This is a genomic window from Streptomyces flavovariabilis (assembly GCF_000725785.1).
GTDB classification, from domain to species: domain Bacteria; phylum Actinomycetota; class Actinomycetes; order Streptomycetales; family Streptomycetaceae; genus Streptomyces; species Streptomyces hawaiiensis.
Genome location: NZ_JNXD01000016.1, coordinates 55750 through 112187 on the forward strand (window position 1 = coordinate 55750; position 56438 = coordinate 112187).

The 56438-nt window shown below is 72.6% G+C and carries 52 protein-coding genes and 2 pseudogenes (2 of these 54 only partly in view); 28 read left to right on the plus strand and 26 right to left on the minus strand.

Annotated elements, in window-relative coordinates; genetic code table 11:
* Window positions 1-1341 carry the 3' portion of a D-glycero-beta-D-manno-heptose 1-phosphate adenylyltransferase gene (gene rfaE2, locus IO24_RS0126360; RefSeq protein WP_031139611.1) on the plus strand. Its footprint begins 57 nt before the window's first position, so 1341 of the gene's 1398 nt are visible here — the last part of the coding sequence; its start codon lies beyond the left edge, outside the window; it ends in the stop codon at window positions 1339-1341.
* A 65-nt stretch (window positions 1342-1406) separates the two neighbouring features.
* Here rfaE2 and IO24_RS0126365 read toward each other — a convergent pair whose 3' ends face one another.
* The 3 genes from IO24_RS0126365 to IO24_RS0126375 form a co-directional block, all read right to left on the minus strand.
* A complete protein-coding gene (locus tag IO24_RS0126365; protein WP_031139613.1) occupies window positions 1407-2651 on the minus strand; it encodes an MFS transporter in 1245 nt (414 codons plus the stop codon).
* A 380-nt stretch (window positions 2652-3031) separates the two neighbouring features.
* Window positions 3032-3595, minus strand: coding sequence for a hemerythrin domain-containing protein (locus tag IO24_RS0126370; RefSeq protein WP_031139615.1), 564 nt, complete (start codon window positions 3593-3595; stop codon window positions 3032-3034).
* A gap of 74 nt (window positions 3596-3669) precedes the next feature.
* Window positions 3670-4203, minus strand: a complete 534-nt coding sequence (locus IO24_RS0126375) for a DoxX family protein (protein ID WP_031139617.1) — start codon at window positions 4201-4203, stop codon at window positions 3670-3672.
* Window positions 4204-4277: 74 nt separating this feature from the next.
* Between IO24_RS0126375 and IO24_RS0126380 the strand changes: the two genes are divergently transcribed.
* The 4 genes and pseudogenes from IO24_RS0126380 to IO24_RS0126395 all read left to right on the plus strand — a co-directional run bounded on the left by IO24_RS0126380 (window position 4278) and on the right by IO24_RS0126395 (window position 7682).
* A complete protein-coding gene (locus IO24_RS0126380; protein ID WP_031139620.1) occupies window positions 4278-4463 on the plus strand; it encodes a hypothetical protein in 186 nt (61 codons plus the stop codon).
* 56 nt (window positions 4464-4519) lie between these two features.
* Window positions 4520-5500, plus strand: a pseudogene (locus IO24_RS41025) (DUF6895 family protein).
* Entirely contained in the window at window positions 5497-6414 is a 918-nt protein-coding gene (locus IO24_RS0126390; RefSeq protein ID WP_031139622.1) for a DUF6895 family protein, read from the plus strand. Before IO24_RS41025 ends, IO24_RS0126390 begins: the two are co-directional and overlap by 4 nt.
* A gap of 203 nt (window positions 6415-6617) precedes the next feature.
* Window positions 6618-7682: a serine hydrolase domain-containing protein gene (locus tag IO24_RS0126395; protein ID WP_031139624.1), complete on the plus strand. Its 1065-nt coding sequence runs from the start codon at window positions 6618-6620 to the stop codon at window positions 7680-7682.
* 61 nt (window positions 7683-7743) lie between these two features.
* Here the strand turns inward: IO24_RS0126395 and IO24_RS0126400 are convergent, their stop codons facing one another.
* From IO24_RS0126400 to IO24_RS0126420, 5 genes are all read right to left on the minus strand, one after another.
* Entirely contained in the window at window positions 7744-9111 is a 1368-nt protein-coding gene (locus IO24_RS0126400; protein WP_031139626.1) for an alpha-lytic protease prodomain-containing protein, read from the minus strand.
* A 146-nt stretch (window positions 9112-9257) separates the two neighbouring features.
* A complete protein-coding gene (locus IO24_RS0126405; RefSeq protein WP_031139628.1) occupies window positions 9258-10922 on the minus strand; it encodes an alkaline phosphatase D family protein in 1665 nt (554 codons plus the stop codon).
* A 224-nt stretch (window positions 10923-11146) separates the two neighbouring features.
* A complete protein-coding gene (locus tag IO24_RS0126410; protein WP_031139630.1) occupies window positions 11147-11911 on the minus strand; it encodes a metallophosphoesterase family protein in 765 nt (254 codons plus the stop codon).
* The gene (locus IO24_RS0126415; protein ID WP_031139633.1) at window positions 11908-12195 is read right to left on the minus strand and encodes a BON domain-containing protein; all 288 of its coding nucleotides are present in this window, start codon (window positions 12193-12195) and stop codon (window positions 11908-11910) included. Before IO24_RS0126415 ends, IO24_RS0126410 begins: the two co-directional genes overlap by 4 nt.
* Window positions 12196-12205: 10 nt before the next feature.
* Window positions 12206-12883 carry a nucleotidyltransferase family protein gene (locus IO24_RS0126420; protein WP_031139635.1) on the minus strand — a complete coding sequence of 226 codons (678 nt, stop codon included), beginning with the start codon at window positions 12881-12883 and terminating at the stop codon, window positions 12206-12208.
* 287 nt (window positions 12884-13170) lie between these two features.
* Here IO24_RS0126420 and IO24_RS45745 point away from each other — a divergent pair, with 287 nt between their 5' ends.
* The 3 genes from IO24_RS45745 (at window position 13171) to IO24_RS0126435 (ending at window position 18375) form a co-directional block, all read left to right on the plus strand.
* On the plus strand, window positions 13171-13329 hold the full coding sequence (locus tag IO24_RS45745) for a hypothetical protein (RefSeq protein WP_167551638.1): 159 nt from the start codon (window positions 13171-13173) through the stop codon (window positions 13327-13329).
* 113 nt (window positions 13330-13442) lie between these two features.
* Window positions 13443-14030, plus strand: a complete 588-nt coding sequence (locus IO24_RS45750; protein ID WP_031139637.1) for a hypothetical protein — start codon at window positions 13443-13445, stop codon at window positions 14028-14030.
* A 16-nt stretch (window positions 14031-14046) separates the two neighbouring features.
* Window positions 14047-18375 carry a cation-translocating P-type ATPase gene (locus IO24_RS0126435; protein WP_031139638.1) on the plus strand — a complete coding sequence of 1443 codons (4329 nt, stop codon included), beginning with the start codon at window positions 14047-14049 and terminating at the stop codon, window positions 18373-18375.
* 73 nt (window positions 18376-18448) lie between these two features.
* Here the strand turns inward: IO24_RS0126435 and IO24_RS0126440 are convergent, their stop codons facing one another.
* The gene (locus tag IO24_RS0126440; protein WP_031139640.1) at window positions 18449-18898 is read right to left on the minus strand and encodes an SRPBCC family protein; all 450 of its coding nucleotides are present in this window, start codon (window positions 18896-18898) and stop codon (window positions 18449-18451) included.
* A 148-nt stretch (window positions 18899-19046) separates the two neighbouring features.
* On the opposite strand from IO24_RS0126440, the gene IO24_RS0126445 reads away from it, so the two are divergent.
* From IO24_RS0126445 to IO24_RS0126455, 3 genes are all read left to right on the plus strand, one after another.
* The gene (locus IO24_RS0126445) at window positions 19047-19490 is read left to right on the plus strand and encodes a phage holin family protein (protein WP_199808862.1); all 444 of its coding nucleotides are present in this window, start codon (window positions 19047-19049) and stop codon (window positions 19488-19490) included.
* The gene (locus tag IO24_RS0126450) at window positions 19487-19918 is read left to right on the plus strand and encodes a DUF3618 domain-containing protein (protein WP_031139644.1); all 432 of its coding nucleotides are present in this window, start codon (window positions 19487-19489) and stop codon (window positions 19916-19918) included. The genes IO24_RS0126445 and IO24_RS0126450 overlap by 4 nt, the downstream gene beginning before the upstream one ends.
* A 67-nt stretch (window positions 19919-19985) precedes the next feature.
* Window positions 19986-20438: a flavodoxin family protein gene (locus IO24_RS0126455; protein WP_031139646.1), complete on the plus strand. Its 453-nt coding sequence runs from the start codon at window positions 19986-19988 to the stop codon at window positions 20436-20438.
* A gap of 16 nt (window positions 20439-20454) precedes the next feature.
* Here the strand turns inward: IO24_RS0126455 and IO24_RS0126460 are convergent, their stop codons facing one another.
* On the minus strand, window positions 20455-21624 hold the full coding sequence (locus IO24_RS0126460) for a YihY/virulence factor BrkB family protein (RefSeq protein WP_420823226.1): 1170 nt from the start codon (window positions 21622-21624) through the stop codon (window positions 20455-20457).
* A 102-nt stretch (window positions 21625-21726) separates the two neighbouring features.
* Between IO24_RS0126460 and IO24_RS0126465 the strand changes: the two genes are divergently transcribed.
* The 4 genes from IO24_RS0126465 to IO24_RS0126480 all read left to right on the plus strand — a co-directional run bounded on the left by IO24_RS0126465 (window position 21727) and on the right by IO24_RS0126480 (window position 26431).
* Window positions 21727-22359 (plus strand): GNAT family N-acetyltransferase, encoded by a 633-nt coding sequence (locus tag IO24_RS0126465; protein ID WP_031139650.1) that lies wholly within the window; start codon window positions 21727-21729, stop codon window positions 22357-22359.
* A 144-nt stretch (window positions 22360-22503) separates the two neighbouring features.
* On the plus strand, window positions 22504-23184 hold the full coding sequence (locus IO24_RS0126470) for a lytic polysaccharide monooxygenase auxiliary activity family 9 protein (RefSeq protein WP_031139652.1): 681 nt from the start codon (window positions 22504-22506) through the stop codon (window positions 23182-23184).
* A gap of 251 nt (window positions 23185-23435) precedes the next feature.
* Window positions 23436-25490, plus strand: coding sequence for a DUF1996 domain-containing protein (locus IO24_RS0126475; protein ID WP_031139654.1), 2055 nt, complete (start codon window positions 23436-23438; stop codon window positions 25488-25490).
* Between the two features lie 176 nt (window positions 25491-25666).
* The gene (locus IO24_RS0126480) at window positions 25667-26431 is read left to right on the plus strand and encodes a sulfite exporter TauE/SafE family protein (protein WP_031139656.1); all 765 of its coding nucleotides are present in this window, start codon (window positions 25667-25669) and stop codon (window positions 26429-26431) included.
* Window positions 26432-26513: 82 nt separating this feature from the next.
* Here the strand turns inward: IO24_RS0126480 and IO24_RS0126485 are convergent, their stop codons facing one another.
* The 8 genes and pseudogenes from IO24_RS0126485 to IO24_RS0126520 form a co-directional block, all read right to left on the minus strand.
* Complete coding sequence (locus tag IO24_RS0126485; RefSeq protein WP_031139658.1) at window positions 26514-27293, minus strand: DUF2382 domain-containing protein; 780 nt, start codon at window positions 27291-27293, stop codon at window positions 26514-26516.
* Between the two features lie 82 nt (window positions 27294-27375).
* Window positions 27376-27825: an SPW repeat protein gene (locus IO24_RS0126490; RefSeq protein ID WP_031139660.1), complete on the minus strand. Its 450-nt coding sequence runs from the start codon at window positions 27823-27825 to the stop codon at window positions 27376-27378.
* Between the two features lie 105 nt (window positions 27826-27930).
* Window positions 27931-28635, minus strand: a complete 705-nt coding sequence (locus IO24_RS0126495) for a DUF3618 domain-containing protein (RefSeq protein ID WP_037668474.1) — start codon at window positions 28633-28635, stop codon at window positions 27931-27933.
* Window positions 28611-28976: a phage holin family protein gene (locus tag IO24_RS0126500; protein ID WP_234335283.1), complete on the minus strand. Its 366-nt coding sequence runs from the start codon at window positions 28974-28976 to the stop codon at window positions 28611-28613. Before IO24_RS0126500 ends, IO24_RS0126495 begins: the two co-directional genes overlap by 25 nt.
* A gap of 70 nt (window positions 28977-29046) precedes the next feature.
* Window positions 29047-29643, minus strand: a complete 597-nt coding sequence (locus IO24_RS0126505) for a hypothetical protein (RefSeq protein ID WP_037668477.1) — start codon at window positions 29641-29643, stop codon at window positions 29047-29049.
* Window positions 29644-29928: 285 nt separating this feature from the next.
* Window positions 29929-32189 (minus strand): annotated as a pseudogene (locus tag IO24_RS41035) (MMPL family transporter).
* Between the two features lie 60 nt (window positions 32190-32249).
* Window positions 32250-33212 carry a DMT family transporter gene (locus IO24_RS0126515; RefSeq protein ID WP_031139669.1) on the minus strand — a complete coding sequence of 321 codons (963 nt, stop codon included), beginning with the start codon at window positions 33210-33212 and terminating at the stop codon, window positions 32250-32252.
* 89 nt (window positions 33213-33301) lie between these two features.
* Entirely contained in the window at window positions 33302-34123 is an 822-nt protein-coding gene (locus IO24_RS0126520) for a chitosanase (protein ID WP_031139671.1), read from the minus strand.
* A gap of 246 nt (window positions 34124-34369) precedes the next feature.
* On the opposite strand from IO24_RS0126520, the gene IO24_RS0126525 reads away from it, so the two are divergent.
* Together IO24_RS0126525 and IO24_RS0126530 are read left to right on the plus strand one after the other, a co-directional pair.
* Window positions 34370-34552 (plus strand): hypothetical protein, encoded by a 183-nt coding sequence (locus IO24_RS0126525; protein WP_031139673.1) that lies wholly within the window; start codon window positions 34370-34372, stop codon window positions 34550-34552.
* Between the two features lie 399 nt (window positions 34553-34951).
* Window positions 34952-37084, plus strand: coding sequence for a SpoIIE family protein phosphatase (locus IO24_RS0126530; RefSeq protein WP_031139675.1), 2133 nt, complete (start codon window positions 34952-34954; stop codon window positions 37082-37084).
* Between the two features lie 22 nt (window positions 37085-37106).
* On the opposite strand, the gene IO24_RS0126535 is transcribed toward IO24_RS0126530, so the two are convergent.
* Window positions 37107-37799 (minus strand): GAF and ANTAR domain-containing protein, encoded by a 693-nt coding sequence (locus IO24_RS0126535; protein WP_031139677.1) that lies wholly within the window; start codon window positions 37797-37799, stop codon window positions 37107-37109.
* A 113-nt stretch (window positions 37800-37912) separates the two neighbouring features.
* Window positions 37913-40444, minus strand: coding sequence for a SpoIIE family protein phosphatase (locus IO24_RS0126540; RefSeq protein ID WP_078899386.1), 2532 nt, complete (start codon window positions 40442-40444; stop codon window positions 37913-37915).
* Window positions 40445-40593: 149 nt separating this feature from the next.
* Here IO24_RS0126540 and IO24_RS0126545 point away from each other — a divergent pair, with 149 nt between their 5' ends.
* The gene (locus tag IO24_RS0126545) at window positions 40594-41184 is read left to right on the plus strand and encodes an AMIN-like domain-containing (lipo)protein (RefSeq protein ID WP_031139681.1); all 591 of its coding nucleotides are present in this window, start codon (window positions 40594-40596) and stop codon (window positions 41182-41184) included.
* A 45-nt stretch (window positions 41185-41229) separates the two neighbouring features.
* Here the strand turns inward: IO24_RS0126545 and IO24_RS0126550 are convergent, their stop codons facing one another.
* A complete protein-coding gene (locus IO24_RS0126550; protein WP_045296553.1) occupies window positions 41230-42339 on the minus strand; it encodes a GNAT family N-acetyltransferase in 1110 nt (369 codons plus the stop codon).
* Between the two features lie 683 nt (window positions 42340-43022).
* Entirely contained in the window at window positions 43023-43703 is a 681-nt protein-coding gene (locus tag IO24_RS0126555) for a hypothetical protein (protein ID WP_031139685.1), read from the minus strand.
* Between the two features lie 364 nt (window positions 43704-44067).
* Between IO24_RS0126555 and IO24_RS0126560 the strand changes: the two genes are divergently transcribed.
* On the plus strand, window positions 44068-45420 hold the full coding sequence (locus tag IO24_RS0126560) for a diacylglycerol/lipid kinase family protein (RefSeq protein ID WP_031139687.1): 1353 nt from the start codon (window positions 44068-44070) through the stop codon (window positions 45418-45420).
* A gap of 74 nt (window positions 45421-45494) precedes the next feature.
* Here IO24_RS0126560 and IO24_RS0126565 read toward each other — a convergent pair whose 3' ends face one another.
* Complete coding sequence (locus IO24_RS0126565) at window positions 45495-45821, minus strand: antibiotic biosynthesis monooxygenase family protein (protein ID WP_031113632.1); 327 nt, start codon at window positions 45819-45821, stop codon at window positions 45495-45497.
* Window positions 45822-45936: 115 nt separating this feature from the next.
* On the opposite strand from IO24_RS0126565, the gene IO24_RS0126570 reads away from it, so the two are divergent.
* Entirely contained in the window at window positions 45937-46887 is a 951-nt protein-coding gene (locus tag IO24_RS0126570) for a DUF1731 domain-containing protein (RefSeq protein ID WP_031139690.1), read from the plus strand.
* A gap of 7 nt (window positions 46888-46894) precedes the next feature.
* Here IO24_RS0126570 and IO24_RS0126575 read toward each other — a convergent pair whose 3' ends face one another.
* Both IO24_RS0126575 and IO24_RS45755 read right to left on the minus strand, forming a co-directional pair.
* Window positions 46895-47767: an SCO4651 family lipoprotein gene (locus tag IO24_RS0126575; protein WP_031139692.1), complete on the minus strand. Its 873-nt coding sequence runs from the start codon at window positions 47765-47767 to the stop codon at window positions 46895-46897.
* 112 nt (window positions 47768-47879) lie between these two features.
* The gene (locus IO24_RS45755) at window positions 47880-48026 is read right to left on the minus strand and encodes a hypothetical protein (protein ID WP_167551640.1); all 147 of its coding nucleotides are present in this window, start codon (window positions 48024-48026) and stop codon (window positions 47880-47882) included.
* Window positions 48027-48164: 138 nt separating this feature from the next.
* Here IO24_RS45755 and IO24_RS0126585 point away from each other — a divergent pair, with 138 nt between their 5' ends.
* The 8 genes from IO24_RS0126585 (at window position 48165) to IO24_RS0126620 (ending at window position 56068) form a co-directional block, all read left to right on the plus strand.
* Entirely contained in the window at window positions 48165-48593 is a 429-nt protein-coding gene (locus IO24_RS0126585) for a hypothetical protein (RefSeq protein WP_199808863.1), read from the plus strand.
* Between the two features lie 231 nt (window positions 48594-48824).
* Entirely contained in the window at window positions 48825-50465 is a 1641-nt protein-coding gene (pgm, locus tag IO24_RS0126590) for a phosphoglucomutase (alpha-D-glucose-1,6-bisphosphate-dependent) (RefSeq protein ID WP_031139696.1), read from the plus strand.
* A 384-nt stretch (window positions 50466-50849) separates the two neighbouring features.
* Window positions 50850-51137, plus strand: a complete 288-nt coding sequence (locus IO24_RS0126595; RefSeq protein WP_031139698.1) for a zinc-ribbon domain-containing protein — start codon at window positions 50850-50852, stop codon at window positions 51135-51137.
* A 156-nt stretch (window positions 51138-51293) separates the two neighbouring features.
* Window positions 51294-51923, plus strand: a complete 630-nt coding sequence (locus IO24_RS0126600; protein ID WP_031139700.1) for a flavin reductase family protein — start codon at window positions 51294-51296, stop codon at window positions 51921-51923.
* Window positions 51924-52057: 134 nt separating this feature from the next.
* Window positions 52058-52543, plus strand: a complete 486-nt coding sequence (locus IO24_RS0126605) for an SRPBCC family protein (RefSeq protein WP_031139703.1) — start codon at window positions 52058-52060, stop codon at window positions 52541-52543.
* Window positions 52544-52776: 233 nt separating this feature from the next.
* The gene (locus tag IO24_RS0126610) at window positions 52777-53784 is read left to right on the plus strand and encodes a trypsin-like serine peptidase (protein WP_031139704.1); all 1008 of its coding nucleotides are present in this window, start codon (window positions 52777-52779) and stop codon (window positions 53782-53784) included.
* A 534-nt stretch (window positions 53785-54318) separates the two neighbouring features.
* Window positions 54319-54675, plus strand: coding sequence for a hypothetical protein (locus IO24_RS46680; protein WP_031139706.1), 357 nt, complete (start codon window positions 54319-54321; stop codon window positions 54673-54675).
* A gap of 148 nt (window positions 54676-54823) precedes the next feature.
* On the plus strand, window positions 54824-56068 hold the full coding sequence (locus IO24_RS0126620) for a glycosyltransferase (RefSeq protein ID WP_031139708.1): 1245 nt from the start codon (window positions 54824-54826) through the stop codon (window positions 56066-56068).
* Here IO24_RS0126620 and secD read toward each other — a convergent pair.
* Window positions 56058-56438 carry the end of a protein translocase subunit SecD gene (gene secD / locus IO24_RS0126625; RefSeq protein ID WP_031139710.1) on the minus strand. Its footprint extends 1890 nt past the window's final position, so 381 of the gene's 2271 nt are visible here — the last part of the coding sequence; its start codon lies off the right edge, out of view; the stop codon is at window positions 56058-56060. The genes IO24_RS0126620 and secD overlap by 11 nt on opposite strands.

A 56438-nucleotide genomic window follows, 5' to 3' on the forward strand; every position in this document is an offset into this window, starting at 1 on the left:
GAAGGCGTGTCCACCCGGCTCTCCCCGGACGCCCCCGCCCCGGTCGTCGACGTCACCGGCGACCGCCGGCACCCCGGCGGAGCCGGTCTGGCCGCCGCCCTCGCCGCCCGCGGCGGCCGGGACGTGGTCCTGGTGACCGCGCTCGGCGACGACGACGCCAGCGAGGCGGTACGACGCGGCCTGCGCGGCCGGGTCCGGCTGCTGGAGATCCCGCTGGACGGCACCCTGCCGGTCAAGACCCGCGTCCTCGCGGGCGGCCGGCCGGTGGTCCGTATCGACCGGGGCGGCGGCACTCCCGGAGAACCCGGTGACGCGGTCCGTGACGCCCTGGCCGACGCACATGCCGTCCTGGTCGCCGACTACGGCCGGCACACCGCGGGAGCCGTGCGGCCGCTCCTGGAGGACGCCGCCCGCCGCACGCCCCTGGTGTGGGATCCGCACCCTCAGGGCGACCCGCCCGTGCCCGGAGCCTGCCTGGTCACTCCCAACGCGGCCGAGGCACGGGCCCTTCACCCCGGCTCGGGAGGAACCACGCTGGGCGCGTACGCCGAGAGGGGCGCCCGTCTCGCCGAGCGCTGGCGCGCCGCCGGTGTCGCCGTCACCCTCGGCGAGCGCGGGGTGCTGCTGGTCCGGCCGGGTTCCGGCACGCCGATGCTGGTCCCGGTGCCCTACCGGGCCGACGGGGACCCCTGTGGCGCGGGAGACTGCTTCGCCGCCACGACGGCGGCGGGTCTCGCCGACGGCCTGCTGCCCGAGGAGGCGCTGCAGCGGGCCGTGGCCGAGGCGGCCGCGTTCGTCGCGGCGGGCGGCGCGGGCAACCCCGGCCTGTGGCGGGCCGAGCCCGGTCCCGGCCCGGTGGACGAGCCCGCGACCGACGCGTTCGGACTCGCGGAGAGGATCCGGGCCCGAGGCGGCACCGTCGTCGCCACCGGAGGCTGTTTCGACCTGGTGCACGCCGGTCATGTCGGTCTGCTGGAGAGCGCCCGGCGCATCGGCGACTGCCTCATCGTGTGCCTGAACTCCGACGCGTCCGTCGCCCGCCGCAAGGGCCCCGGCCGCCCCCTCAACCCGGTGGCGGACCGCGCCCGCGTCCTGGCCGCGCTCGGCAGCGTCGACGCCGTCGCGGTCTTCGAGGAGGACACCCCCGAGGCGGTACTGGCCCGGCTGCGGCCGGACGTGTGGGTAAAGGGCGGCGACTACTCCGTCCAGGACCTGCCCGAAGCGGAGGTGCTCCGCGGCTGGGGCGGCCAGGCGGTGGTCCTGCCCTACCTCGACGGCCGCTCCACGACGCTGCTGGCCCGCCGGGCGGCGATGGCGGCGCAGACGGCACTGCGGCCGTAGGGCGTCGGACGTGGGCGGAGCTGTGCGGACAACGTGTGCCGAGGGCTGCCCTCGGGCGGGTCCGCTCAGGCCGCCGGGCTCAGCACCGGCTGCCCCGGCACGTCGTGCTCCTCCGCTGTGCGGAGCACCACCGGCGACACGGCCCGGCGCTGCCGCAGCAGGGAGCCCGCCCCGATCGCGCCGGCGATGAGCAATCCGCCGATGACGAGGGCGCCGCGGGGCCCGGCCAGTTCCATCAGGAGGCCCAGCGCGGGCGGGCCGCCCAGGCCCCACACGGTGCCGATGCTGCCCCACACGCCCAACACCCTGCCCCGCAGATGCGGAGGCGGGTCCGTCTGCAGGACGGCCGTACCGGCGGTGTCCGAGACGGACTCCACCACGGCCATCGGCAGCACCAGCGCGATCAGCACCGCCAGCGACGGCGACAACCCCGCCACCACCTGGAGCAGCGCCCCCGCGGCGGCCAGCGCGCCCACGAGCCGCACCGACGGCCGGCGCAGCCGGGCGCCGAGCACCGCGCCGAGGATGCCGCCGACGGCGAGCACGGTCGACACCGTGCCGAAGGAACCGGCGCCTCCCGCGAGCGGCCCGGTGACGAGCACGGCCAGCGTGAGCCCGTAGTTACGGCCGAACACGGAGCTGATGCCGGTCACACCCGCCAGCGCGACGAGGCGCGGCCGCCGCACGAAGTAGGCCAGCCCCTCCCGGACGGTCATGTCGGGACCGGTCTTCTCCGAGGCCCCGGCGTCCTGCCGTACCGCACCGGCGGCCGGGCGCAGGAACGGGATGACCGAGGCCACGAACAGGAACGACAGCCCGTTGCCGAAGTACGCGACGGACGTGCCGAGGAACCCGACCGCCACACCGGCCAGGGCCGCTCCCACCAGCCGGCCCGCCTGGTGCACCAGCGCCCCGACCCCGATGGCCGAGGGCACGTCCTCGGCCGGCACGAGGTCGTTGCCCAGCAGCGCGCACGCCGGGTTGTCGACGGTCGCGACGACGCCCGTGACGGCGGCCAGCACCATCAGCGAGGTCATGTCGATCCGGTCCAGCGCCACGAGGACGGCCGTGGTGAACGCGATCGCGCCGAGCACCGCCTGGCTCACGGCTGCCGTGAGCTTGCGGGGCCAGCGGTCGACGGCGGCCCCGCCCAGCACGCTGATCAGCAGCGCCGGGGCGGCCTGTACGGACATGGACAGCCCCGTCGCGGCGGCGGACCCGGTGATCTCCAGGACCAGCAGGTTCTGCACGGTGAGCTGCATCCACGTACCGGCGTTCGACACGAAGTTCGCGACGGACCACCAGCGCATGCTGCGGTACCGCAGCGACCGCCAGGGCGAGCGGGAGGCAGGCAGGGCAGGGGAGGGGGAGGGGAAGGAAGACACAGTGCGGTACTCGAAGACGAGTCGGGGGACTCAGGAGAAGGAGGACGAGGGGGCGGGGCACACCGGCCGCGCTGCGCGGTGGCTCCCCTCGACGGGTACGGCGCCGACCATCGTGGCAGAGGGAACCGGACAAGCGGTTCCACCGCACCTTGATCCGCCGTCCCGCACTTTCCAAACGTCCTGCCGCGCAAGGGCCTTGAGGACACAGTGGGGTTGATCACACGCACACGGAAGCGGGGCCCGTCGCCTCGGCGACGGGCCCCGCTCGGTGTGACCGTCTACTCGAACTACTCGAACTACTCGAACTACTCGAACTTGCCCCGGCCGCTCAGCGCGTCACGCAGCCGGTCCACCATCCCGGTACCCGGAGCCAGGAGCTTGTTGGCCGGAGGCTTGTCGGGGGCCGCCGGATGGGGCCGGGTGGGGGCGGTCTTCTTCGCCTTGCGCACCTTGTCGCCCAGTTCGTTGAGCGTGTCCATCGGGCAGGCCTGCCGCAGCCGCGGGAACAGGTTGCCCTCCTCGTCGGCGATGTGCGAGCGGATCTCGCTCATCAGCATGCCCATCAGCCGGTCGAAGTCGGCGTCGCCCGCGTCACAGCCCTCCAGGTCCTTCATGATCTGCTCGGCCGTGGCGTGATCCTTGAGCTCCTGATCGGCGAGGGCGTCCCCGCCCGCCACATGCTCGCGTACGGCCGGGTAGAGGTAGGCCTCCTCGGCCACCGAGTGCCGTACGAGCTCCATCGTGACCTGGTCGGCGTACACCTTGCGGTCCTGGTGGCCGGACGGCAGTGCCTCGATCCTGCCGAACATCTCCTCGACCTCGCGGTGATCGGTCACCAGCTCGTCGATGACGTTTCCTCCGTGTCCCATGTCCTTCACCTCCAGCGCTCGGGTCCCCCGGCCTCAGGGGGTTAACGTTCGGCCGCCGGTGCCGGGCCGGCGGCTCAGGCGGGGAGCTTGGCCCGGACGCGCCCGGCCGCGGCGGCCGGCCGTGCGGTGGCGCGGACGGAGCGGCGTACCAGACCCGCGTCGCGCCGCAGCCCGCGAGCGGCGTGCGTGCCGCGCCACACCACCGACGGGCGGGCGCCGGTGTCGTCGGCGGCGACCAGCAGTCCGCCGAGCATGGACAGGTTCTTGAAGAAGTGGATGCGCTGCTGTGCCCGCTCCTCGGGATCCTCCGCCTCCCAGAAGCGGTGTCCCGCCAGCGTGGTGGGCACCAGCGTGGCCGCGATGGCCAGCGCGGCCGGGCGCGGCATGCGCCCCGTGGCCAGCATGAGCCCCGCGACGACCTGTACGGCGCCGCTGAGCCGTACGACCTGCTCGGTGCGGTCCGGCAGCGCCGAGATGCGCTCGGTGACCGGCTGGACGACAGGCTCGGCGGCGTCGGCGACCTGCTTCGGGTCGCGGACGGAGTTCATGCCGCCCGTGAGGAACATCGAGGCCAGCATGGGGCGGCCGAGCACTCGCAACAGACTCATGGCCCTCTCCAGAGAGTCGGTGGGTAGGCGCTCGCCGGGTTCCCCAGGAGGAGCCGAACCAGTCACACCGCCCGGTGCCGCGCCCACGCCTGCTCGGACAGTTCCGGCTCGCGTCGATCACCCATTCGGACGACGACGAGAGCGAGGAGATCCCGCCGGACGCCCTGCGCGCGGTCGTCGAGCACGCGGTCTGGTTGCCCGGTCTCCCGGTGCTCGAACCGGGACGGGCCACCAGGCCAAGCCCGGTGATTACTGGGTGAGATGTTGAAGAAGTGAAGGAAATAAACTTCTGAGTAGGTTGGCATGATTTGTCGCCATCAGGTGCACTAGAGGGGAAAGCAACACACGGGGGACACGGCAGGTGGCCGAGGACGCGCTGGCATGGGTGTCGGCGCATCGCGCGCAGTTCGCGCTCGGCGAGGACGCGCTGGCCGCCGACGCACAGGTGAACCGCAGCTGGAAGCCGCTCGGGGAACTGGCCCAGGTGTGCGCGACCGTGTCCCGGCACACCGCGCCGCCGGATCCGCTCCACGGGTGCGCGGCCGACCTGATGGCCTTCGCGTGACAGGAGACCGGCCGGGGAGAGCTGTTCATGCGCCTGCAGCGGCTGGAGCCCTTCGCCACATACCCCTTGGAGGTGTACGCCGCCATGGCCGCGGCCGGCCTGCGCCATCCCGGCTACGAGGCGGCCACCGCCACGGTGGCCCGCACCCGCAGCTGGCAGCTCACCGAGCAGGAGCCCACCCGGCGGCTCGGCGTCCTGAACGCCGAGGCCCGCACCGGCATCCGGCGCTCCGACGCGACGCCGCAGGCACTGCGGCGCACCTGGCTGGCCGGGCTGCCCGAGCCCTGGACCTTCGAGCAATCCTCCGGCTACTCCCTCACCCACGTGGTCTTCCACCTCACCGACTGGGGGCGCGCAGGGCCCGCAGGGGTGCCACCCGACCTCGCCGACTACCTGGCCGACTGGCTGCCACCCTGGCTCGACACCTGTCTGGACGCCGAGATGTGGGACCTCGGCTGCGAGCTGCTGGCCGTGGCGGCGAGCCTTCCCCTGCTGCCCGAACCCGCCCTCCTCCGTGACGCCTGGGCGCGGATCGCGGCGGTACAGCACCCCTCCGGCGCGATTCCGCAGCAGGGGAGCGGAGCGGAGCAGGACAGCGGCCCGGATTTCCTCTCCCACTACCACTCCACCCTCATGGCCGCATTCGCGGCGACCCTGACCACCGGGCGGCTCGACGACGGAGCCCGGGCAGCCGCGCACCACCGGCCCGGCGGACAAGAAGTCCTGGGATGACCGACACCCGCCTGATCCACAACGTCGGAGTCGGCGCCCTCGAATGGCTGTGGTCCCACCGTGACGGATTCCAGCTGGAACCCGGCGTCGACCCCGAGGTCGGCTTCCTCGAGCGCTTCAAGCCCATCGGCGAACTGGCCATGATCTGCAAGGTGCTGTTCCGAGAGGGTGTCGCGGGGTCGCGTCAGGCGCAGCTGGCCCGGCAACTCCTCGACCACGCCTGGCGCGAGAGCCTGGACGGCGGCCGGATGCTCGTGCGCGGGCAGCTCACGGAGCCCATCTCCCCCATCCCCTTCGAGGTGTACCTGCCCTTCAAGGAACTCGGCTACAGCCAGCCGGAGGTGGAGCGGGCAGTCGTCCTGAACCACCGGCTGGACAGCTGGGCGGTGTTCGAGGCGACCCCGACCCGGCGGCTCGGCCTGTCGGCGTTCCAGCGCCGATTCGGCCTCCCGCCCCGGCCGCCGGAGTCCGAACCGAGGGGCACGACCTGGCTGGCCCGCACCCCCGAGCCCTGGACGGTGGAAGGGCACATCGCCTACGACGTCACGCACAACGTGTTTCACCTGACCGACTGGGGGGAGAGGCCGGACGGTCTGCCGCCCGCCACTGCCGACTACCTCGCGACCTGGCTGCCGGTCTGGATCGACGACTGGCTGGACCTGGAACGCTGGGACCTGCTCGGCGAGTTGCTGGTGGTCGACGCCTGCCTGCCCCGCCCCACCCTGGACGAACGGGCCTGGCAGGGTTTCGCCGCAGCGCAGCAGCCCGACGGCGCCATGCCCGCCCTGCGGACCATGCCCGAGGGCACCCCCGACGAGGTGTTCGACATCGTCTACCACCCCACGCTGGTCGCCGCCTACGCCTCCGTACTGGCCACATCCCGGGCCCTGTCCCTGCTGGCACCTGCCTCATGACATCTCGTCGGCTCACGCCCTGGCCGGGCGAACCGCTCGACGACGCCGAGGCTCCGGTCCGGTGCGCCCCGCCGGCGGACGAGCCTTCGGCCGTACGCCACGCGCCGCCGGACGAGGGTCCGGCGGTCTCGCGCCGCACACCGCCGGAGCGGGCCCCCGGCCCGCATGACATGTCTTCGGATGAATCCGGGCGCCTCCGCGCCATGCTCGCGGCCGCGGGGCCCGCCCCGCGTCTCCGGTCGCCGGAGGCTTCCCCGGACGACGGCCCGCTCCTCGAGCGGCTCGCTGACGCCGTCACCCGATCCGACGCCCCGGACGTGGTGTTCGCCCTCTCCCGGCACGGCCGCCGCAGCATCGTGAGCGGCGGCACCGCCCTGCCCCCGCCGCTTCCCCGCGAGGACCTCCGCTACGAGACGGGCTCGGCCGCCAAGACGTTCACCGGCCTGCTGCTGGCCCGGCTGATCCACAGCGGCGAGTTGTCCGGTGGTGAACCGGCCACCGCCTTCCTGGACGGGGGGCGGCCGGCAGGTGCGAACCCCGTGACACTCGCCCACCTGATCACGCACACCTCCGGGCTGCCCGCCCTGCCGGCGGGTTTCCATCTCCGGGCCCTGCCCGCCTGGCACACCAATCCCTACGCCCGCTTCCCGGACGCCCGGGTCGTCGACGCCTTCCTGCGCCACCGGGCGCGCCACCGCCCCGGCACCCGGTGGCGCTACTCCAACTACGGCGTGGCCGTGCTCGGGCACGCACTCGTCGCCGCGACCGGCACACCCTGGGAGGACCTGCTCGCCGGCCAGGTCCTGCGTCCCCTCGGCCTGGACGGCACGACCCTGCGCGCGGACGATTCCGGTCGCGATGCCCTCGGGCACGGAAGGGACGGCGTGTCACTCGTGCCCGCCTTCGACGCCGGAGGGTTCCAGGCGGCGGGTGCCGTACGGGCCACGCCGCACGACCTGCTCACCTTTCTCGAGGCCCATCTGGACCCGGCCGGCGTGTCACCGCACCTTGCCCCCGCCCTGCGGGCGGTGCGCCGCCCCGTGCTCCGCAGGGGCATCGGGCACCGGCACGTCCACACCATCGCCTGGTTCCGTCACCCGACGGACGGCGGGCCGATGTACTTCCACAGCGGCGCGACCCTCGGCCAGCAGGCGTTCCTGGGCTTTCGCGCCGACACGGGCACGGCCCTGGCCGCGGTGTGCACCCGCCGCTTCCGCGCCCACGACCCGTTTCTGGCCACCGCGTACGCGCTGCTGGCACAGGGGTAGTGGCCCCCGCCCCGCGCCGCCGGCACATGCCGCGCCGGCGCCGGACAGCCCTGGCTGCTCGTCACACCCGCTGCCACAGGGCCGGAGTGCGGGTGGGCGTCCACCCGCCCTGGGCCTGGTGGGTCTGCAGGCACCGGTAGCGCACACCGGTGTGGATCACGGTGGCACCGGCTTCGTAGACACGGCCGGCGGCCCACGCCTGCGCCACGTTGCCCTGGGGTGCCGGGGGTTCGACGGCGACGGTCTTCAGGGTGAGGCCGAAGTCGCTGAGCAGCGGATTGATCGGCTGGTAGAACGTGGTGCCGCCGCTCTTGCAGTCGCCCGTGCCGCCAGAGGTCACCCCCTGCGCCTGGACGCCCGCGACATAGGGCCCGCCGGAGTCGCCCGGCTCGGCGCACACCGTCGTCCGGGTCAGCCCGTCGACCCTGCCCTCGGCGTAGCTGACGCTGGTGTCGTGCTGCTCGATCTTGCCGCAGTGCCACCCGGTGGTGGAGCCGGAGCGGCAGACGGCGGCCCCGACGAGCGCCTGGACCGAGCCGGTGACCTGCACCTTCTGGTCGCCCTCGACCTTCACGTTCGCGGTCGTGGTCCACCGGTCGTTGACGGCGACCCACGACATGTCCTTGCCCGGGAACGTGGAGGCCTGGAACGCGCCCTGCTCCGCCTTGTCGAAGCCGGTCGTCCTGTCGCCCTTCTTGCCGCAGTGGCCCGCCGAGGCGAACCCCTGCTGCTCGCCCTTGGTGACGGAGAAGCCGATCGAACAGCGGGCGGCGTCGTTGATGTAGTAGGCGTCGCCGCCGGTGACGTCCGCCATGAGGCGTGGCCGGTTCGCCGTCACCTTGACGCCCACGCTTCTGCCGTCGAGACCCGCTGCCTTGACGAACGCGGCGGCCGCGGCCTTGGTCCGGGCCTCCACGACGACCCGGTTCGCCGGGACGTCGACGTACCACAGGGGTGTGTCGCGGGTGCTGACGCGGGCCGCCGCCCGGTCCAGCTTCTTCTTCGTGCCCCCCAGGTCGCGCAGCGTCTTCTTCACGACGGCCGCCTTGGCGCCCTGGGCCTTGATGGCGGGCACGTCCGCGGCGTTGATGGTCGCCACGACGAGCTCCTGCGATGTCGCGCCGCGCAGCCAGGCTCCCGCGAAGCGACTGCCCAGCGCGTTGCGCAGCAGCCCTGCCCGGGTGCCCGCCTCCGCCTCGTTGACAAGCCGCCGGGAGGCCTGGGCCGGGGTCAGCCCGAGGTCGCGCTCCAGGGCGCGCAGCAGCAGAGGTGACGGCCGGTCGGCTCCGAGGGTCTGGGCGGTCGAGGACAAAGACCCCGCGGGGGGTGCCGGCTCGGCCGCCACGGCGGAGGGGATCCCGGTGGCGACGAGCGCGCCGAGCGCGGTGAGGGCCGCCCGGCGACCGGTCACGGCATGTCTGTGGACCATTTCGAGGTGTCTCCTTCGCTCGCGGTGGAAGTGCCGGCAAGGCCATAGGTCTTGCCGGAGCGGCCCGGAGTGATGTCCCGGGCCGCCCCTTTCGCGCTGTGGCGCGGGGAAGGGCGCCATGTGCAGTGCTGCGGACGCCCGGCGTGTCACGCGGACTTCAGGCCGGGCGATCCCACCTCCGTGACGAAGGACGCGGTCGTCGAGATGGTGCCCCCGGGCGTGTTGACGGCCGAGACGGTCCGGAAGTCGACCCGGGCGTTCTCGCGGCCCAGCTCGACCCGGGCGTAGCCGCGCCGGCCGTCGTAGTACTTCAAGTGGGGGTTGGCCTTCATGTACGTGTCCCAGTTGTCCGGCTTCCTGGTTCCGTTCCCGCCGCTGGCGATGGAGGTGCAGGTGATTTCCGTGCCCAGTGTCCTGGACTGCGGGTCGTCGAAGTCGTCCTTGATGTCGAAGGCGTAGCCGACGTGGACGTCACCGGTGAGGACCATCCAGTTGTCGATGCCGGCGGCCTTCGCGCCCGCCATGACCCGGTCACGGCAGGCGCGGTAGCCGTCCCAGGCGTCCATGGAGACCCGGGCCGGCGCGGTCAGGTCGAACTTGCGCTGGGAGAAGCACACTTGCTGGGGCATCACGTTCCACAGCGCGTCGGAGTTCCGCCAGCCGTCCAGCAGCCAGCGCTCCTGAGCGGCGCCGGTGAGGGTGCGGGCCGGGTCGTCCGACTCGCTGCCCGGCGCGTGCGGCCGGTCGCCGTAGGCCTGGTCGGAGCGGTACTGGCGGGTGTCGAGGACGTCGAACTGGGCGAGTGACCCCCAGGCCAGCCGGCGGTACAACCGGGCGTCGGGGCCCTGCGGCAGCTGCTCGGCGCGCAGCGGCTGGTGCTCCCAGTAGGCCCGGTAGGCGGCGGCGCGCCGCACCAGGAACTGCTCCTGCGGGCTGCCGTTCTCGTCGAGGGCGCCCGCGTAGTTGTTCTCCGTCTCGTGGTCGTCCCAGGTGACGACGAACGGGTGCCGTGCGTGCGCCGCGCGCAGGTCCGGGTCGCTCTTGTAGAGCGCGTAGCGCAGCCGGTAGTCCGCCAGCGTGGTCGTCTCGCGGTTGAACACGTCGGGCAGCTCGCGGTCGGTGTAGCGGCGGGCCCCGCCGGCGGAGTCCACCGGGTACTCGTACAGGTAGTCGCCGAGGTGGAACACCACGTCGACGTCCTCCTGCGCCAGATGCCGCAGGGCCGTGAAGTAGCCGTCCTGGTAGGCCTGGCAGGACACAGCGGCCAGCCGCATGCCGTCGGCGTCCGTGCCCGTGGCCGGCGCCGTGCGGGTCCGGCCGGTGGGGCTGATCCAGCTGCCCACCCGGAACCGGTAGTAGTAGTGGCTGTCCGGCATCAGGCCCTTGACGTCGACGTGCACGCTGTGGGCGTACTCGGGGTGGGCCGTCGCGGTACCCCGCTGCCCGACGAACGAGAACCACTCGTCCAGGGCCACTTCCCAGGAGACGACGACCCGCTGCCGGCCCAGGCCGCCGTCCTCGGCGAACGGCTCGGGGGCCAGCCGAGTCCAGATCAGCACCGAGTCGGACAGCGGGTCGCCGGAGGCCACACCCAGGGTGAACGGGTCGGCGGAGACCCGGGCGGCGTCGAGTTCGGAAGCGGCGGTGGCGCCGCGGGCCGGCCGGTTGGTGGCGAAGGCGAGCATCGCCGCCGCCGCGGTGACCGTCATGAACCGGCGGCGCGCGACGTGCGGCGCCGCGGTGCGCAGTACGTCGTCGTGCGGGGAGAAAGCATGCTCGGACGGTGCTCTTCGACGGCCCGTCAGCGCCATCTCGTGTCCTCTCGTACGGGGCAGAGGCGCTCCGTGTGGACGCATGGGGACATCGCCGGATTGCGGAGCGCGCAGCTCGCATGCTAAGCAGATAAAATGCCTGAAACGGGCGCGGCGTGCGGGATGTTCACACTACGGGCGGTACCGGACTCGACCGGGCGCTCCCCGGCGCAAACGCAGAACGCCGCCGGCGAACGCCGGCGGCGGAGGGGGAGAAGGCTGGCTCAGCGGGCCCGTTGTGCGGCGGCGCCGGTCGTGGCGGGCTCCCGGACCGGCAGGTGGTAGACGTGGAAAGCCCGCCCGATGACCGGCTGGGCGACGTTGCGTACCCGGACGCCGCCCGTCGTCATCCCGTGCTCGGTGCCGGCGTGCGCGTGCCCGTGCACGGCGAGGTCGGCGCCGGCGGTGTCGATCGCCTCGGCCAGCAGATAGCTCCCCAGGAAGGGGTAGATCTCCAGGGGCTCGCCCGCGAGGGTGTCGGCGACGGGGGAGTAGTGGGTCAGGGCGATCCGCGCGTCACAGCCCGCCTCGCCCAGCCGCTCCAGGGCGGTGCGCAGGCCGTCGGCGCTCCGGCGTGAGTACCGGACGAACTCCTTCATCACCGGCTCGCCGAACTCCCCGGCGCAGCGGCCCACGAAGCCGCCGCCGAACCCCTTGGTCCCGGCGACGCCGATCCGCGCCCCGCCGCTCGCCACGACCGTGCCCTGCCCTTCCAGGACGTGAGTGCCGGCGTCCCTCAGGATGGCCGTGACCTCGTCCGGCCGGTCGTCGTGGTGGTCGTGGTTGCCCAGGACGGCGATCACCGGGACGCCGAGGTCCTGGACCTCCCGGGCCACCACCCGCATCTCCTCGGGCGTGCCGTGCCGGGTCAGGTCCCCGGCCAGCAGCAGGAGGTCGGCGCACTCGGGCAGGGTCTCGAAGGCGGGGCGCAGCACGCCCTGGCTGTCGGGCCCCATGTGGATGTCTCCGACGGCTGCGATGCGGATCATGACAGTTCCTCCGCGTGGTCGGGGGAGGACGCCTCGGTGACCACGAGGTCGCTGTGCACGGGGAATCCGGCGAGCTCCTCGTGGACGGTGCGCACGATCTCGTCGCGGCAGGGCGCCGAGGGCACGGTGCCGGTGAGCAGCACCGCCCTTCCGCGGGCCTCGACCCGTACCCCCAGCTCGCCGAGCTCGCCGGAGGCGAGGCGGTCCTGGAGGTGGGCGATGCGGTAGTCCAGGTTCTCGGTCGGCGGCCCGCCGCCCGCGTCCTGTGAACCGTGGGTGCTCATGGGTGCTCCTTCAGATGACGTTCAGGCGCTCCAGGAGGAAGAAGAACGCCGCGGGCATGGGCTCGTCCCCGCACTCGCGCCGTACCCGCTCCCAGTCGACCTTCTCCCGCAGGGCGCGCGCGATGGGCAGGGCAGCCCCGAAGTCGCAGTGGTGCTCGGAGAACGCGGCGGTCAGGCTCCACAGCAGATCGGTCGGGGCCAGCACGGGCATGCGCACCGAGTCGACCGGCAGTTCCTCCGCCCGCTCCAGCATGTCCGCGCCGACCGGCCGGTGCGCCAGTTCGAAGATGATGTCGACCGGCTGCCCGAAGCACGTGGCCTTGATCAGCCAGTCCTCCGGCGGGGTGTAGACCGTCAGCCCGGCTTCGTGGAGCGTGGCCGCCACCGCTTCCGCGTCCTCCGGGCGGATCGCGAAGTCGACGTCGTGCTGCATGTTCTTCTCGCCACCGTGGGCGTACGCGGCCACGCTGCCGGCCAGTGCGAACAGGTGCCCCTTGCGCTTCAGCAGGGCGCCGACCTGCTTGGCCGCTTCCAGGAGCGCCTGGTTGCGGTCCTGGGGGAGCTCCTGCAGCGGCTGGTCCGCCTGCGGGTCCTGTGGTGGCGCGGGCTCGGCCTCGTCCGGTGCCGTCCGGAGGTCGGGGATCCCCGGTCGCCGGACGAGCGTCGCGTCATCACCGTTCTGCGTCATGACCACTCCTTCGCCGAACCGGACACTTCGCTCCCGTGCGGTGTCCGGACCCGAGACGGCCTCGGTGCCTGCACTGGGTACCCGGCGCTCCCGACCCGACACGGACGGCTTCCGGAGAGTGCCGGGCCCTGCTTCTCACCGGCCCGGCCCTGTGCGCCACCAGGGCGTGGGCCGGAGGTGGCCCGGCCGGGCCGTCCCTCCCCGGGTGGCGGCGCGCTCGCGTCCTGGCGAGCCTGATACAGGCCGGAGCGCCCGGCCGACCACTCTGAGGGAGCCCCGATGCGCACGTGCCGTACGTCCTGCTCACTGCCCTGGCCGCGTCCGCACTCGCCGTGCCGGCGACCGCCGCCGCCATCCCGGCGGACGTCACCGCGAGCCAGTGCGTCGCCGGTGGCGCCGTGATCATCATCTCCGTCGCGGGCGACGGCTCGCAGTCGTACACCTAGCGCTGCATGGGCGGAGTCCACGACGGCGAGACGGTCCTCTGACACCTTGGCCGAACAAGAAAAGCGCATACCCCGTCGAAGACGGAATATGGGGCACATAGCTGGGAAACCGGATGACGCCGCTGGACAACGCGCTCGTGGAGGTCGACATGAACCCGGAGACATCACGTTCGTCCGATCTTCCGCAGCCGTTGCGGGCCGTGGCCTCGGGCCTCAGGCACCTGCCGGGTGCGGAGCAGGTGGGCAGGGCGGCCACGGACGCGCTGGACAGGATCGGCGCCGTCTCGCCCCGCGGCCGCCGGATGGCCGTCTACGCCGGCGCCGGGGTGCTCGGCGTGGCCGGACTGGTGGAGTGGCCGGTGGCGGTGACCGGCGCGGCCGTCGCCTGGCTGACCCAGCCGCGGCCCGGACAGCGTCCCGACGGCGCGTCACCGAACGGCGGAACACAGACCGGCGAGACCGGGGAACGCCGCCCGGCCAGCACCGGCCGGGACGACGAGGACACCTCCCGTTACGGCCCCGGCGGCCGGCTCACCTCTTCCCACTACCGGCACGACCGGCCGGAACCGCACATCCACGAAGAGCCCGCCAAGGTCGGCGACACCGCCACCGCCTCCGCGCTGAAGCAGGTCGCCGAGGCCACCGCGCACCACGGCCAGGAGCCACACAGGCCCGCACACGACAGCCGCACCACCGGCTGAGTCGGGACAGCAGCACATGCTCACACGCTTCGACATCAGCCCGCTCGTAGGGGCCGTGGCCGGGGCCGCCGCAGGCGCCGCCCGCAGCACCGCCGAGTCGGTGAATTCCGTCTACGACACCACGCGCCGCGTCCGCAACGTCGCGCGCAACGCCCTGGCCGGCGGACAGCACTGGCAGGCCGGGCAGCGCCTCCACCTCGCACTGCGGCACTCCGACGGCGACGCCGGAGCGCTCGCCCACAAGGTCGCCGAGGAACTGGTCGAGCACCCGGACGTCCTCATGGCGTACTGGGACGGAGGACTGGCCCGCCTGGTGGTCACCGTGGCCGAGGACGCCGCCACCGACCGCGTCACCGAGCGGGCCACCGCGCTCGCCGCCCGTCTCGGACTGGCCGAGGGCGCCGACCCCGACGTCCGCGACACCAGCCACCCCGGCGACCCCGCCGAGGTGCGCGTCACCGCGGCGGCGATCCTGCTGGACGCCGCCGGCGCGGCAGGCGCCCTGGCCGGCCGGTCCCTGCGACTGCCGCCCGCCTCACGCATCATCACCGCCACCGTCACGCTGCTGCGCGAGAACCCCCGCTTCCGGGCCCTGCTCCGCCAGCGGTTCGGCACGTCCGGCATGGAACTCGTACTCGCCGCCGCCAACGCCGCCGCCCACGGCATCGGCCAGACCCCGCTCGCGCTCGTGCTCGACGGCATCCTGCGCGGCAACCAGCTGACAGAGGCGGTGGCCAGGGCAGCGGCCTTCGAGGCGCTGCACGACGACGTCTGCCACCACCGGCGCACCAGCCTGCCCTGCCCCGCGGGCACCCGGCCGCCGCTCAAGGTCACTCCCGCCGCGGAGTACGCCTCCCACGCCAGCACCGGCAGCCTCGCCGGCGCCGCCGCCACCCTCCTCGTCACACACAGCGCGACGGACGCGGCCGAAGCGGTTCTCGCCGGATCCCCGAAAGCGGCCCGGTACGGGCCGGCCGCCTTCGGCGCGACCCTCGGCACCTTCCTCGCCCACGCCGGGATCCTCCTGCGCGAGGGGGAGCGTCTGCGGCAGCTGGAGATCGCCGACGCCCTCGTCCTGCACGCCGACGCCCTGCGCAGCCTGCGGCAGGACGACACCGACGACGGCCTGCCCGACGACCCGGTCCACCCCTTCGCCGAGGCCGTCCTGGACGCCGCCCGCCGGGCAGGACTGCACGTCGTCATCGCGGGCGGTTCCGACCTGAAGGACATCACCCGGCTGGCCGACGAGGTCGCCCCGAGCACCGAGCCGTTCGGAGACGTCGTACGAGCCCTGCAGGACGAGGGGCACGTGGTCGTGACCGTCGCCCGCCTGGACGGGTCCGGCGACGGGCACGTCGCGGCCGGGCTGCCCGCCGGTGACGTGGCCATCGCCCTCACCGACGGACGGGCCGCCGTCTCCTGGGGCGTCGACGCGCTGGTCCCCGGCGGCCTCGCCGACGTCTGGCGGCTGCTCACGGCCATCCCCGCGGCCCGGCGCGTCGGACGCCGCTCGCAGACCCTGGCCCGGGCCGGCGCGGCTCTCTCCGGGCTCCTGGTCGCCCGCGGTGGGCAACCCCCCGGCAGGCACCTCCTGTGGCCCCTCACCCGGCACGCCCCCGTCAACATCGCGGCCGTCGCCGCCCTGACCACCGGCTGGCTCGAAGCCGTCCGTGTCGCCCGGGCCACCCCGCCCCGGCCGCACCTGCACATCCCCTGGCACGCCCTGGAACCCCACGAGGCCCGGGACCGGCTGGGACGCGCCGACCACGACGGCGAGCCCCGCGGACTCGCCCTGCTCGCCGACCGCTCACGGCAGCAGGCCGCACGCCTGACCCGGCACCCGGCCGTCGCCCCCGCCCGCTGGACGTGGCAGGCGGCCGGCGCCGTACGCCGCGAACTCGACGACCCGCTCACGCCCGTCCTCGCCACCGGCGCCGTCGCCTCGGCACTGCTCGGCTCGGTCGTCGACGCGCTGCTCGTCGTCGGCGCCATGGACCTCAACGCCGTGACCGGCGGACTCCAGCGGCTGCGCGCCGAACAGGCCCTGGCCCGGCTCGCCGCCCGGCAGCAGCCCAAAGCCCGCAAGCAGGACAGCCGCAAACGCACGGTCACCGTCGACGCCGCCCGGCTGCGGCCCGGCGACGAGATCAGCCTCGGCGCCGGCGACGTCGTACCCGCCGACGCCCGGCTGCTGGACGTCGACGGCCTGGAGGTCGACGAGTCGGCGCTCACCGGCGAATCCCTGCCCGTGGCCAAGGCCGTCGACGCCACCCCCGGCCTGCCGGTGGCGCAGCGCACCTGCATGGTCTTCGAGGGCACCACCGTCGTGGCCGGACGGGCCACCGCCCTCGTCGTGAACACCGGCGACCAGACCGAGGCGGGCCGGGCCGTCACGCTCGCCGCCCGCACTCCGCCGCCCGCCGGCGTCCAGGCCCGGCTCCAGGAACTGACCCGCAAGGCCCTGCCGGTCACCTTCACCGGCGGCGCGGCCGTGACCGGGCTGTCCCTGCTGCGTGGCAGCCCCGTCCGACGTGCCGTCAGCGGCGGCGTCGCGGTCGCCGTCGCCGCCGTACCCGAAGGCCTGCCGCTCGTCGCGACCGTCGCGCAGATGGCCGCGGCGCGCCGGCTGTCCCGCCGCGGCGTCCTGGTCCGCACCCCGCGCACCCTGGAGGCGCTCGGCCGGGTCGACACCGTCTGCTTCGACAAGACCGGCACCCTCACCGAGAACAAACTCCGCCTGGTCCGCGTCGCCACCGCCGACGGCACCGTCCTCGCCGCCGACACCGAACAGGCCGCACCGGTCGTGCGCCTGGCCGCGCGCGCCTGCCCGCAGGAGGAGACCGGGCAGGGCCGCCGCGTCGCACACGCCACCGACGAGGCCGTCCTCGACGTCGCTCCGCCCGACGAGGACTGGGCACCCACCGGTGAACTGCCCTTCGAGACCCGCCGGGGCTACGCCGCCGCGGCCGGCCGCGACGGCGACCCGGACATGGGCGAACTCCTCGTCGTCAAGGGCGCCCCCGAGACGATCCTGCCCGCCTGCCGGGACCTCCCCGGCCACGCCTGGGACACCGCCCACGAACTGGCCGGGCAAGGGCTGCGCGTCCTCGCCGTCGCCCGCCGGCCCTGCCGGGCCGACGACGCCGAAGCCGAACTCGACGCGTCGCTCGCGGACCTGGAGTTCAGCGGCTTCGTCGCCCTCGCCGACGTCCCGCGCGACACCTCGCACGCCCTGCTCGCGGAACTGCGGCGCTCCGGCATCCTGCCCGTCATGCTCACCGGCGACCACCCGGAGACCGCCCGCGCCATCGCCCTGCAACTGGGCTGGCCGGAGGAGACCGAGGCGGTGACCGGGGACGAACTCGTCGCCATGGAGCGCCGCGAACGCGTCCGCGTGCTGCGCGGCGCGGGCGTCATCGCCCGGGTCGCACCCGAGCAGAAGCTGCACGTCGTGGAGGCCCTGCAACAGGCCGGACGGGTCGTGGCGATGGCCGGCGACGGTGCCAACGACGCCGCCGCCATCCGCGCCGCCGACGTCGGGGTCGGCGTCGAGTCCCGCGGCTCCGCGGCCGCCCGCAACGCCGCCGACCTCGTGCTCACCACCGGCGACCTGTCCGTGCTCGTGGACGCGGTAGCCGAGGGCCGCGCCCTGTGGCGCAGCGTCGCCGACGCGGTGAGCATCCTCATCGGCGGCAACGCCGGCGAGGTCGGCTTCAGCGTCCTCGGCACCCTGCTCGCCGGCGCCTCACCCCTGTCGACCCGTCAGCTGCTGCTGGTCAACCTGCTCACCGACATGTTCCCGGCCATGGCCGTCGCGGTCACCCCCAGCAGTGACCCCAGGACCGCGGAACACGCCGCGACCGGCCCGATGGGCCTCGACGTCCTCGGCGCCCCCCTGTTGCGCTCCATCCGCCGCCGCGGCATCACCACCTGCCTCGGCGCGGTCACCGCGTACCTCATCGGCCGCCTCACCCCCGGCACCGAACGCCGGTCCACCACCATGGCCCTGTGCGGGGTGGTCGGCGCCCAGCTCGTGCAGACCCTCTCCGGGCGGCGCCACAGCACGCTGGTGTGGGTCACGGCCCTCGGTTCGGCCGCCGTTCTCGCCGCCCTCGTCCAGACCCCCGGCGTCAGCCACTTCTTCGGCTGCACCCCGCTCGGCCCCGTGGCCTGGGCCGGCGTCGCCCTGGCCATCGCCCTGTCGGCCCTGGCCCCACGTCTGGAGCGCCTCCAGGCGGTCCACACGCTCTACGACGTGGCGGCACAACTCGCCCTGCGCCTCAACGACCTGAGCCGGCAGGCCCGGCAGCTCTTCCGGAGCGGGATCGCCGCCCCGGTGGCGTAGCGGGCGAGCACAGCGGGAGGCCGCCACCCCACGCAGGGGTGGCGGCCTCCGCACGGCCGGTCGGAGCGCCCGGTCAGACCTGGCCGCGCCAGGCGCCCGTCTCCGCCCCGCGGGTCTCCATGAACTCCTTGAACCGCTTGAGATCACCGGAGACCTGCCGCTTCACGAACCCGAGCTTGTCGCCCACGGTCTCGGCCACACCGCTGGGATCGAAGTCCATCTGCAGCATGACCTTGGTCGTGTCGTCCTGGATGCGGTGGAAGGTCACCACACCGGCCTGCCGCGCCTCGCCGCCCACGGTGGTCCAGGCGACCCGCTCGTCCGGGACCTGCTCGGTGATCTCCGCGTCGAACTCCCGCGCCTGTCCGCCGACCTTCGTCACCCAGTGCGTGAGGGTGTCGGTGCGCTGCTCGATGCGCTCGACGCCGTCCATGAACTCGGGGAAGGACTCGAACTGCGTCCACTGGTTGTACGCGGTGTGCACCGGCACGCGGACCTCGATGGATTCCTCTACCTGCGACAAGGCGATACCTCTCTTTCTCGTACGTGAGCGACGGACGGGTACCAGATCTCGCGCCGCTCACTCATCGTCAGCACGAGTTGTCCGACCAGGTGTCTTTTCCGCTCTCGCTGGTACCCGGCCCGCACCTACGGACCGGGAGGTGATCGCCATGACGGACACGGACCGCACGGCCCCTGCCGCTCCCCGCACGGGGAGCGCGCGGGCGGCCGGGGAAGAGCCCGTGAGCGAGCTGGTGCAGCGGGCCACCGAGCAACTGACCGACCTGGTGCGCGGCGAGATGCGCCTCGCTCAGGCCGAGATGACCGAGAAGGGCAAACGCTTCGGTAAGGGCGGTGGCCTGTTCGGCGGAGCCGGCGTACTCGGCTTCGTCACCCTGCAGGCCCTGGTCGCCACGGTGATCGCCGCCCTGGCCGTACCGCTGCCGGTCTGGGCGGCGGCGCTGATCGTCACGGGCGTACTGGCCGTCGCCACGGGCCTGACGGCGCTGGCCGGCCGCAAGCAGGTGCGCAGCGCCACCCCGCCCGCCCCGCAGCGGACCATCGACAGCGTGAAGGCCGACGTGGCCGAGATCAAGGAGAGTGCACAGCGATGACCCAGCCTCCGCACGACGAGCCGAGCGCCCGCAGCCAAGAGGAACTGCGCGCGCAGGTCGAGCAGACCCGCCACGAACTCGGCGACACCGTCCAGGAACTGGCGGACCGGGCCGACGTCAAGACCCGCGCCCGAGAGAAGGCCGTCGCGGTCAGGGAACAGGCCGGGATCAAGGCCGAGGAATGGGGTGGGCAGGCCAGGGCCAAGGCCGCGCACGTGGCCCACACCGTGGAGGAGAAACTGCCCGAGCCGGTGAAGCAGAAGGGCGCCGCCGCCGCTCAGGGCGCGAAGGAGAAGGCCGCACAGGCCGAGCAGGTCTGGCAGGACAAGGCTCCCCGGCAGCTGCGCGACCACCGGGCCGCCCTGCTGGCGGGCGCCGGTGCCGTCCTCGTGGTCTGCCTGCTGATCCGCCGTCGCGGCAACCGCTGAGCGTCGGCGACACCCGGCCCCCGCCGCCGCTTGCGGTGACGGGGGCCCAGGCGGCAAGGTCGGTGCCGTGGCCACCTTGCTGATCGTCCATCACACGCCCTCGCCCCACTGCCAGGCGATGTTCGAAGCCGTCCTCTCCGGGGCGACGGACCCCGACATCGAGGACGTGCGGGTCGTCCGCGTGCCCGCGCTGTCCGCCACCGCCTCCGACGTCCTCGCCGCCGACGGCTTCCTCCTCGGCACTCCCGCGAACCTCGGCTACATGTCCGGTGCCCTCAAGCACTTCTTCGACCAGGTCTACTACCCGTGCCTGGACGCCACCCGCGGGCATCCCTTCGGCTACTGGGTGCACGGCGGCAACGACGTCACCGGAGCGGTGCGCGGGATCGAGTCGGTCACGACCGGCCTCGGCTGGCGTCGCACCGCCGAGGCCGTGACCGTGACCGGCGAGCCGGACAAGGGCGACCTCGAGCGGTGCCGGGAACTGGGCGCGACGGTCGCCGCCGGGCTCATGGGCTGAACCCGTCCGGCCCCCGTCAGGTCTCTTCCAGTCGGCGCCGGTCCTGCTCGTCCCACTTCCTGGTGTCGCGCGGCTGGGTGTACGGCTCGGCCTCGGGCGGATGACCGCCGGCGATGGCCCGCTGCCGTACCGTCTCCGCGTCGAACTCCAGACCCAGCAGGATCGCGATATTGGTGATCCACAGCCACACCAGGAAGACGATGACGCCGGCCATGGTGCCGTAGGTCTTGTTGTACGAGGCGAAGTTGGCCACGTAGAACGCGAAACCGGCGGAGGCGATCAACCAGATCAGCAGGGCGATCAGACTGCCCGGCGTGATCCAGCGGAAGCCCTTCACCTTGGCGTTCGGGGTCGCCCAGTACAGGATCGCGATCATGGTCGTCACCAGCAGCACCAGAACGGGCCACTTCGCGAACGACCACACCGTCAGCGCGGTGTCGCCGATCCCCAGAGTCGTCCCGACCTGCTGGGCCAGCCCGCCCGTGAAGACCACGATCACCGCGCTGATCACGGCCATCACGAGCAGCACGACCGTCACGGCGACCCGCACCGGCAGCAGCTTCCACACCGGCCGGCCCTCGGGCATGTCGTAGACGGCGTTGGCCGAGCGGATGAACGCGGCCACGTAGCCGGACGCCGACCACACCGCCAGCACCAGACCGACGATCGCCATCAGCGAGCCGATGCCGGCGTTGCCCTGCAACTGCTCGACGGCCCGGGTGATGATGTCACGGGCGGAGCCGGGGGCCAGTTGCTGGACGTTCTCGAGCACCTTGTCGGTCGTCGACTTGCCGGTGAGGCCCAGTATCGACACCAGCACCAGCAGTGCGGGGAACAGCGCCAGCACGCCGTAGTAGGTCAGGGCGGCCGCCCGGTCGGTCAGCTCGTCGTCCTTGAACTCCCGCAGGCTGCCTTTCAGCACCGCGCCCCACGACTTACGGGGCAGGTCGGACGGCGTGTCCGGCGCCGCACGCTCCACCTCGGGACTCGGCCCGGGCTCCTCGGAGGCGGAGGCGGGAGCTTCCCGGCGTTCCGACTCCTGCGTTCGCCGTTCGGCCTCCCGGCTTTCCCGGCGTTCGGCCTCCTGAGTCTGCCGGCGTTCCGCCTCGATCCCGCGGTGTGCGCTCTCCCGAGGTGGGGCCTCGGTCTCGTTGTGTTCTTTTCGTCCTGGAATATGCAGCTTCACCATGTGAGCCGGGTAACCCCTGCCGGGGCCCTTAAGCCGTGTTGGTTCGAGCTGGGCCCGACGGGGTTGAGGGAGCGCTCCCACCGCGTGCACGATGCCGTCATGACCACATCGCCCGTCATTCGCCCGTACCGCCCCGAGGATCGGCCCGCTCTCGACGACATCTGCATCCGCACCGCCCATGTCGGGGGCGACAGCCGCCCCCACTACGCGGACCCGGGCATCTTCCCGGTGACCTTCGCGGCGCCGTACGTCCATCTGGAGCCGGACCTGGCTTTCGTGCTGGACGACGGGCGGGGGGAGGCGGTCGGCTACATCCTCGGCGCGGCCGACACTCCGCGCTTCGCCGAAGCCTTCCGCACCACATGGCTGCCCCTGGTCGCCGGCCGCCACCCGGAACCGCCCGGGCCGCCGCGCACCCCGGACGAGGTGATGGCGGGCCTGCTGCACCACCCCGAACGGATGGTGCTGCCCGAACTGGCCACCCACCCCGCGCACCTGCACATCGACCTGCTGCCCGGATGGCAGGGCCGCGGTTACGGACGCCGCCTGATGCGGACGCTGCTGCAGGCCCTTCAGGACGGGGGAGTTCCGGCCGTCCACCTGGCCATGGTGACGGCCAACACCCGGGCCAGGGCCTTCTACGACCGCATGGGTTTCGAGGAGATCGACGTACCCGAGCCGGGCGCGGTCACCTACCTGGGGCGCACCACGAAGGAACTCGACCGGCTCTGACCGACACGGAAGTGGCGCAATCACCCATTGCCGACCCGCGGGCATCGGGTGCAGCCTGTGCACTGTGGGAGCGCTCCCACTTCGAAAGATGATCGAAAGCGCGACTGAACGCACGACAACCCCCACACCCGAAAGAGGGAGATCATGAGTTGTCATGATCATGATGCACGACTCCCCGGCCTCACATCCCGCGTGACGCTCGCCCTGAGCGTGCTGCTCGCCGCACTGCTCAGCCTGATCCCGTGGAGCGGCACCGCCGTCGCCCACGGCTCGGTCGTCGACCCGGCCTCGCGCAACTACGGCTGCTGGCTGCGCTGGGGGAGCGACTTCCAGAACCCGGAGATGGCCCGTCTCGACCCCATGTGCTGGCAGGCGTGGCAGGACAACCCCAACGCCATGTGGAACTGGAACGGCCTGTACCGCAACGGCTCCGGCGGTGACTTCCAGGCCGTCGTCCCCAATGGCCAGCTGTGCAGCGGCGGCCGGACCGAGGGCGGCCGGTACAACTCCCTCGACGCGGTCGGCGCCTGGAAGACGACGGACATCACCGGCGACTTCACGGTGAAGCTTTACGACCAGGCCAGTCACGGCGCCGACTACTTCCTGGTGTACGTCACGCGGCAGGGCTTCGACCCCGCCACCCAGCCGCTGACCTGGAACGACCTCCAGCTCGTCAAGCGCACCGGCAGGTACGCGCCCAGCCAGAACTACGAGATTCCCGTGAGCACTTCGGGGCTGAGTGGCCGGCACGTCGTGTACACGATCTGGCAGGCCTCGCACATGGACCAGACCTACTTCCTGTGCAGTGACGTGAACTTCCGCTGATCTGCGCGTCCCCGCCGGGCGGCGCGTCCGGCGGGGCTCGGGCCGCCGGGACTTCATGAGAATTCCCCGAAAGTTTTCGAGGTGGGTGAACACACCGGGGCTCCCGTACGTATGGGGCGAGGGGATTTTCATGCCCGGCACGCCACAAGCGCAGGAGAGCACCCTTGGGACGCAACACGCGAAGACGCCCTACCGGCCCACGACGCGCGACCTTCGCCGCATTCGCACTGATCCTGGGCGGAGGCGGCCTGATGGCCGCGAACGTCTACGCCTCGGCCACGGACGGCGGTTCGGGCGGGGACTCCGCCCAGACGCGGTCCGGCACGGGGGATCGGACCGCGGGCGCCACGATCGACTGCCCGGACGTCGGCAGCAAGCTGACCTCGGTCCCCGAACAGGCGCGGGGGGAGGTCGACAAGGAACTCGCCCTCCTCGACGAGCAGATCGCCAAGGCCTATCAGCGGCTGAGCGCATCGGCACGACAGGTGCAGCAGGATCCCGGCTTCGCCGGCAACGCGATCGTGAACCCGCTGAAGGAGAAGCGGGCCGCGACCCTCGAACGCATCGCGATCGCCATCGACCGCGTGGGGGACCGTCCCCAAGGGCTCGAGGCCCTCGCCGCCTGCACCGTGGAGGACGGCAACCAGGCTCCCGCGCAAGGCGAAGGCCAGGACGGCGCCGCCGAGCAGCCCGGCCAGGAGCAGGCCGACGGCCAGGGGCAGGGCCAGGGCCAGGGCGCCAACGGCGGACAGGCGGGCAACGGCCCCGTCGCCGCCGACTTCGCGGACATCAAGAGCGTCCAGCCGAACGTGAACAACCCCCGCCAGAAGGGCAACGCGTCCCGCGGCTCCTTCGCCACCAGTTGCGGAGTGAACGACAACGGTCTGTTCAACTCCGACAACATCATCGCCGCTCCGGGCGTCACCAACGGCGCCCACCACTTCCACGACTACGTCGGCAACCAGGCCAACAACGCCTTCGCCAGCGATCAGGACCTCGCGAACGCCGAGACCAGTTGCGACGACCAGGGCGACAAGTCGTCGTACTACTGGCCCGTCGTGCGCCTGCAGAACGGCACCCAGGAGCAGGACGCCGACAAGCCCGGCGGCGGCATCGAGGGCAACGCCGGCGAGATCGTCACGCCGAAGCAGGTCACGCTGACGTTCGTCGGCAACCCGCGCGAGAAGGTCACGGCCATGCCGCGGCTGCTGCGCATCATCACCGGTGACGCCAAGTCGTTCGTCAACGGCCCCGCCAACGCCAACGCCTCCTGGAGCTGCACCGGTTTCGAGGACCGGCAGCTGAAGGACAAGTACCCGCTGTGCCCGCAGGGCAGCGACGTCGTGCGGACCTTCAAGTTCCAGAGCTGCTGGGACGGGCGCAACATCGACAGCGCCAACCACCGCACCCACGTGGCGTTCGCGGACGCCGCCGGCATCTGCCCGTCCGGCTTCCGCCCCATTCCGCAACTGGTCCAGCGCATCGTCTACGACATCGACGCGCCGAGCCTGAACGACGGCGGCCGTACGGCACCGCTGTTCGCGGTCGACTCCTTCCCGGAGCAGCTGCACAAGCCGGTGACGGACCACGGCGACTTCATCAACATCTTCGACGAGGATCTGATGGGGGAGATGGTCGACTGCATCAACGACGGCCGCACATGCGGCGCCGGAGCGGGCGGCGGGCAGGACCCGGCACCCGGCGAGGAGCCCCAGGAGGAGCCCCAGGAGGAGCCCCAGGAGGAGCCGACGAAGACGCCGGAGGCTCCTCAGGAGCAGCCGACGAAGAGCCCTGAGGTCCCGCAGGAGCAGCCGACGAAGACCCCTGAGGTCCCGCAGGAGGAGCCGACCAAGACGCCCGGCGCCCCGCAGAGCGGGAACGGCGGCGAAAAGCCCGGGGACAAGGGTGACGGCGGTGACGACGGCAAGGGTGAGGCTGCGAAGCCTCCGGCGGCCAAGCCGGCCCCCGAACCGGAGCCCGGCGACGCGTCCACGGCTCCCGGCGACGCCGGGCCCGCGGTGAAGGCCACCTCCTCGGCCGACGGCGGCGACGCCGCGGAGCAGGACGGCGGTTCGAAGGGCGGCGACGGGGGCGACGGCGAGGACACGGACGGCCTCGGCGAGTCCCAGGCCGTCGGCACGGCGACCAGTGCCGCACCGACCCCCTCGGTCCCGTCCCGGACCGAGCCGCAGGCGGTGGGCGAGGGCGGCCTGGCCGACACCGGCGCCCAGCTCTGGCCGGCCGCGGCCGGCGCCGTCCTGGTGATCGCGGGCTTCGTCGTCCTGCGCAGGGTGCGGCGCGGTTAGGAGCCACGCACAGGCGTCAGCCACCACGGCGGCGGGGTCCCCACCGGATCCCGCCGCCGTTCCGCGTGTTGGGCCGAGGCCGTACCCCGGCACCCTTCGACGGCCGCCGAAGCACCCACCGTCTAGCGTGACCCCATGAACCTCACCTGGAACGGCGCACGCGGTGGAGCGGCAGCGTGACACCGTGGGAGATGGCCGCCGTCCTCGCCGCCGGCACGGGCGCCGGGGCCGTCAACGCCGTCGTCGGCTCGGGGACGCTGATCACCTTTCCGGTCCTGCTGGCCACCGGACTGCCCCCGGTCACGGCCACGGTGTCGAACGGGCTGGGCCTGGTCCCCGGCTCCATCACCGCGGCCGTCGGCTACCGCGAGGAACTGCGCGGCCAGGGCAGGCGCGTCCTCCTGCTCGGTATCGGTGCGGTGCTGGGCGGCCTCGTCGGCGCCGTGCTGCTGCTGACCCTGCCGGCGTCGGCGTTCGAACGGATCGTGCCGGTCCTGGTGGGTCTGGCCCTCGTCCTGGTCGCGTGCCAGCCCTGGATCGCCAAGAGAGTGCGTCGCCGTCGCGCGTCGGGCGGACCCGTCCGCCGCGACGGCGGCCCGCTGCTGTTCACCGGGCTGACGCTCGCGAGTGTCTACGGCGGCTACTTCTCCGCCGCGCAGGGCATCATCTACGTCTCCCTGATGGGCATGCTGCTCGACGAGACGCTCCAGCGGCTCAACGCCGTGAAGAACGTGCTGGCGGCCGTCGTCAACACCGTCGCCGCCCTGCTGTTCCTGTTCTTCGCCCATTTCGACTGGACGGCCGTCGTGCTCATCGCCGCGGGATCGGCGCTCGGCGGCCTGATCGGAGCCAGGACGGGCCGCCGCTTCAGCCCCGCCGTCCTCCGGACCCTGATCGTGTCGGTCGGCACCGTCGCCCTCGTGCACCTGGTGCTCCACTGATCCCGCCCGCCCCTCGCCGACAGCGCGGGGCGCCCGGGAGAGAAGGGCCGTCGGTCCTTCCTCCCCGGGCGCCCGGCGGAGATCAGCGGCGGCGCCGCTGGTCCCCCTGCTCGTCGGTTCCCTCGGTTTCGATGCGTTCCTTGCGGACCTCGCCGGTGACGGTCTCCTCCTCCTCGACCTCTTCGGTGGTCAGGCGCACCCGCTCCTTCGGTACCGCCCTGGTCTCCACCACGGGCTGTTCCTCGTAGAGGGTGACGTCGTGCTCCGCCTCGGTGATGTCCTGCCCGGTCATCGCCCTGTCGCGGTTGGTGTCGCTGATCGGCTCGCGCTCGACGCGGACCTCTTCGTGGCGTACGGGGACGGTGTACTGCTGCTCTTCGGTGACGACGTACTTGCGCAGTCGGGCCCGGCCGGCCTCGCGGCGTTCGACACCGACGTGCATCTCCTCCTCGGACCGGGTCATCGCGTCGTCGGTGGTGCCGGTGGTGCCGGTGGTGCCGGCGGCCCGGCCGGTGCCGGAAGGCGCATCCTGCCAGGCGGCGTCCCAGTTGATGCCGTAGTACTGGTACAGGCGCTCCTCCTCCTGCTCGGAGAGGTGACCGCCGGCGTCTATGTCGACGTTCGGCGCGTCCTTGACCTGGTCCTTGGCGTACGGCACCTCGAGGTGGTCCTCGACGACGGCCGCGTCGTGGATGGGCACGAAGGACTCACTGGTGCCGAACAGGCCGGTCCGTACGCTGACCCACTCGGGCTCGCCGGTGACGTCGTCGAAGAATACGTGCCTGGCATCGCCGATCTTGGCGCCGCTGGCGTCATGGACGGGGTGGTCCAGCACGGTGGGAATCTGCTCTCGGGTGATCATACTGCGACTCCTGAATATCGGTACTTGACAGGTCCGGCCGCGCATGGCCGGCAGGGTGAAATCAGCGGTCGGCTCGGCCGTATCAGCCTCCGGACGCGCCCTGTCCGCCCCTCGCGGAGCGCATGGCGGCTCCCGCTGTGGCGGCGAGGGCGAGCAGCAGGGCGATCGCACCCGTGATGATGTTGTTCACGACGGTGCGGGTGGTGTCGACACTGCCTGCCACCACCCAGGGCGCGACGATCGTCCACACGCCCAGGGCACACGCGGCCCACGCCATGCTGTGCATGCGGTCGTAGGCGCGGCCGAAGCCGCCGCTCATCAGCAGGGCGTAGCCGATGCCCGTGATGAGGTTGGTGACGGCCAGCCGGACGAAACCGCCGCCGTTGAACCCCACGATCCAGGGGGAGGCCGCGAGGTAGAGGCCCGTGAGCAGGGCCAGCGTCTCCACCATCTGTGCCCGCGAGGTCGTCGTGGCGCGCTCGGCCATCGCGTGGCGCTGGCGCATGTCGAGGATGTCGGGATGGTTTTCCATGGTCGACCCGGAGCTGGGTGACGTCACTGCGATCGCCTCCGTAGGCATGGGGTACTGCTGGGCCGCGCCGGTGGAGCACGGACGACCAGGAGGGCTGCGGGGTGCCTACGGGCCGGAGCTGCGGGTCTGCCCGCGTGCCTCCTCGGCCGTGGTCTGCGCGGACTGACGGGCCTGGTCGGCGACCTGCCCGGCTTGTTCCCTGGCCTGTTCCTTGGTGGTGCGGGCGGCTTCGGAGGCGGTGTCCTTCACCTCCTGGGCGGCCTGGCGGCCCGCCTGGGCGGCGTCGTCCTTCAAGTGCTGCGCGGACTCCAGCGCGGCCTGTTTCACCGGCTCGACGGCCTGTCCGGCCCGCTCCGCCGCCTGTTCCTCGGCTTGCGAGGTGGGCAGCAGCGAGGCGGTGAGCAATCCGGCGCCGAAGGCGATCAGGCCGGCCGCCAACGGGTTGCCCTGGGTCTGCCGCATCGCTTGCTCCGGGGCCTGCCGTGCGGCCTCGGTCGCCTGCTCGGCGGTGTGCCGGGCGGTGTCGGTGACCTTCCCGGCGGCCTGGCGCGCGGTGTCCGCGGCCTGGCCGGTGGTGTCCTGCACCGACTGTGCGGCCTGCTGGGTGCGGTCGGCGGTCTGCCCGGTGATCTCCGAAGCGCTGCCCATCACCCGTTCCCTGACCCCGTGCAGCGCGCCGCGGACACGCCGGGTGCGACGCCGTACCATCCGGCGGGGGCGGGCGCGGTCGGCCAGCCGGGTCACGTCCTCGGACAGTCTCTCCCGCGTGGATTCGATGTCGGCCCTTATCTGGTCGGGTGCCGTGCCCATTGCATGTCCTCCTTCAGCGTCTGCATGGTCTGCTCCGGCTTCGGCGACACGGTGCGCATCTGCGCGCGGCCGCGGCGGTAGAGGATCAGGCCGATCACCGCCCAGACGCCGGTGACGATCAGCGCGGCCCATCCGGCGTCCATGACGTTCGCCAGGGCGAACACCGCCGCCAGGGTCAGGAAAACGGCCACCATGTAGCCGGCGAAACCGGCGCCGCCGAACATGCCGGCGGCCTTGCCCGCCTTGGTGGCCTCTTCCCGGATCTCGGCCTTCGCCAGTTCCGCCTCCTGACGCAGCAACTGCTGCACGTCCGACGTCACCGTCGACAGCAGCTCCCCCACCGAGCTGTCCTCCTGTCCGCGGTGTTTCGGGGAGCGGCGCTGCGGGGCGTGGGGCATGAGCGTCGACATCTCACGCCCCCCCGTGAACAGGCAGCTCCGAAGGCACCGCGTCCCCGGGCAGGCCCTGCGGGCCGGAGGTGCGCGGCTGCGCCGACGGGCTCGAGCCGGAACCGTTGGTCTTGCTCCCGGCCTTGGCGAGCCGTCCGACGGCGAACCCGGCCAGTACCGCCCCGCCGAGGAAGGCGCCGGGCCGTTTGCGGGCGAAGTCCTGCAGGTCTCCCACCAGGCCGCCCACGCCCCGTGTGTCGAGGTAGTCGGCGGCGCGGTGACCGCGGTCGGCCGCCTGCGTCACCAGGCTCTTGGCGGGTGAGTCCGTGTCAGCGCCGTCCGCGAGACCGGACAGGTCGTCCGCCCACTGCCGCATCACCTGCGCTCCGCGTCGTGCCTGGCTCTCAGCCTCCTCGCTGACCCGCGTCCGCAGGTCACCGGCCATCGCGCCGGCCTGCGCCCTGGCCTCACCGGTTACGGCTCTGACCTGGTCGGTGGCCGTGCCGACGACCTCGCTCGCCCCTTCTCTGGCCTGACCGGCCGTGACCGACGTCTCTTGCTTCGCCGTCTGTCCGGCCTGCTGAGCACGACCGGTGCTCACATTCGCCATGTCGCTCATGGGTCCTCTCCCTCAGGCACCGCCCGTAATTCGAACTCGTCAAAACCCGGAGCGCCCGCGGCGACGGCATATGCCGTCCACCGCCGCGCTTCGGCGCGTCCGGCCGGGTGCCGGGGGCTCGCCGCCGGCCCTTCGTGCTCCAGCGTCGTCCCACACGCACCCTCCTCGATTAACCACCCCAACTAGGCCAAAACAGGAAAAGGAGATTTTTCGGGCCTAGGGCTATCAGGACGAGATGCGGAGCCGTCGCAAAGAGTCGATGCCGCAGAGGAGTTGGGGCACGCTTCAGGGAGCTGCCGAGCGTGCCCCGGCCTGTGCTCCCTCGGCGTCGATGTGCGGCAGCACCCGGTCCAGCCACCGCGGCATCCACCAGGCGTGCCGCCCGAGCAGTGTCATCACGGCCGGCACCATGAGCAGGCGTACGACGGTCGCGTCGATCAGCACGCTGACGGCCAGCCCCAGCCCCAGCAGCTTGACCACGATGTTGTCGCTGACGATGAACGCCGCGAACACACTCGCCATGATCAGTGCGGCACACGTGATGACCCGGGCCGTGATCTCCAGGGCGTGGGCCACGGAGGCCTTGGCGTCCCCGGTGCGCAGCCATGCCTCGTGGACGCGGGAGAGCAGGAAGATCTCGTAGTCCATGCTGAGGCCGAAGATGATGGCGAACATCATCATCGGCACATAGCTCTCGATGGGCACCGTGCCGTTGACGCCGAGCGCGGGACCGCCCCAGCCCCACTGGAACACCGCGACGCCACGCCGTACGAGGCGGCGATCGACAGGACGTTCAGGACGGCCGCCTTGACGGCGACGAGCAGCCCCCGGAACACGGCCAGGATGATCAGGAACGCCAGGCCGACCACGACGAGGATGATCACGACCAGCCGGGAGGCGACGATGTCGCGGAAGTCGACCTGGGCGGCCGTCGTACCGGTGACATAGCCCTTGGCGTCCGTGCCCTGGACCGCGTCCGGCAGTGTGTGATCGACCAGACGGTTGGTCAGGCCCGTGGTCGTGGCGCTCTGCGGGGACCGCGTCGAGTAGACGGTGCCGACCAGGACACCGCCGTCCTGTGAGGGTGTCAGGGGGGTGACCTCGGCGGCCCCCTGGGCCGAGTCGAGCGACTGCTGGGCCTTGGAGGCCAGACCGGAACGCTGCGAGTCCGGCACGCCGGTCTGGTCGATGACGACGGTGAGCGGTCCGTTGGACCCGGGCCCGAACGCGTCGGTCATCAGGTCGTAGGCCCGCCGGTCGGTGAAGGACGTCGGATCGGCGCCGTCGCGGATGTGGCCGAGCTGGATGGAGAACACGGGGATCGCGAGCACCACGACCACGGCGACACCCGCCGTCAGGAACCACAGCGGTCGGCGCTCGACCCGCTGCGCGTACCGGTGCCAGGTGCCCTGGGGTGTTTCGCCCGCCGCTGTGTCGGTCTCGGCGACGGGACGGCGCACCCGGTAGCGGTCGATGCGCCGGCCGATGAGTCCGAGCAGGGCCGGGACGAGGGTGAGCGCGCCGACGACGGCCGAGACGACGGTGACCGCGGCGGCGAGTCCGAGCAGACCGATGAACCCGACCCCGGAGGCCGACAGGCCCGCGAGCGCGACGATCACCGTGCAGCCGGAGACGAGGACGGCGTGACCGCTGATGGCCGTGGCCTGCCCGGCGGCCCGCACCGGGTCCGCGCCGTCGACGAGGTTCTGCCGATGGCGGGTGATCATGAACAGGGCGTAGTCGATCCCGACGCCGAGCCCGATCATGGTGGCCAGGGTCGGGGAGACCGTCGCGAAGGTGAACGCGGCGGCCAGCAGCCCGAGAATCGCCAGACCGCCGACGACGCTGATGAGCGCGGTGAGCAGCGGAACGACGGCGGCGACGACACTCCCGAACCCGACCAGCAGCACGACGACGGCCACGCCGAAACCGATCAGCTCGCTCACCCGGTCGTCGGCGTCCGGCCGGGCGAGCTCGCCGAGCGGCCCGCCGTACTCGACCTCCGCACCGGCCGACCGCAGCGACTGCACGGCACTGTCGACCCCGTTCAGGTAGTCGTCGCCGAGCGTCGAGGGCTGCACGTCGAACCGGACGGTGAGGTACGCCGTCTTCTGGTCGTCGGACAGCGGCCCGACGTTCTGCTGCTGCGACTGCCCCGAGGACGATCCCTGCGCGGACAGCGGGTTCTGGGCCGACAGGACGTGCGGCAGCTTCTCCAGGCCGGCGACCGTGGCCGAGATCTGGGAACTCAGCGCGGTCAGGGCCTGCCGGTCGTCGTGCAGCACGATCTGGCTGCTGTAGCCGCCGGCCTGTGGATCGTGCGCCTGCAGCACGTCCAGGCCCTTCTGGGACTGTGCCTGGGGCAGGGAGAAGTTGTCGGAGTACTCCCCGCCGGCCACCCGGCTGACGACCTGCAATGCCACCAGCGCGACCAGCCAGGCGATGATGACGACCACGAAGTGGCGTGCGCACCATTCGCCCAGCTGCCGCAGCACGCCCCCACGCGTGGCCTTCTGGTCCCCTTCACCGGTGCGGCTGTGCGGCATGGACGTCGTCTCCTGTGTCGGCCGGGGGGTGCGATGCCGTCCCATTAGAGGCGCGCCGGATCACTTCGGCGTTCCAGGCACGCGGGCTCCACGGCACTCCGGGCGCCCGTTCCCCCGGAAGGCCCGACCCCGTGCACGGCGGTCGCGCCCCGCCCGCCTCAGCGCTCCCGATCCGAGCGCCACACCGAGCCCGACCAGCGCACTGCCCGCCGCCTGCGCCGGTCCGTAGGAGCCCGTGCCGACGAGCGGTGCGGTGCAGGCCGCCGCCACCGGGATGAGGCCGGAGAACAGGGTGGCGCGTTCCGCGCCGATCCGCTGCATGCCCATGTACCAGCACACGAATCCGACCACGGTGACCACCACCGCCTGCCACAGCAGCGCGGCCGTCTCGACGGTGTCCGGACGCCGCAGCCAGCCGGCGCCGTCGACGAACAGCCCGACCGCCGCCGACTCCAGCGCGGCGACCGCGCACACCGTGGCGGACAGCAGCCGGGGGCCGAGCGGCCGCAGTACGGGAACCGCGAGCACGGCGAATCCGACCTCCCCGGCCAGGGCGCACACGGAGAAGGCGATGCCCGTGGCGTCCGAGCGCCCCCAGCCCTGGACCGTGAGGGCACCTACGGCCACGAGCAACGCCCCGTACAGCACCGCCCGTTGGGGCCTGCGTCCGTCCAGGAGGGGCACGAGCACGGCGACGGCCACCGGCGCGCAGCCCACGAACACCCCGGGCACCGCCGGTTCCGCCGTGCGCTCGGCGGCGATGACGGCCAGATTGAAGCCGACCATGCCGACCGCCGCGAGCAGGACGAGACGGCCCCACTGGCGGGGTGTCAGGGCCCGCAGCCGGCCGGCAACGCCCTTCCCGGCCACCGGGACCAGCAGCAGGAAGGCCAGCCCGTAGCGCAGGAACTGGCCACCCGCGTAGGGGTAGTCGCCCAGGAGGCTGTTGGCGGTGAAGGACCCTCCGACGAGGACGCAGGCGAGCGCGGCGAGCAGGGCCCCGCGCGTGGTCGTGGTGTTCATACGGGCGACGCTAGGCAGCCGGGCGGCCCGGCAAGGAGTCCACTTCCGTACCCGCTTGGTGGACCAATTCCCGGCCGGGCCGGTGGCGGTCAGCCGATGTGGTAGCTGTCGCCGTAGACCTTCCAGTCCAGCGGCGGGTTCAGATCGAGGTTGCGCCCGCGCAGGAAGACGCGCTGCGCCGTGTCGACCCGGCTCGTGTCGCTGTGCGCCTCCTCCTGCTTCATGGCCCACACCCGTGCGTCCAGGAAGGCGTTGAGGTACGTCACCTCGTCACCGCCCTGTGCCGGCGGCTTCGCCGTCCACAGGGCCCGCTTGCGGATGTTGCGGAAGCTCAGGGGGTCGCCGCCGTCGCCGTGCATGACGATGGCGTCGTAGTAGGCGAACTGGCCCAGCACGCGCAGCCCGTCCGCCTTCCCCTGCCGGACCGCCGGGTCGAAGTACACCCGGTCGCGCTCGTCGTCCTGGGCGCGCCGGAATCCGGCGTCACGTGCCGCCCGGCGCCAGTCGCCGGGGAAACCCGGGTCGAGCCCGTCGTGCGAGTCGGAGCCGTCGACCTCGCGCAGGGCCGGCAGGTACTTCGCGAGGACGTTGCCGGGCTTGCGGTCGGTGTACAGCTCGACGAGGTCCAGCATGTCGCCGGTGCCGGAGCAGAACCCGATGATGCCGGCGGTGTAGCCGCGGCCGTCGCCGATGTCCTCGATGTACTGGTACTGCGCCTTCCAGTCGAGCGAGGAGTTCTCCGCGCTCGACACGAGCCGCATGGCGATCTCCTTCTTCGCCGGGTCGTCGAGCCCGATCGCACGCACGGACGCCGTGGCGTGCGGCGGGTTCAGCAACGGGGTGGCCGCGAGGGCCGTGCCGAACAGCGCGAGGACGGTGCGGCGGGTAGCCGGGGCCGAGAGGTGTCTCACGGTGCCTCCAGACGGAGTGGGGGGTTGGAAGGGCCGGCCGTACAGAACTGATAGGAAGGTTTCCTATCACTGGGAGGCGGCAAGCGGAACCGTCGAGTTGAAAGTTCCTACGCTCGGACAAGCCGCCGGCGGCGCTCCTTCTGGGGCTGAGTCACACGGCGGGAACCATGAGCCGCTCTCGCACGTCAACTCTTTGCCCACCAAGGGCCGAACGGTCGGACCGACCAGCCGGAGAGGGGAATCGCCGTGGACGAGTCGACGTCGCAGCAGGGGAGCGAGACGGAGGGCGCCGCCCGCCGGGCCCGCTTCGGGGCGCTGCCGGAGCCGGTGCGCGTGGAGGACATGGTCGAGGAACGGGCGGCCGGTGTGCCCGACCCGGCGCGCATCGCGTACAACCAGGACGAATGGCTCGTGCGCTACTGCCTGTGAGGCGTCCCGCCCGGGCGGGACGCCACGGTCTGTCGTTTCACATCAGGCCCTGGGTGCGGCTTTCGCGCCCAGGTCGCACAGCCACCGCACGACGTCGCGGCGTCCTGGGCGCGGGCCATGTCGAGCGGGGTCATGCCGTCGCAGCCGCACCAGCTCGGAATCGGCGCCGCGCTCGTGGAGGTACCGCGCCGTGGGCAGGTGCCCGCCGTGGCAGGCGCCCCGGAAGGCGCTGGTGATCTCGTCGGGTGACGGCGGCTCGTCCGCCTCAACGTATGCCCGGACCCGGTCGAGCAGCAGGCCCCGGGCCCTGCACATTCAGCTGCAAACCGGGCGCCCGTCCCGACGACATGCCCGCACGCTCCGCCAGGCGTAGCGTCCGGGTAGGAGCGGGAGGACACCATGCCCGTGAGCGACGAGTATCCCGGCGGCGCCGGATCGCTGGACGACGCCCTGGGGGCGGCGCTGGCCGAGACCGTGCGCGGTACCGGCGCCTCGATCGGCGGCCTCTACCTCATCGAGGAGGCGGAGCCGGTGCTGCGCCTGGTGGCCCTGTGCGGTCTGCCGGTGGCCTTCACCGCCCCCTGGCGGCGGCTGCCCCTGACCGCACCCGTCCCGGTCGCCGACGCGATCCACGACGACGCACTGGTCAGCGTCGCCTGCCAGGACGAGATGGCCCGCCGCTACCCCCGCGCCGCCGCCGTCCTGCCCTACCCGTTCGCCCTGGCCGCCGTCCCGCTGACCGGCGTACGACGCTCCTGGGGCGGCCTCGTGCTGATGTGGCCCGCCGGCCGGCCGCGCCGGGTCACGCCGCGCGAACGCGCCCACCTCACCTCCAGCGCCCGCCGCATGGCCCGCCTCCTGGACGACGCCGCCCAGCCGCCGTCCCTGCCCGACCTGCCGCGTGTCGTCCCCGTCGACGCCACACGCCACCCCGGGCAGACCGGCCTGGCCGCCGCCGACTACCTCGAACGCCTCCCCGAGGGCGCCCTGGCCCTCGACCTGGAGGGCCGCATCACCTTCGTCACCGCCACCGCGGCCCGCCTGCTCGGCCGCGGTGCCGACCGGCTCCTCGGCACCCGGCCCTGGCAGTCCCTGCCCTGGCTCGACGACCCCGTCTACGAGGACCACTACCGCACGGCGCTCGTCAGCCGCGCCCCCGTCTCCTTCACGGCGCCCCGCCCACCGGACCAGCCGCTGACCTTCCAGCTCTACCCCGACACCAGCGGCATCAGCGTCCGCGTGCTGCCGAGCGCGGAGCAGGGCGAGGACCGGCCGCCCGCCGGCGCACGGCCCCCGCTCCCGGCACCGACGGGACGCCGCTACCAACTCGTGCACCTGGCCGCCGCGCTCACCGAGACGGTGACCGTGCGCGATCTCGTCGCACTGATCGCCCACCAGATCCTGCCCGCGTTCGGCGCCCAGGGCCTGGTGCTGTCCGGCGTGGACGCCGGACGGCTGAAGATCACCGGCTACCACGGCTACCCGGCCGACGTCATGGATCGGCTCGACGCCCTGTCCCTGGACACCGACCTGACCCCCGCCGGCCAGGTCCTCGTCAGCGGCACCCCCGCCTTCTTCGCCCACCCCGCCGAGCTGGCCGCCGGCTACCCCAGAGCACCCCAGATCAGCGGCAAGCAGGCCTGGGCGTTCCTCCCCCTGATCATCTCCGGCCGGCCCGTCGGCTGCTGCATCCTGTCCTACGCCCGGCCGCACACCTTCACCGCCGACGAACGCGCCGTCCTCACCTCGCTGTCCGGCCTGATCGCCCAGGCCCTCGACCGTGCCCGCCTCTACGACACCAAACACCGGCTCGTGCACGAACTGCAGAGCGCCCTGCTGCCCCGGGCCCTGCCACGCCTGCCCGGCCTCCACGTCGCCGCCCGCTACCTGCCGGCCGGCCACGGCACCGAGGTCGGCGGGGACTTCTTCGATGTCCTGCGCCTGAACGACACGACCGCGGCCGCCGTCATCGGCGACGTGGAAGGCCACAGCGTCGCCGCCGCCGCCCTGATGGGCCAGGTCCGTACCGCCATCCACGCCCACGCCACCGCCGGCGCGGCACCCGGAGAGGTCCTCGCCCGCACCAACCGGCTCCTGGCCGACCTCGACTCCGACCTGCTGGTCTCCTGCCTCTACGTCCACCTCGACCTGGGCCGCCACCAGGCGTCCTTCGCCAGCGCGGGACACGTGCCGCCGCTGCTGCGCCACGCGCGCCGGCCCGCCGGGGTCCTCGACGTCGAGCCCGGCCCGCTGCTGGGCATCGACACCGGCGCCCGCTACCCGGTCACCACCGTGCCCCTGCTCCCCGGCACGACCCTCGCCCTCTACACCGACGGCCTGGTCGAACTCCCCGGCACCGACGTCACGCGCACCACGACCGACCTCGCCGGGCACCTGGACACCGCAGACGGGCACGACCTCGAACGGCTCATCGACCGGCTCGTCCGCCACACCACCCCCACCGGACAGCACACCGACGACATCGCGGTCCTCCTCCTGCGCGCCTCCCGCCTGCGCGACGGGCCGGCGTGAGACAGCCGCCCGAACCGACCCGTCAGGCCTGGCCCGGGTGGTCGGCCCGGACCCGCCGGGCCACGTCGCGCAGCTTGAGGTTGTGGTCCTGGGAGATGCGCCGCAGCACGCCGAAGGCGTCGTCCTCGCTCAGCTGATGGCGTTCCATCAGGATGCCCATGGCCTCACCGATGGCGTGCCGGGTCTCCAGGGCGTGCTCGAGCTGGTCGACGGTACGGGCGGTGGCCAGCGCCACCGCGGCATGCGAGGCGAGCAGCCAGCCCGCGGCCTCGATGTCCGCACCGAAGGCCCCGGGGCGGCGCGAGTACAGATTCAGCGCGCCGAAGTTCTCTTCCTCGGTGTACAGCAGAACGCCGGTCATGCTGCCGATCCCGAGGTCGCGGGCGGCCTTGCTGTACCGCGGCCAGGACGGCTGCGGCCGGGTCATGTCGGCGATACGGAACAGCCGCTCGCCGTCCACGCGGCGCGCGGCGTCGAAGCACGGCCCCTCGCCGAGCTCGCCCTGCAGCCGGTCCGACTCCGCGACCATGTCTCCGCACACGGCCAGGGTCACGGCCTGGCCCTTGGAGACCGTCAGGATCCCCGCCGCGTCGCACCCCTCGACCAGCTTCACCGCGGACGACGCGATCGCGTCCAGCGTCGCCTGGACCGAATCCTGTCCGACCAGATCCCGGGCGAGCTGCGCCATCTGCTCGGCGTACCGCTGCCAATCCACCGCCACCACCGCCTTGCTCGCCGGTCCCGCCCACGGTACCCCGCGCCGCTTCGTACGGCCGTTCGTCCGATCCGCCGGGTGTCCGGGCGGCACACCCGGAGCCAACGCCGCGATCACCGGTACGCCGTCAGCAGCAGAGCCACGTCGTCCGGCCGCTCCCGGGCCCGCCGGGCCGTCCCCACCAGCCGGTCGGCGAGATACTCCACCGAGTCCGCCGGGGTCTCGGACAGCCGGCGCCGGACCGCGTCGATGCCCGTCTCGATGTCGCTGCCGGGCCGCTCCACCAGCCCGTCGGTGTACAGGGCGAGAACGCTGCCGGGGGCCAGGGTGAGCGCGGTGACGGGGTACACCGAGTCGGGCTGCACGCCCAGCATGACGCCGCCCACGAGATCCAGTGTCTCGGCCCGCCCGTCGGGGTGGCGCAGCAGCGGCGGAGGATGGCCGGCCCGCACGGCGAGGGCCCGTCCGGTCCGCGGGTCAAGTTCGATGTAGCAGCAGGTGGCGAAGATGTCCGACTCCAGTTCGGTCAGCAGCCGGTTGGTGTGCGTGATGACCTCCTGCGGCGGGCGCTCGCTCGCCGCGAAGGCGTGCACCGCGCTGCGCAGCTGCCCCATCACCGCGGCGGCGCCGACGCTGTGGCCCTCGACATCCCCGATGACCAGGGCCACACCACGCCCGGTGGTGATCACGTCGTACCAGTCGCCGCCGATCGCCATGCCCTGCGTTCCGGGCAGATAGCGGCCGGTGGTGCGCAGGCCCTCGACGGCGGGCAGCCGGTGCGGCAGCAGCCCCTCCTGGAGGCCGCGGGCGACGGCGGACTCAGAGTCGTAGAGCCGGGCCCGCTCCATCGCCTGGGCGGCCAGGCCGCTCAGGGCGGTGAGGGCGGAGCGCTCGTCCGGGGTGAAGCGGTGCGGGGTGTCCCAGCCGAGGATGCAGGAGCCCACCGAACGACCGGAGGCGATCAGCGGCAGGAACGACCAGGCGTTCATGCGGTCCAGGGTGATGCCCGGATAGGCGAGGGAGAGGTCCTCGGGCGACTCGAAGAACAGGGGGAGACGCGTGGTCAGCGCGTGGACGCCGGGCAGCTGCGTGTCGAGGGTGACACCTTCGAAGGGGGTGAGGAAGCCCTCCGGGTATCCCGACTCCCACAACAGGTACATCCGTCCCTCGCGGACGGTGTACAGCGCCAGTTCCCGGGCGCCGAAAGCGGGCAGCAGCTGCTCGGACACGGCCCGGCAGACGTCCTGCACGGTGACCGCCTCGGTGAGCACGCTCGCCATCTGCACCACGTGGTAGAGAGCTCCGGCACGCGCGGCGGTGACCGGCCCGGGCGCGGGGGCCGAGACGCCGGGAACCGTGGCGGAACCGGCCTCCGGGCCCTGCTCGGCCCCGGTGGGCGGCCCGGTCGCAAAGACCCGGCCGGTCAGCCCGTGCACGTCCGGGTACAGCACGAAGCTCAGCCAGATCCCGTTGGGATGCCGGACGAGGAAGGACACCTGCTCCTGCGACAGCATCGCCGCCCGGTAGCGGTCCTCGTACGCGGGGTCCCGGAGCCAGGTGATCACCTCCCACGGATAGCGGCCGAAAAGCTCCTCCCGGCCGGAACCCAGCAGCTCCTCGCAGCGGCGGTTGGCATACGTCAGGCGGCCGTCCTGGTCCAGCGAGAACAGCCCGTCGGGCAGCCGCTCGGCCGCTTCGGCCGCGGCGAGTCCGCCGCCCGCGTCGACGAGGGCACCCACCAGGATCCGCCCGGAGCCGGCGCCGCCGTGCACGAGATGGCCCCACAGTTCGACCGGCCGGTAGCTGGTCTTCCCCTCGCCCCGGGACTCGTCCCGCACCCGGAAGTGCCGGGACCTGACCCGGCCGTCGGCCAGCGCGTCGTGCCGGCTCTCCCGCAGCTCGTGCAGGTCGTCGGGGCTGACCCGGGCTTCGATGTCCACGATGGCGCCGCCGTACCCCGCCCGGTCGATGCCCAGCAGCTCCAGGGCCTCGTCGTCCGCCGTGCACCGGTCGCTGTCCAGGTCCCAGTCGATGAGCCCGACCCGGACCGGCCGGGCGGCGGAGGTGGGCAGCCGCACACTGATCGGCTCGTCGTCGTACTCGACGCGGTAGGCGGCGGGGCCGGGACCGGGCCGGCGTGGGGCGAGGCGGTCGAGGCCCTCTTCCATGGCCCGCTCGGCGGGACGCAGCGCGAGATCCACCGCCGGCGCGTCGATCGGAGCCCGGGCCGCCGAGCGCAGCACGACGAGGACGCCCACGGTCCCGCCGCCGGACCGGACCGGCTGGTAGGCGGAGCCGAACGAGTAGGGCAGCCCGGCGGTGAAGTGCGGGAAGCGCACCATGCCGGCGCGCTCGTCCGGCAGCCACAGCGTCTCGTCGCGCCGGTAGGCCTCCGCCATGGGCAGAGCACCGCCCACCGGCACCCGCCACCAGCTCCTGAGCAGCGAGCGGGGCACCCCGGTGACCATCGCGAGCACCAGCGAGCGCCGGTCGCGGGAGCGCAGGTACACCAGTCCGCCGTAGCCGTCGAGGTCCCGTACGGCCTCCACCAGCGGCGTCGTCAGGGCATCCTCGATCCGGCCCGCGTCCCGGCTCCGGCCACCGGCTGACCGTGGCCCGTCCGGTACGGCGGCTGCCTCATCCATGTCGCGTCCTCCCGGTACGGACGCACCGGACACCAATCGCTCCCCACCAGGATGTGCCATGCTCGGCGGTCCGGCGCGGTAAGTGCAACCTTTCGGTCCGCCCGGTCGTCTCACCCGGCATCAACCACATGCAAGCCTCGGGGGCGGCAATGGTACGAATCAGAAGAGCATGCGCGACTCTCGCGCTCGTCGGCGCAACGGTGGGTGTGGCGGCGGTCCCGGCCGGCGCCGCACAGGTCGCCACCCCGCGCTCCGTCACACAGGCCACGACGTGTCCGACCGGCTGGGGAAGCCTCGCCAAGACCGACGCCGGCGCCACGGTCGCCTCGGTGACTAACGTCAGGACCGGTCGTCACACCTGCTTCGACCGGATGGTCGTCGACGTGCCCGGCGCGGGCAGTGGCGTCGGCTACACCGTCCAGTACGTCGAGCGGCTCTACCAGGACGGCTCCGGCCGCCACATCCCCGTGGCCGGCGGCGCCGTCCTCGAGGTGCGGGTGGTCGCGCCCGCGTACGACCCGGAGACCGGCGCGGCCACGTACCCGGGCCGGGTGGCGCGCCCGCTGCCGGGAGTGGACCTCACCGGCTACCGCACCTTCCGGGACACCCGGTTCGCCGGCAGCTTCGAGGGCGACACCCAGATCGGCCTCGGCGTCCGTGCCCGGCTGCCCTTCCGGGTGCAGCAGCTGGACGACCGCGTCATCGTGGACGTCGCCCACAGCTGGACCGCCACGGGCTGACCGGACCACACCGCGCCCGGCTCCCCGGAGCCGGGCGCGCCGGTCTCAGCCGCCGCGCAACCGGCCCAGTTCCTCAAGGGTCCGCGCCGCCGCACCGGCCAGGCGGGGCCGGTTGCGGACGAAGCGACGGGCCGCCCGGGCGGGCTCCCGGCCCAGCCAGTGCACGGCTCCTCCCGGCACCGCCCGTACCACCGCTCCTTCGTACACGCGCAGGTCACGTGTCTTGAGCGACTCCTTGTAGCGGGCCGGACCGCTTCCCAGGTCAAGGGTCTCGACCCCGTCGGCCGCCGCGGCCTCCAGCATCTTCAACTGGAGCACGAGACCGGGGGAGTACTTGGCGTAGGCGCGGTCGTACGCCGGGAACCACCAGGACAGCACCGTGCGCGACCGCAGCCCGAAGTGCGCGGCCACGGGCCGGTCCGCGGCGTACAGCACGGACAGCACCCCGCGGCACTCCGGTTCCTCGCTCTCCCCGAGCAGTTCCACCAGCCGGGTGATCCACTCCTGGGCGAACCGGTCCCGCCGGCCGGTCCGCCGGTACTGTGCCGACTTCCACTCCATGAGCGCCCGCAGCGCACCGGCGTCCCGGGCGTCGTACACGAAGCGCACCTCGCCGACCTGCCGGACCAGCTTGCGCTCCTTGGCCAGGGTCTGTCTGAGGAAACCCGGCGACTGTGCCCGCAGTCGCCGCGTGTACGCCTCGAACCCCTCGCCGATGTCGACGACCGGGGAGGCGAGCTCCTCGGCCGCGTGCGGCACGAACGCACCCTGACCGGCTTCGAGGTTGTCGAACTCGAAGGACGACAGCCCGCAGACCCGTAACAGCCGGCGAGCGTCCAGCCGGATCCCGGGACGCAGCACGGCCCCCTGGCTGTCGGACACCCCCAGTCCGATGGCCCGGCCCCGTCCCAGCACCCCGGCCTCGTACGGGAAGAACCCCACCGGGGAACCGTCGTCCTGCAACACCGCCACTCTCGCCCCCCGCCTGACCTGTCCCACCGCCACGGTGAACGCGGGGTCGAGAAAGGGATTCGCGGGGGCGCCGGACTCCGTCCGGATCTCGCGCCACATCTTCTGGCCGTTCGGGCCGAGTTCGTCCGGCCTCAGAACGAGAACGCGCTTTCCAGGCAACTCTGCCTCCTGTGTCTTCGGCATGGGGGACACACGAAGGCCTGCACATCACCGGGTACCGGCACCAGGCAGCACCCGGGCCGCACGGCGCAGGCCCTTGTCGGTACTGCCGTCACTCAGCAGCGGAACGTCTGCAACCGGGCAGCGCTCGGGGCGGAACGGACCGTTCCCGGACATGGGCCGGCTCCTGTCGCACGGAGGTGCGTACGCGCCTGGCCCACCACGGCCGCCCCGGTCACCGCCGGGTTCACTCCGGCCGCACCCGCGGCCCGTGGCGTCCGCGCCGCGAGCCGCGGCCCGGATGACTGCCTTTCACAGGGACACGGCTCTTCGGCCCCTGCGGCCCGGGCGCTCGAAGCCGCGCCCGACTCTGTCGCGTCCACCGCCGCCGTGACCGCCACGGCCGGGCGCCCGTCGCCCACGAGTGCGGGGACGGCGAGTTGCAGCAACAGCAGACAGACCACCAGGCCCACCGCCGCCGCCCAACGTCGCCGCACCATCAGACCCCAGACATGCGTTCCGGCGGGGGAGTGCAAAGTGGACTCGACCCCCAGGGCCGGCACCGGACCAGACCCCCGACACGGCCGGCTGCGCCTTCCAGTAGGCCGAGCCCGGCTCCGCCTCGTCAAGCCCTGGTGTGACGATTCGTCCCACTGGGCCGCTTGCCGCCGGAAATCGAACGGAAAGCGCTGCCGTCCGGCGGGTGCTCAGCCGCCGACGCTCAGCACCTCGCCCGGCTTCGGCGCCCGCAGGTTCAGCGGCTCGTCGAATCCGCTGAACGACGTGGTGGTGTGCTGCGCGGCGCTCTTGTACACCGTCTTCAGCAGATACGGCTCGCCCTCCTCGGCCACGTAAAAGGTGTACGTCCCTTCCTTGTCCGCCTTGTCGGTCACGATCAGCTCGACGGCCTTCGTGCCCTCGACGCGGGTCGAGTCGCCCTTCCTCGCCGTGCCGAACGAGTCGAAGGGCCGTTTGCAGGAGGTGAGTCCGTCGCCTCCCGAAGAGGCCGGGTCCACGGGCGTCTTCACCCACAGCCTCTGCTCGCCGGTGACGCCCGGGTTGTTCTTCCACTTCTGCAGGTAGGCGCGGTTCGGACGGACGTAGTCGGTCTTGTCCAGACGGATCTGCTCCAGGGCGCCACCGCCGGACCAGGTCGTCTTGGACCTGCACCGGCCGTCCAGATCGGTCACGAGGTGGCTGGTGACCGTGCCGCCACGCGTGGTGCGGTTGGTGATGTCGACGGTGACGGAGTCGAGCTCGCGCATCGTCGCGTTGGCCTCGTCGAGGATGTCGCCGGCGGATCCGTCCTCGCCGGAGCCGCCGGCTCCGCACCCGGCCAGGGCCGCGCTCGCCAGCAGGCAGAGCGCGGTCGTCGTCACGGTGGCCATGGCCCGCACGGAGCCCCCCTGTTGTTCGTGTCGGCCGGTGATCAGCAGAGGAGCCTACCTGCTCGCCTCGGCGCCAGGTCTCGTGGACCGGCTCGACTTCCGCTTCATCGTGTGCCGGCCACCTCGTCGCCGGGAGACGAGCGCGCATGCCGATACCGATGCGCCCCGGCGCGCGGAACCGCTCCCAAGAGGCCGCGTACGCTACCGATGGCTCCGCCCTCGGGGATCTTCACGTCTGACGTGCCCGGCGGCAGGGGAGCCGTCCAGGACGGCAGTGGCAGAGCCGACGCGTCGGCGGGCACCATGGTCACGGCCGGGCGCGGTCTCGGGAGTCCGCCCGCGCCGCTTCGAGCGGAGGGACGACATGGGATCGGCGATGGACGAACGGTTTCACCGCCGGCAGAGATGGGCCGCCAGGGGCGCCCTGGCCGCGGCCGCTCTGGCGGCCTTGCTGCCGCTCGTCTCCGGCGGTCTGCGAGGGCTGCTCCTCCTTGTGGCGGGCCTCGCGGGTCTCGCCCTGACCGCTGCGGCGCTCTGGTGGGTCCTGTCCCGGCGGGGAGCTGTCCGCATCGCGTCGGCCGCGCTGGCCGTCGTCGCGCCCGTCGGCCTCATCACCCTCTTCGCCACCGCGAATCTGCTCTGGGTGGTCTTCTTGTCCCTGCTCCTGTGGTGCGGGGCGGTCTGGAGCGGCCGCTACGCCCTGCGCAGCACGGGCCTGCGGTCCGTACGGGTCAAGGAATACCGCACACCACCGCCGCTGCACCCCTTCCTGCTGCTCAACCCGCGCTCCGGCGGCGGCAAGGTCGAAAAGTTCAACCTGCAGGAGAAGGCCGAGTCGCTGGGCGCCCGGGTCGTCCTGCTCGACCCGGCCCGGCAGCAGGACGTCACCGCACTGGCCAAAGCCGCCGTGGCCGACGGAGCGGACCTCCTGGGCGTCGCGGGCGGTGACGGTACCCAGGCGCTGGTCGCCGCCGTCGCCGCGGAACACGGCCTGCCGTTCCTCGTCATCGCCGCCGGTACGCGCAACCACTTCGCCATGGACCTGGGCCTGGACCGGGACGACCCCGCCACCTGCCTCGATGCCCTCACCGACGGCGTGGAACTCCGCGTCGATCTCGGGTTCGCCGACGACCGCCCGTTCGTCAACAACGCCTCGTTCGGCGTGTACGGGGCCGTCGTCCAGAGCCCCGGCTACCGCGAGGACAAGGTGGGCGCGGCCCTGGAACGACTGCCCGACCTGCTCACCCGGCAGAGCGGTCCGCGGCTGACGGCCACCGCCGACGGCGTCACGGTCGCCGGTCCGCAGGCGATCCTGGTCAGCAACAACGCCTACCGCATGGACGACCCCTTCGGCTTCGGCCGGCGCGAGCGGCTCAACTCCGGGCGGCTGGGGGTGCTGGCCGTCCGTGTGGACAGTGCCGTGGAAGCGGCCGAACTCCTGTTGTCCCCGCGCCCGGAGGGACTCACCGTGCTCACCGCCCAGCGCGTCGTCGTCGACGCCGACGAACCGCAGCTGGAGGTCGGCCTCGACGGCGAGGCGCTCACCATGGCCGCCCCCGTCCACTGCCGCATCGCACGTCGCGCCCTGCGCGTCCGGGTGCCGCGCAACCGTCCCGGAGTCCCCGAGGCGCCCCCGCGTCTCGACTGGCGCCGGCTGCGCAAGCTGGCGGCCGCGGTCGGCCGCACCGCCGTGCCCGCCCGTTCCCGGCGCACCTGAGCGCCGATACGGCCGTCACGCGCGAGGTCCCCCGTGCGATGCGGCACGGGGGACCTCGCACGGTGCGCCGTCGGTCACGCCTCCTTCGGCCCGGCCTGCTGCACCACCTCGAAGGACCACAGGGTCGAGCCGCTGGCCGCGGGCTTCGGTCGTTCGCCGCCCTCGCCGCCGCCCTGGTGCGCGGACTTCATCGGCCCCTCCATCCAGGCCTGGAACGACTCCTCGTCACGCCACCGGGTGTAGACGAGGTAGGTGTCGGTGCCCTCCACCGGGCGGAGCAGCTCGAACCACTCGAACCCGTCGGAATTCTCCACGGCGTGCGCGCGGGAGGCGAACCGCTTCTCCAGCGTCTCCCGCTGCTCGGCGGGCACGGTCAGCACGTTGATCTTGACTACGCTCATGGGCCCATCTTGCCCGATGGCACATGTGTGCAGGGTGAGCCCTGCCTGTTCCCAGTGTTTTGAACGCGTTCAAATATGGGTTAGGGTCGCTCTCACACGTCGAGGGGAGACCTTCATGAAGTTCGTGATACCCGGTGGCACCGGACAGGTCGGCACGGTCCTGAAGCGCGCGCTGAGCGCGGCCGGACATGAGGTCGTGGTGCTCAGCAGGCACCCCTCCGGGCCCGGTGAAGTGCACTGGGACGGCACGACCCCGGGGCCCTGGGTGGCCGAGATCGACGGCAGCGATGTCGTGGTCAACCTGGCCGGCCGGAGCGTGAACTGCCGCTACACGCCCGCCAACCTCCGGCAGATGATGGACTCACGGGTCCACTCCGCCCGGGTCGTGGGCGAGGCGATCGCCGCGGCGGGCCGGCCGCCCCGGGTCTGGCTGCAGATGAGCACGGCGACCGTGTACGCCCACCGCTTCGTCGCGGCCAACGACGAGGCCACCGGCGTGATCGGCGGCACCGAACCCGATGTCCCCGGCTACTGGGGGTACAGCGTCGACATCGCCAAGGCCTGGGAGCGGGAGCAGGAAAGGGCCGGCACCCCGCACACCCGGAAGGTGGCCCTGCGCGCCGCCATGGTGATGAGTCCGGACCGCGGCGGCGTCTTCGACGTCCTGCTGCGGATGGCCCGGCTCGGCCTCGGCGGCCCCGTGGGCGGTGGTGCCCAGTACGTGTCCTGGATCCACGACCGGGACTTCGCCCGGGCGGTCGAGTTCCTCGTCGCCCGGGACGACATCGGGGGCCCGGTCAATCTCGCCGCTCCAGGGCCCCTGCCGCAGCGCGCCTTCATGCGTGACCTGCGCGCCGCGTGGGGCGTCCCGGTGGGCCTGCCCGCGACGCGCTGGATGGCGGAGATCGGCGCGTTCGTCCTGCGCTCGGACACCGAACTGCTGCTCAAGAGCCGCCGGGTCGTCCCCGGCCGCCTGCTCGAAGCGGGCTTCGCCTTCGGTCACCCCGAATGGCCGACGGCCGCGGAGGACCTCGTACGACGCCTCCGCGGCCCGGCAGTCGGCTGACCTCGGGTCAGCTCTGCCTCTTGCCCTGCTCCAGGGCCTTGCCGGTCATGTCGGTGACCTGCCCGGCCGGCGGCTCGTCCGCCTCCACCTCGGTACCGAAGTCGGTGAAGTCCATGACCGTGCGCACCGTGACCTTCTCGGGCGCCGACGAGGCGTCGGCCGAGGACCGCTGCGTCGCCTCCGGGGTCTTGATGGTCATGTCGATCTGCTGACGGCGCATCCGGCCCTCGTCGTCCAGCCAGACGTCCATCGGCAGGGTCGGACCGACCTGCTTGCGCAGGGTGTCGCCATTGGGCAGTTCGACGACGTCGACGGAGACGCGGTAGTGCGTGGTCTTCACGCCGTCGATCGTGGCCGTGCCCTTCTTGGTCACGTCCTTGTCGGTGATCGCCTTGGCGTACGCCGCGGACTGCGCCGGATCACTCATGGACCGGTCGTCCGCGCCCTGCTGTGCGGCGACCTTCCCCAGGTCGATCCTGATCCAGGGCTTGCCGCCGGGCGTCTGCCCCTTGGGCAGCTTCTGGTAGAGGACCTGGTCGATCACCCGTTGCTCGATCTGCTGCCCCTGCACCGTGAGCGTCATGACGCTGTCGCCGTCGTCCAGGTCCACCGCGCCCTGCCCGTTCGCGGTCTGCGAGGCGCCCTGGGCCGAGGTCTGCACCCGCAGCTTCACCTTGGCGGTGTCCTCCTCGGCCGTCCTGTCGTAGGCCGACCGCACCGCCTGCGTGCCCTGCTCCTGGGTGCCGGCGCTCGACCCCGCCGAGGTGCCCCGCGCGCCGTCGCCGGAGTCGTCGCCGCAGCCGACGACCAGCACCGTGCCCGCCAGGACCCCGGCGACGCCTAAGGCACAGACCCGCCTGCCGTTTCCCGCCCTGCCCATCGAATCAGCTCCCCTCTCAGGTGCGTGTGGTGCGAACCCAAGTGCCCAGTCCGGGCATGAACACACCTGTGTGTGCGAGGAGTTGGATACCGGGAGGAATGGGGGACCTCCGTCAGCGGCGGCCCTTGAGCTTGCCGAGCAGACGCTGGGCCTGGGCCCGCTTGCGGGGGTCGGCCGCGGCCCGCCGTGCCTGATCCGCGGCCCGCCGCCCCTGAGGACTCCGGGCGAACTGCTTGAGGCGATCCAGCATTCCGGCCATGACGCACCTTCCTTCCAGTAGTGATGTCGCTTGCCTGTAGTGCGCCTACCCCCTCGGCGAGGTGCTCAGGCACACCCCCGCCCGGTCGGTGCGCGCCCGAATGTGTTTGCCGCCGGAGTCAGAGGCAAGTCGGTGTCCATGACTGAAGAGAACAAGCGCACGAATCAGAAGCCGACCACCGTACGGACCGCCGAGTCCAAGGCCCGCAGCACGGCGGACAAGGCCACCGCGCCGGCGTCCCAGGCGGCGAAGGGCGCCGCGGGCAAGGCCGGTGAGGCGGCGTCAGCCGCCAAGTCCGGCGCGGCGCGCTCCGCCGAGACGGCGAAGGCGGCCGCGCAGACGGCGGCCAAGGGCGTCGAGGCGGGCCGCCAGGCGGTCGTCACGGCCTCCGGCCACGTCGCCACCACCGCGAAGACGGCCTGGACGGTCATCGCCCACCGCAAGCTCGTGGCCGCGGGCGTCGGAGCGGGCCTGACCGCCCTGAGTGCGGCTTCCTACGCTGTCGGACGCCGCACGGAACGCGGCGCGCACGGCCCCCTCACCCGGCTCACCGGCGGGCGGATCTGAGCACGGCCGGCGCGATGAACGTGCCGGCACGAGGGGAGCGGGCGGCGCTACGGGCCACCGGATGTCCCGGCGGTCCGTAGCGCCGCCTCCTCGTGCCCGGCGCCGCTCCCCCTCTCGCGTGGTCTGGCGCACATCCGTCCCTCACCGGGGTGCCCCCCTCGCGCGCCACCGCTGTGACGAGGAAGGATGAGACCGCAAGCGAAGGATCAACCCATGCGGAGGAGCGGGCCCATGCAGCACGAGCGAGCGGGAAGTCCGGCCGGACCCGAGGATCTCGTCGACGTCGCTCGGCTGGTCACCGCGTACTACGCGCTCCGTCCCGACCTGGACGACCCGGGGCAGCGCGTCACGTTCGGGACCTCCGGACACCGCGGATCGTCACTGGCGGCCGCGTTCAACGACGACCACATCGCCGCGACCAGCCAGGCCATCTGCGAGTACCGCGCCGGCCAGGGCATCGACGGCCCCCTCTTCCTCGGCGCCGACACGCACGCCCTGTCGGAGCCCGCGCGCGTCACCGCCCTGGAGGTGTTCGCCGCCAACGAGGTGACCGTACTGATCGACGACGCGGACGGCTACACCCCCACCCCGGCCGTCTCGCACGCCATCCTCACCCACAACCGGGGCCGCACCACCGGCCTCGCGGACGGCGTCGTCGTCACGCCCTCCCACAACCCGCCCGCCGACGGCGGATTCAAGTACAACCCGCCCAGCGGAGGCCCCGCCGCCTCCGACGCGACCTCCTGGATCCAGGACCGGGCGAACGAGATCATCCGGGGCGGCCTGAAGGACGTACGGCGTGTCCCCCACGCCCGCGCCCTCGCAGCCCCCACCACCGGCCGCTACGACTTCCTCGGCACCTACGTCGCCGACCTGCCCGGCGTGCTCGACCTGGACGCGATCCGCGCGGCCGGCGTCCGTATCGGAGCCGACCCGCTCGGCGGAGCGTCGGTCGCCTACTGGGGCCGCATCGCCGAACAGCACGGCCTCGACCTCACCGTGGTCAACCCGCAGACCGACCCCACCTGGCGGTTCATGACGCTGGACTGGGACGGCAAGATCCGCATGGACTGCTCGTCGCCGTACGCGATGGCCTCGCTCATCGAGCAGCGCGACCGCTTCCAGATCGCCACCGGCAACGACGCCGACGCCGACCGGCACGGCATCGTCACTCCGGACGCCGGCCTCATGAACCCCAACCACTACCTGGCCGTCGCCATCTCCTACCTCTACGCCCACCGCGACCGCTGGCCGGCCACCACCGGCATCGGCAAGACCCTGGTCTCCTCCGCCATGATCGACCGGGTCGCCGCCGACCTGGGGCGCGAGCTGGTCGAGGTGCCCGTCGGCTTCAAGTGGTTCGTGGACGGCCTGGCGGGCGGCACCATCGGCTTCGGTGGGGAGGAGTCGGCCGGGGCGTCCTTCCTGCGCAGGGACGGTTCCGTCTGGACCACCGACAAGGACGGCATCCTGCTCGCGCTGCTCGCCTCCGAGATCACGGCGGTCACAGGAAAGACCCCCTCCGAGCACTACGCGGCGCTGACCGCCCGCTTCGGCGAACCGGCGTACGCGCGCATCGACGCCCCCGCGTCCCGCGAGCAGAAGGCCCTGCTCGCCAAACTCTCCCCGGCCCAGGTCAGTGCCGACATTCTGGCCGGCGACGCGGTCACCGCGGTGCTCACCGAGGCCCCCGGTAACGGCGCGGCCATCGGCGGCATCAAGGTGACCACGGACAACGCCTGGTTCGCGGCCCGGCCCTCGGGCACCGAGGACGTATACAAGATCTACGCCGAGTCGTTCCTCGGTCCCGACCACCTCGGCCGGGTCCAGGAGGAGGCCAAGTCCGTGGTGCTGGCGGCCCTGTCCGGCTGACCCCGAGCACACCACAGCCCGGGCCGCCCTCAGGTGGCCCGGGCTGTGGCGTGCCCCGGTTGCGCAGGCTGCGGGCGGGCAGAACGACATGTGCCGCCGAGGCCATCGTGTCTCGTCGGAGATGAAGGCGGCGAGCGTCTCGACGTCACCGGGCTCGGCGCCCTGCGGCCACGGAACCCAGGCCGTCGGCGGGCACGGACTGCGTTTCGGGTGAGATCGTGGTCACCGCGGAACCGTACCGGCGCCCCGCGAGACACCCGGCCCCACCGTTATCCGACTGGACCAGCCCCCGCCGGGCTCCCCACACGAACGAGGGGGCTCACACACCCGGTGTGCCCGCGATACAGGACACTGGGTGAAGATCCGACCGGGAAGGACCGACACGTGATCATCTTCGGCACCAAGGGATACCTGTACCAGCTGGCGATACTGACGCTGGTGTGCGGCCAGTGCGGAAACCCCGCCGCTCACACGCTCAGGAAGCGCGTCACGAAGTTCACCCTGTTCTTCGTGCCACTGTTCCCGATCTCGACGAAGTACCTGACTCAGTGCACCTTCTGCGGCGCGGAACAGAAGGTGACCGAGGAGCAGGCGAAGCAGCTGCAGACCCAGAGCACGAACGGCCCGAGCGGCCAGGCACAGGGGCAGCCGCAGCAGCACGACCGGTTCTGACGTCCCAGGGGGCTTCTGACGGATCTCCGTGGAAGAAGGAGCGACGCCCTCCAGGTCTGACCGCTCCGGGACGCGCCTCGATGCCGGCCGCCGGCCCATGCCCGCGGTCGGCACTTCGGCGGGCGTCGAAGCGTCCCGCCCGTAGCGTCCTGAGCCATGACGACCGACACCCACCTCGTGATCCAGCCGAGCATCCTCTATTTCGGCACGCCCGTGGTCCTGCTGACCACGGAGAACGCCGACGGCACCGCCAATCTCGCCCCGATCTCCTCCGCGTGGTCCTTGGGGCAGCACCTCGTCCTCGGTCTGGGCGGCGAGAGCCAGACCGTGCGCAATCTCGCGGAGCGCCCGGAGCTCGTGGTCAACGTCGCTTCGCCGGAGCTGTGGGAACACGTGGAACGCCTCGCACCGCTCACCGGAGCCGACCCGGTGCCGGAGGCCAAACGGCCCGTCTACCGGCATGAGCGGGACAAATTCGCCGCGGCCGGGCTCACCCCGGCCGCCGCCGACCTCGTGAAGCCGCCGCGAGTCGCCGAGTGTGCCCTGCAGTTGGAGGCCCGGGTCCGCGCGCTGACATCGGGCGGAGCGGGTCTCTTCGTCAGTGTCGAGTGCGAGGTCTTGCGCGTCCACGCCGCCGAGCGGATCGTCGTGCCCGGCACCCAGCACATCGACCCCGCCCTCTGGAGCCCGCTCATCTACAACTTCCGCCACTACCACGGCCTGGCCCCCGAGCTCGGCCACGGCTTCCGCTCGGAAACGGCGGGGGCCGCCGCCCCCGCGGCCTGAGCGGTACCCGCGCGGGCACTGATCGCATTCCGATGTGGCAACCGGAGCATCTCGGGTACCCGGCCTTCGCGGGCCCGGACCTGTGTGGGCCGATGGGCCTCCTGCAGTCGATCGGTGAATACGGAGGCATTCAGATGAGCACCATCAGGGAAACCGTGGAAGTCGACGTCCCCGTCCACACCGCCTACAACCAGTGGACGCAGTTCGAGGAGTTCCCGAACTTCATGGAGGGCGTCGAGGAGGTCAGGCAACTGGACGACCGCCACAACCACTGGACCACCAAGATCGCCGGGGTAAAGCGCGAGTTCGACACCGAGATCGTCGACCAGCTGGCCGACGAGCGGGTCACGTGGCGCACGACCAGCGGAGACACCCACCAGAGGGGCTCCGTCCGCTTCGAGCGCCTGGACGACACCCACACCAGGGTGGAGCTCGTGCTGGAAGTCGAGCCCAGCGGAGCAGTGGAGAAGGCCGGGGACATGATGGGCACGATCGACCGCCGGGTAAAGGGCGACATGAGGCGCTTCAAGCAGTACATCGAAGAGCGCGGAATCGAATCCGGCGCATGGCGCGGCCGCGTTCAGCCGGGCGGCCTCAGCGGCTCCGGCCCCATCCTCTGACACCAGCCGCGCACTCTCCGAACCCGGCCTCCACGGTGAGGCCGGGTTCTTCCGTGCCCGCATGACCCGCTTCGATCGATGAGGGCGTGAAGTTTCGGCCAACGTCATGACATGCACCTGTCCATATCGGCCTCCTGGTGGCACGCTGCCCCCTGACCGTCCGCAGTGACACCCCTGCCTGACCGGGTGGACCGGCTTCCCGCCGCCCGGCCCTCACAGCAGAAGGAGACCGCGTGATAGGCCGACCCCGCAGCCCTCGCTCGTCCGGCGGCAGCACCCGCGTCCGCCGCTCCGTCCTCGGCGCGCTCGCCGGCGTCGCCGCGCTCCTGGCGACCGGCGTCACCGCCGCACCGGCGAGCGCCGCACCCGACCCCGGTGTGATGACCCTCTCGGCGCAGGAACGCGCCCTGGCCTTCTGGACCCCGCAGCGGATGCGCGAGGCCACCCCGCTGGACCTCCTCACCATTGACCGTTCCGACGTACGGTCGCCGGCACCCCGCGAGGGCAAGGCAACGGTCGTGGCCCCCAGCGCGCCCGCCTCCGCCGTGGGCCCCCTGGCCTTCCCGCACGGCGGCGGACCCTGGTCCGGCGGGGGAGCGGTGGCCAAGACCGCGGGACGGGTGTTCTTCAGCTACCAGGGCCGCACCGCCTCCTGCTCCGGCAACGCCGTCACCAGCGCCAACAAGAGCACCGTGATCACCGCGGGCCACTGTGTGAAGATGGAGGGCGCCTGGCACACCAACTGGGTCTTCGTGCCCGGCTACCACGACGGGCAGCGCCCGTACGGCACCTGGACCGCGTCCAAGACCCTGTCCACGCCGCAGTGGACGGCCAGTGAGGACATCAACTACGACATCGGCGCCGCCGTCGTCGCCCCGCTGGACGGGAAGAAGCTGACCGACGTCGTCGGCGGCCAGGGTCTGGCCTTCAACACCGGCTACAACAAGGCCATGTACTCCTTCGGCTTCCCGGCCGCGGCGCCGTACGACGGTGAGCAGTTCATCTACTGCAGCGGCACCACCACCCGCGACTTCCTGCTGTCCAAGGACCACGGTCTGACCTGCAACATGACCGGCGGCTCCAGCGGAGGACCCTGGTTCACCCAGTTCAGCGAGGCCACCGGGACCGGCCTGCAGTCCTCGGTGAACAGCTTCAAGTACAACTTCCTGCCGAACGCCATGTACGGCCCGTACTTCGGCGCGGACGCCCAGAACCTGTACCAGAGCGCCCAGTCGTCCTGAACACCCCCCGACCGGGAGCCGGGTCCTCCACCACCACGCCGTGGCTGAGGACCCGGCTCCCGGTCCGTTCGGTGACGCGACGTGCGCAACCCCCGGACGCGGGCAACCTTCGCGTCCCCCGGCGGTCTACCTCTCCGGGGGTGGCCATGGGGGCGGACCATCACATCGCCTTCTTCCTGCGGGAGTCGGCGCAGCCGGACCCGGAGCGGCGCGCCGCGGCGCTGAAGGGACTGGGGAGGGCCGGCCGGGCCGAGCACGCCCGCGTACTCGCCGAAGCGGCCGACGACCCCGCCCCCTGCGTGCGCGCGGCCGCCGCCCACGGGCCGGCTCGCCATCCCCGAGGCCGGCGAAGAGGTGCTGCCCCCGCTGATGGGCGACGCTGATCCGAACGTACGGCGCAGGGCCTCGATCGCCGCGACCCGACTGGGACTCCACGGACGGTCACCGGGGCCTTCGCCCGGTTGCTGTCCGACCCGGATCACCACGTCCGGATCAACGCCCTGGACGGGCTGGCGGCCCTGGGCGTGCCCGGGGATGCCACCGCCCTGGCCGCCCTGCTCGGCGACCCGCACTACGCCGTGTGGGGACGGGCCCGGACCCTGCTGTACACCTGCGGAGAGGACCCGGCCGTACAGGCGGAACTGCTCCGCGTCCGGCGAGGTCCTGGCCGCCGCGCTGTCCCTGCTCGACGGCGACCACCCGGCCGACGAGCACACCCGCCACGACCTGCGGCGCTTCCTGCGGAGCCTCGACGACCCACACGAACCGGCCCGCTACGAAGCCGTCCTCGGACTCCAGCGCTGGGCGGACGCCACGGGCACGCTCCCACCGGACGAGACGGACAACGCCCGCCGCCGGCTGACCGCCCTCACCGAGGACGTCTCCCCATGACTGCGCCAGGCCGCCACCCGCCTCCTCGGCACACCCGACACCGGCCCGCCGTGAACGGAACCGGCCGGAGAACACCCACACCGGCGATTTTCGTCCACGTGCGGTCATACACCGCGTGCCCCCCGCCCGGCCGGTCCACACTGGACCCATGCGTGTGGTGATCATGACGGCTGGATCGCGCGGCGACGTCGCGCCCTTCACCGGGCTGGGCGCGGGGCTGGTGCGGAGCGGGCACGAGGTCACGCTGGCCACCCACGCCCTGTTCGAACCGCTGACAGCCGGTTCGGGGGTGCGTTTCCATCCGACCCCGGTCGACCCGTATGCCGTGTCCCACTCCGACCGCGGCCGCGACCTGCACGCCAGCACCACGGGCCTCGGCAAGCTGCTGCGTGTGGCGTCGATGGCCCGGGCCGCGGCCGAGGAGATGACCGACGCCCTGGTCCAGGCGGCCCATGGCGCGGACGTCGTCCTGGCCGCCGGAGCCGTGGCACCGCTGGGCCGCGCCATCGCAGAGGGACTCGATCTGCCCAGCCTCGGCCTGTTCCTCCAACCCCAGCACCCGACGCGCGAGTTCGGCGCGCCCATGCTCGGCGGACGCTCGCTCGGCACGGTGGGCAACCACCTGGGCGGACGGGCCGTCACCTCCGCAGTCGACCGAATCTTCACGCAGGCCGTGCACCGGCTGCGCACCCGGCACGGCATGACGCTGCGCGGCCCCTCCGCCGGCCGCCGGGCCCACGAACGAGCCCGCTGGCCCGTGCTGCACGGATTCAGCGAACGGGTGGTGCCCCGTCCGAAGGACTGGCGCCCCGGGCTGGAGATCGCCGGCTACTGGTGGCCGCACGACACCCGTACGCTGCCCGGTGAGCTGGAGGATTTCCTGGCCGCCGGACCCCCGCCGGTGTTCGTCGGCCTGGGCAGTGCGACGGTGCCGGACCCCGGGCACCTCAGCGCCGAGATCGTGCGTGCGCTGCGGGCGGCAGGGCTGCGCGGCATCATCCAGCAGGGCTGGGCGGGCCTCGCCGCTCGCGACGACGATGACGTGATCACCGTGGGCGACGTGCCGCATGCCCTGCTGTTCCCCCGCACGGCCGCCGTCGTCCACCATGCCGGAGCCGGCACCACCGCCGCCGTGCTGCGCGCGGGCACCCCCACGATTCCGGTGCCGGTGCAGTTCGACGGCGGTTTCTGGGCCGCGCGCCTGGTCGCCCTGGGGACGGCCCCGTGCGCCGTCCCTCTGCGGCGCCTCACCGCGGGGGCGCTGGCCCCCGCCCTGCGTCGCGCCACGGGCGACCCTCACCACCACGGCCGCGCCCGGGAGTTGGCCCGCGGCCTGGCCGAGGAGGACGGTGTGGCGCCGATCCTGGCCGCGCTGGACCGGCTCACGTCGTGACTGCTCTGCCCTGACGCGACGGCTTCACGCGGGGAAGGCGGTGGTGCAGCCCCATCGCCACGGGAGCCGCGGTGAACACCGAGGAGTACGTCCCGACGGCGAGCCCGATGAGAAGCGCCAGGGCGAAGTCCGTGAGTGAGGAACCGCCCAGCACCGCGAGGGCGGTGAGCATGAACGCCGCGCCCATGCCCGTGTTCACCGTGCGGGGCAGGGTCTGCAGGATCGCCTGGTTCACGATGCCGGGGAACGGCGACCCGGGGCCGCGCCGCTCCAGTTCCCTGACGCGGTCGAAGAGGACGACGGAGTCGTTGACGGAGTAGCCGATGACGGTGAGAAGGGCTGCCAGGAACACCCCGTCCACGGGCTTGCC

Bases quoted from the DNA above. Each gene is read 5' to 3' on its own strand.
- IO24_RS45755 (WP_167551640.1), bottom strand. From the start codon at position 48,026: ATGGCCGGAATGCTGGATCGCCTCAAGCAGTTCGCCCGGAGTCCTCAG.
- IO24_RS0126465 (WP_031139650.1), top strand. From the start codon at position 21,727: ATGACCACATCGCCCGTCATTCGCCCGTACCGCCCCGAGGATCGGCCC.
- IO24_RS0126450 (WP_031139644.1), top strand. From the start codon at position 19,487: ATGACCCAGCCTCCGCACGACGAGCCGAGCGCCCGCAGCCAAGAGGAA.
- IO24_RS0126370 (WP_031139615.1), bottom strand. From the start codon at position 3,595: ATGGGACACGGAGGAAACGTCATCGACGAGCTGGTGACCGATCACCGC.
- IO24_RS0126365 (WP_031139613.1), bottom strand. From the start codon at position 2,651: ATGCGCTGGTGGTCCGTCGCGAACTTCGTGTCGAACGCCGGTACGTGG.
- IO24_RS0126485 (WP_031139658.1), bottom strand. From the start codon at position 27,293: ATGATCACCCGAGAGCAGATTCCCACCGTGCTGGACCACCCCGTCCAT.
- IO24_RS0126375 (WP_031139617.1), bottom strand. From the start codon at position 4,203: ATGAGTCTGTTGCGAGTGCTCGGCCGCCCCATGCTGGCCTCGATGTTC.
- IO24_RS0126390 (WP_031139622.1), top strand. From the start codon at position 5,497: ATGACCGACACCCGCCTGATCCACAACGTCGGAGTCGGCGCCCTCGAA.
- IO24_RS0126415 (WP_031139633.1), bottom strand. From the start codon at position 12,195: ATGAGCACCCACGGTTCACAGGACGCGGGCGGCGGGCCGCCGACCGAG.
- IO24_RS0126395 (WP_031139624.1), top strand. From the start codon at position 6,618: ATGCTCGCGGCCGCGGGGCCCGCCCCGCGTCTCCGGTCGCCGGAGGCT.
- IO24_RS0126550 (WP_045296553.1), bottom strand. From the start codon at position 42,339: ATGCCGAAGACACAGGAGGCAGAGTTGCCTGGAAAGCGCGTTCTCGTT.
- IO24_RS0126585 (WP_199808863.1), top strand. From the start codon at position 48,165: ATGACTGAAGAGAACAAGCGCACGAATCAGAAGCCGACCACCGTACGG.
- IO24_RS0126515 (WP_031139669.1), bottom strand. From the start codon at position 33,212: ATGAACACCACGACCACGCGCGGGGCCCTGCTCGCCGCGCTCGCCTGC.
- IO24_RS46680 (WP_031139706.1), top strand. From the start codon at position 54,319: ATGCCACCGCCCTGGCCGCCCTGCTCGGCGACCCGCACTACGCCGTGT.
- IO24_RS0126420 (WP_031139635.1), bottom strand. From the start codon at position 12,883: ATGACGCAGAACGGTGATGACGCGACGCTCGTCCGGCGACCGGGGATC.
- IO24_RS0126475 (WP_031139654.1), top strand. From the start codon at position 23,436: ATGGCCGCGAACGTCTACGCCTCGGCCACGGACGGCGGTTCGGGCGGG.
- IO24_RS0126570 (WP_031139690.1), top strand. From the start codon at position 45,937: ATGAAGTTCGTGATACCCGGTGGCACCGGACAGGTCGGCACGGTCCTG.
- IO24_RS0126445 (WP_199808862.1), top strand. From the start codon at position 19,047: ATGACGGACACGGACCGCACGGCCCCTGCCGCTCCCCGCACGGGGAGC.
- IO24_RS0126575 (WP_031139692.1), bottom strand. From the start codon at position 47,767: ATGGGCAGGGCGGGAAACGGCAGGCGGGTCTGTGCCTTAGGCGTCGCC.
- IO24_RS0126405 (WP_031139628.1), bottom strand. From the start codon at position 10,922: ATGGCGCTGACGGGCCGTCGAAGAGCACCGTCCGAGCATGCTTTCTCC.
- IO24_RS0126410 (WP_031139630.1), bottom strand. From the start codon at position 11,911: ATGATCCGCATCGCAGCCGTCGGAGACATCCACATGGGGCCCGACAGC.
- IO24_RS45750 (WP_031139637.1), top strand. From the start codon at position 13,443: ATGACGCCGCTGGACAACGCGCTCGTGGAGGTCGACATGAACCCGGAG.
- IO24_RS0126605 (WP_031139703.1), top strand. From the start codon at position 52,058: ATGAGCACCATCAGGGAAACCGTGGAAGTCGACGTCCCCGTCCACACC.
- IO24_RS0126470 (WP_031139652.1), top strand. From the start codon at position 22,504: ATGAGTTGTCATGATCATGATGCACGACTCCCCGGCCTCACATCCCGC.
- IO24_RS0126400 (WP_031139626.1), bottom strand. From the start codon at position 9,111: ATGGTCCACAGACATGCCGTGACCGGTCGCCGGGCGGCCCTCACCGCG.
- IO24_RS0126505 (WP_037668477.1), bottom strand. From the start codon at position 29,643: ATGAGCGACATGGCGAATGTGAGCACCGGTCGTGCTCAGCAGGCCGGA.
- IO24_RS0126490 (WP_031139660.1), bottom strand. From the start codon at position 27,825: ATGGAAAACCATCCCGACATCCTCGACATGCGCCAGCGCCACGCGATG.
- IO24_RS0126435 (WP_031139638.1), top strand. From the start codon at position 14,047: ATGCTCACACGCTTCGACATCAGCCCGCTCGTAGGGGCCGTGGCCGGG.
- IO24_RS0126555 (WP_031139685.1), bottom strand. From the start codon at position 43,703: ATGGCCACCGTGACGACGACCGCGCTCTGCCTGCTGGCGAGCGCGGCC.
- IO24_RS0126600 (WP_031139700.1), top strand. From the start codon at position 51,294: ATGACGACCGACACCCACCTCGTGATCCAGCCGAGCATCCTCTATTTC.
- IO24_RS0126545 (WP_031139681.1), top strand. From the start codon at position 40,594: ATGGTACGAATCAGAAGAGCATGCGCGACTCTCGCGCTCGTCGGCGCA.
- IO24_RS0126560 (WP_031139687.1), top strand. From the start codon at position 44,068: ATGGGATCGGCGATGGACGAACGGTTTCACCGCCGGCAGAGATGGGCC.
- IO24_RS0126530 (WP_031139675.1), top strand. From the start codon at position 34,952: ATGCCCGTGAGCGACGAGTATCCCGGCGGCGCCGGATCGCTGGACGAC.
- IO24_RS0126620 (WP_031139708.1), top strand. From the start codon at position 54,824: ATGCGTGTGGTGATCATGACGGCTGGATCGCGCGGCGACGTCGCGCCC.
- IO24_RS0126540 (WP_078899386.1), bottom strand. From the start codon at position 40,444: ATGGATGAGGCAGCCGCCGTACCGGACGGGCCACGGTCAGCCGGTGGC.
- IO24_RS0126495 (WP_037668474.1), bottom strand. From the start codon at position 28,635: ATGGGCACGGCACCCGACCAGATAAGGGCCGACATCGAATCCACGCGG.
- IO24_RS0126565 (WP_031113632.1), bottom strand. From the start codon at position 45,821: ATGAGCGTAGTCAAGATCAACGTGCTGACCGTGCCCGCCGAGCAGCGG.
- pgm (WP_031139696.1), top strand. From the start codon at position 48,825: ATGCAGCACGAGCGAGCGGGAAGTCCGGCCGGACCCGAGGATCTCGTC.